The sequence below is a fragment of the Paracidovorax valerianellae genome, assembly GCF_900102625.1.
In the GTDB taxonomy this organism is placed as follows: Bacteria; Pseudomonadota; Gammaproteobacteria; order Burkholderiales; family Burkholderiaceae_C; genus Paracidovorax; species Paracidovorax valerianellae.
In genome coordinates, this window is record NZ_FMZC01000015.1 from 55772 (window position 1) to 106022 (window position 50251).

The 50251-nt window shown below is 65.9% G+C and carries 50 protein-coding genes and 1 riboswitch (1 of these 51 only partly in view); of the genes, 11 read left to right on the top strand and 39 right to left on the bottom strand.

The genetic code is table 11. From position 1 onward, the window contains the following. Nucleotides 1-4 carry the 5' portion of a GntR family transcriptional regulator gene (locus tag BLT03_RS19460; protein ID WP_092745429.1) on the bottom strand. 833 nt of this gene lie to the left of the window's left edge, so 4 of the gene's 837 nt are visible here — the first part of the coding sequence; the start codon lies at nucleotides 2-4; its stop codon lies beyond the left edge, outside the window. Beyond that, nucleotides 1-897 (bottom strand): ABC transporter permease, encoded by an 897-nt coding sequence (locus tag BLT03_RS19465; RefSeq protein WP_092745430.1) that lies wholly within the window; start codon nucleotides 895-897, stop codon nucleotides 1-3. The genes BLT03_RS19460 and BLT03_RS19465 overlap by 4 nt, the downstream gene beginning before the upstream one ends. Before the next feature lie 64 nt (nucleotides 898-961). Beyond that, complete coding sequence (locus BLT03_RS19470; protein WP_092745431.1) at nucleotides 962-1876, bottom strand: ABC transporter permease; 915 nt, start codon at nucleotides 1874-1876, stop codon at nucleotides 962-964. Between the two features lie 130 nt (nucleotides 1877-2006). Then, a complete protein-coding gene (locus BLT03_RS19475; protein ID WP_092745432.1) occupies nucleotides 2007-3290 on the bottom strand; it encodes an ABC transporter substrate-binding protein in 1284 nt (427 codons plus the stop codon). A 113-nt stretch (nucleotides 3291-3403) separates the two neighbouring features. After that, nucleotides 3404-4510, bottom strand: a complete 1107-nt coding sequence (locus BLT03_RS19480) for an ABC transporter ATP-binding protein (RefSeq protein ID WP_092745433.1) — start codon at nucleotides 4508-4510, stop codon at nucleotides 3404-3406. A gap of 275 nt (nucleotides 4511-4785) precedes the next feature. On the opposite strand from BLT03_RS19480, the gene BLT03_RS24075 reads away from it, so the two are divergent. From BLT03_RS24075 to BLT03_RS19500, 3 genes are all read left to right on the top strand, one after another. Next, complete coding sequence (locus BLT03_RS24075; RefSeq protein ID WP_139160451.1) at nucleotides 4786-5673, top strand: DUF6402 family protein; 888 nt, start codon at nucleotides 4786-4788, stop codon at nucleotides 5671-5673. Then, complete coding sequence (locus BLT03_RS24080; RefSeq protein WP_139160452.1) at nucleotides 5674-6081, top strand: hypothetical protein; 408 nt, start codon at nucleotides 5674-5676, stop codon at nucleotides 6079-6081. A gap of 94 nt (nucleotides 6082-6175) precedes the next feature. Beyond that, nucleotides 6176-6559, top strand: coding sequence for a hypothetical protein (locus BLT03_RS19500; protein WP_139160453.1), 384 nt, complete (start codon nucleotides 6176-6178; stop codon nucleotides 6557-6559). Nucleotides 6560-6607: 48 nt separating this feature from the next. Here BLT03_RS19500 and BLT03_RS19505 read toward each other — a convergent pair whose 3' ends face one another. Next, on the bottom strand, nucleotides 6608-7720 hold the full coding sequence (locus BLT03_RS19505) for an alginate lyase family protein (RefSeq protein ID WP_092745438.1): 1113 nt from the start codon (nucleotides 7718-7720) through the stop codon (nucleotides 6608-6610). Between the two features lie 411 nt (nucleotides 7721-8131). Continuing rightward, nucleotides 8132-9403, bottom strand: a complete 1272-nt coding sequence (locus tag BLT03_RS19510) for an MFS transporter (RefSeq protein WP_092745439.1) — start codon at nucleotides 9401-9403, stop codon at nucleotides 8132-8134. A gap of 159 nt (nucleotides 9404-9562) precedes the next feature. Between BLT03_RS19510 and BLT03_RS19515 the strand changes: the two genes are divergently transcribed. After that, entirely contained in the window at nucleotides 9563-10483 is a 921-nt protein-coding gene (locus BLT03_RS19515) for a LysR family transcriptional regulator (RefSeq protein ID WP_092745440.1), read from the top strand. 19 nt (nucleotides 10484-10502) lie between these two features. Here BLT03_RS19515 and cobT read toward each other — a convergent pair whose 3' ends face one another. Both cobT and BLT03_RS19525 read right to left on the bottom strand, forming a co-directional pair. Next, on the bottom strand, nucleotides 10503-11582 hold the full coding sequence (cobT, locus tag BLT03_RS19520) for a nicotinate-nucleotide--dimethylbenzimidazole phosphoribosyltransferase (protein WP_092745441.1): 1080 nt from the start codon (nucleotides 11580-11582) through the stop codon (nucleotides 10503-10505). Between the two features lie 80 nt (nucleotides 11583-11662). Then, nucleotides 11663-13135 carry a cobyric acid synthase gene (locus BLT03_RS19525; protein ID WP_092745472.1) on the bottom strand — a complete coding sequence of 491 codons (1473 nt, stop codon included), beginning with the start codon at nucleotides 13133-13135 and terminating at the stop codon, nucleotides 11663-11665. A 295-nt stretch (nucleotides 13136-13430) separates the two neighbouring features. Here BLT03_RS19525 and BLT03_RS19530 point away from each other — a divergent pair, with 295 nt between their 5' ends. Further along, the gene (locus tag BLT03_RS19530; RefSeq protein WP_092745442.1) at nucleotides 13431-13844 is read left to right on the top strand and encodes a DUF3224 domain-containing protein; all 414 of its coding nucleotides are present in this window, start codon (nucleotides 13431-13433) and stop codon (nucleotides 13842-13844) included. A 42-nt stretch (nucleotides 13845-13886) separates the two neighbouring features. Here the strand turns inward: BLT03_RS19530 and budC are convergent, their stop codons facing one another. The 14 genes from budC to BLT03_RS19600 all read right to left on the bottom strand — a co-directional run bounded on the left by budC (nucleotide 13887) and on the right by BLT03_RS19600 (nucleotide 27841). Further along, nucleotides 13887-14699, bottom strand: a complete 813-nt coding sequence (gene budC / locus BLT03_RS19535) for a meso-2,3-butanediol dehydrogenase (RefSeq protein WP_092745473.1) — start codon at nucleotides 14697-14699, stop codon at nucleotides 13887-13889. 309 nt (nucleotides 14700-15008) lie between these two features. Beyond that, nucleotides 15009-15401 carry a DUF3037 domain-containing protein gene (locus BLT03_RS19540; protein WP_092745443.1) on the bottom strand — a complete coding sequence of 131 codons (393 nt, stop codon included), beginning with the start codon at nucleotides 15399-15401 and terminating at the stop codon, nucleotides 15009-15011. Continuing rightward, nucleotides 15388-16173, bottom strand: a complete 786-nt coding sequence (locus BLT03_RS19545; RefSeq protein ID WP_092745444.1) for a HipA family kinase — start codon at nucleotides 16171-16173, stop codon at nucleotides 15388-15390. The genes BLT03_RS19540 and BLT03_RS19545 overlap by 14 nt, the downstream gene beginning before the upstream one ends. 107 nt (nucleotides 16174-16280) lie before the next feature. Beyond that, nucleotides 16281-17525 carry a nuclease-related domain-containing protein gene (locus BLT03_RS19550; RefSeq protein ID WP_092745445.1) on the bottom strand — a complete coding sequence of 415 codons (1245 nt, stop codon included), beginning with the start codon at nucleotides 17523-17525 and terminating at the stop codon, nucleotides 16281-16283. A gap of 2 nt (nucleotides 17526-17527) precedes the next feature. Then, nucleotides 17528-18592 carry an aminotransferase class I/II-fold pyridoxal phosphate-dependent enzyme gene (locus BLT03_RS19555; RefSeq protein ID WP_092745474.1) on the bottom strand — a complete coding sequence of 355 codons (1065 nt, stop codon included), beginning with the start codon at nucleotides 18590-18592 and terminating at the stop codon, nucleotides 17528-17530. 5 nt (nucleotides 18593-18597) lie between these two features. Continuing rightward, a complete protein-coding gene (cbiB, locus tag BLT03_RS19560) occupies nucleotides 18598-19602 on the bottom strand; it encodes an adenosylcobinamide-phosphate synthase CbiB (RefSeq protein ID WP_434802416.1) in 1005 nt (334 codons plus the stop codon). Then, the gene (bluB, locus tag BLT03_RS19565) at nucleotides 19602-20381 is read right to left on the bottom strand and encodes a 5,6-dimethylbenzimidazole synthase (protein ID WP_092745476.1); all 780 of its coding nucleotides are present in this window, start codon (nucleotides 20379-20381) and stop codon (nucleotides 19602-19604) included. The genes cbiB and bluB overlap by 1 nt, the downstream gene beginning before the upstream one ends. Nucleotides 20382-20461: 80 nt before the next feature. Continuing rightward, entirely contained in the window at nucleotides 20462-21031 is a 570-nt protein-coding gene (gene cobO, locus BLT03_RS19570; protein ID WP_092745446.1) for a cob(I)yrinic acid a,c-diamide adenosyltransferase, read from the bottom strand. 105 nt (nucleotides 21032-21136) lie between these two features. Continuing rightward, nucleotides 21137-21919, bottom strand: coding sequence for an ABC transporter ATP-binding protein (locus BLT03_RS19575; RefSeq protein ID WP_092745447.1), 783 nt, complete (start codon nucleotides 21917-21919; stop codon nucleotides 21137-21139). Further along, nucleotides 21916-22935, bottom strand: coding sequence for a FecCD family ABC transporter permease (locus BLT03_RS19580; protein ID WP_092745448.1), 1020 nt, complete (start codon nucleotides 22933-22935; stop codon nucleotides 21916-21918). Before BLT03_RS19580 ends, BLT03_RS19575 begins: the two co-directional genes overlap by 4 nt. Continuing rightward, on the bottom strand, nucleotides 22932-23894 hold the full coding sequence (locus BLT03_RS19585) for an ABC transporter substrate-binding protein (protein WP_092745449.1): 963 nt from the start codon (nucleotides 23892-23894) through the stop codon (nucleotides 22932-22934). Before BLT03_RS19585 ends, BLT03_RS19580 begins: the two co-directional genes overlap by 4 nt. After that, on the bottom strand, nucleotides 23891-24490 hold the full coding sequence (locus tag BLT03_RS19590) for a bifunctional adenosylcobinamide kinase/adenosylcobinamide-phosphate guanylyltransferase (protein WP_092745450.1): 600 nt from the start codon (nucleotides 24488-24490) through the stop codon (nucleotides 23891-23893). Before BLT03_RS19590 ends, BLT03_RS19585 begins: the two co-directional genes overlap by 4 nt. After that, a complete protein-coding gene (locus BLT03_RS19595; protein ID WP_092745477.1) occupies nucleotides 24487-25896 on the bottom strand; it encodes a nucleotide-binding protein in 1410 nt (469 codons plus the stop codon). The genes BLT03_RS19590 and BLT03_RS19595 overlap by 4 nt, the downstream gene beginning before the upstream one ends. 67 nt (nucleotides 25897-25963) lie before the next feature. Then, nucleotides 25964-27841, bottom strand: a complete 1878-nt coding sequence (locus tag BLT03_RS19600) for a TonB-dependent receptor domain-containing protein (protein WP_092745478.1) — start codon at nucleotides 27839-27841, stop codon at nucleotides 25964-25966. A gap of 93 nt (nucleotides 27842-27934) precedes the next feature. Further along, nucleotides 27935-28176, bottom strand: a riboswitch (cobalamin riboswitch). 65 nt (nucleotides 28177-28241) lie between these two features. Here BLT03_RS19600 and BLT03_RS19605 point away from each other — a divergent pair. Together BLT03_RS19605 and BLT03_RS19610 are read left to right on the top strand one after the other, a co-directional pair. Continuing rightward, nucleotides 28242-28463, top strand: coding sequence for a DUF904 domain-containing protein (locus BLT03_RS19605; RefSeq protein ID WP_092745479.1), 222 nt, complete (start codon nucleotides 28242-28244; stop codon nucleotides 28461-28463). Next, the gene (locus BLT03_RS19610) at nucleotides 28460-28870 is read left to right on the top strand and encodes a cell division protein ZapA (protein ID WP_092745451.1); all 411 of its coding nucleotides are present in this window, start codon (nucleotides 28460-28462) and stop codon (nucleotides 28868-28870) included. Before BLT03_RS19605 ends, BLT03_RS19610 begins: the two co-directional genes overlap by 4 nt. A gap of 268 nt (nucleotides 28871-29138) precedes the next feature. Here the strand turns inward: BLT03_RS19610 and BLT03_RS19615 are convergent, their stop codons facing one another. From BLT03_RS19615 to hemN, 4 genes are all read right to left on the bottom strand, one after another. Then, nucleotides 29139-31586, bottom strand: coding sequence for a sensor domain-containing protein (locus BLT03_RS19615; protein WP_434802417.1), 2448 nt, complete (start codon nucleotides 31584-31586; stop codon nucleotides 29139-29141). Between the two features lie 20 nt (nucleotides 31587-31606). After that, on the bottom strand, nucleotides 31607-32905 hold the full coding sequence (locus tag BLT03_RS19620) for a cyclic di-GMP phosphodiesterase (protein WP_092745453.1): 1299 nt from the start codon (nucleotides 32903-32905) through the stop codon (nucleotides 31607-31609). A gap of 166 nt (nucleotides 32906-33071) precedes the next feature. After that, on the bottom strand, nucleotides 33072-33815 hold the full coding sequence (locus tag BLT03_RS19625) for a sulfite exporter TauE/SafE family protein (protein ID WP_092745454.1): 744 nt from the start codon (nucleotides 33813-33815) through the stop codon (nucleotides 33072-33074). A gap of 25 nt (nucleotides 33816-33840) precedes the next feature. Then, nucleotides 33841-35223: an oxygen-independent coproporphyrinogen III oxidase gene (gene hemN / locus BLT03_RS19630; RefSeq protein ID WP_092745455.1), complete on the bottom strand. Its 1383-nt coding sequence runs from the start codon at nucleotides 35221-35223 to the stop codon at nucleotides 33841-33843. Between the two features lie 177 nt (nucleotides 35224-35400). Here hemN and fnr point away from each other — a divergent pair, with 177 nt between their 5' ends. Continuing rightward, the gene (gene fnr / locus BLT03_RS19635; RefSeq protein WP_092745456.1) at nucleotides 35401-36120 is read left to right on the top strand and encodes a fumarate/nitrate reduction transcriptional regulator Fnr; all 720 of its coding nucleotides are present in this window, start codon (nucleotides 35401-35403) and stop codon (nucleotides 36118-36120) included. Between the two features lie 48 nt (nucleotides 36121-36168). On the opposite strand, the gene BLT03_RS19640 is transcribed toward fnr, so the two are convergent. The 9 genes from BLT03_RS19640 to BLT03_RS25120 form a co-directional block, all read right to left on the bottom strand. Continuing rightward, nucleotides 36169-36462, bottom strand: coding sequence for a hypothetical protein (locus tag BLT03_RS19640; protein ID WP_092745457.1), 294 nt, complete (start codon nucleotides 36460-36462; stop codon nucleotides 36169-36171). Between the two features lie 92 nt (nucleotides 36463-36554). Further along, the gene (locus BLT03_RS19645; protein WP_092745480.1) at nucleotides 36555-36860 is read right to left on the bottom strand and encodes a FixH family protein; all 306 of its coding nucleotides are present in this window, start codon (nucleotides 36858-36860) and stop codon (nucleotides 36555-36557) included. Between the two features lie 74 nt (nucleotides 36861-36934). Beyond that, the gene (ccoG, locus tag BLT03_RS19650) at nucleotides 36935-38383 is read right to left on the bottom strand and encodes a cytochrome c oxidase accessory protein CcoG (RefSeq protein ID WP_092745458.1); all 1449 of its coding nucleotides are present in this window, start codon (nucleotides 38381-38383) and stop codon (nucleotides 36935-36937) included. A 69-nt stretch (nucleotides 38384-38452) separates the two neighbouring features. Beyond that, a complete protein-coding gene (ccoP, locus tag BLT03_RS19655) occupies nucleotides 38453-39367 on the bottom strand; it encodes a cytochrome-c oxidase, cbb3-type subunit III (RefSeq protein WP_092745459.1) in 915 nt (304 codons plus the stop codon). A 24-nt stretch (nucleotides 39368-39391) separates the two neighbouring features. Next, nucleotides 39392-39529, bottom strand: coding sequence for a cbb3-type cytochrome oxidase subunit 3 (locus BLT03_RS19660; protein ID WP_092745460.1), 138 nt, complete (start codon nucleotides 39527-39529; stop codon nucleotides 39392-39394). A 17-nt stretch (nucleotides 39530-39546) separates the two neighbouring features. Beyond that, a complete protein-coding gene (gene ccoO, locus BLT03_RS19665) occupies nucleotides 39547-40176 on the bottom strand; it encodes a cytochrome-c oxidase, cbb3-type subunit II (RefSeq protein ID WP_092745461.1) in 630 nt (209 codons plus the stop codon). Between the two features lie 19 nt (nucleotides 40177-40195). Further along, a complete protein-coding gene (gene ccoN / locus BLT03_RS19670; RefSeq protein ID WP_092745462.1) occupies nucleotides 40196-41638 on the bottom strand; it encodes a cytochrome-c oxidase, cbb3-type subunit I in 1443 nt (480 codons plus the stop codon). Nucleotides 41639-42031: 393 nt separating this feature from the next. Beyond that, nucleotides 42032-42271, bottom strand: a complete 240-nt coding sequence (locus tag BLT03_RS24085; RefSeq protein WP_245711468.1) for a tyrosine-type recombinase/integrase — start codon at nucleotides 42269-42271, stop codon at nucleotides 42032-42034. A 344-nt stretch (nucleotides 42272-42615) separates the two neighbouring features. After that, complete coding sequence (locus tag BLT03_RS25120; protein WP_139160455.1) at nucleotides 42616-42753, bottom strand: phage integrase N-terminal SAM-like domain-containing protein; 138 nt, start codon at nucleotides 42751-42753, stop codon at nucleotides 42616-42618. 665 nt (nucleotides 42754-43418) lie between these two features. Between BLT03_RS25120 and BLT03_RS19680 the strand changes: the two genes are divergently transcribed. Genes BLT03_RS19680 through BLT03_RS19685 form a run of 3 tightly spaced genes read left to right on the top strand, consistent with a single transcriptional unit; the run spans nucleotide 43419 to nucleotide 46406 of the window. After that, a complete protein-coding gene (locus BLT03_RS19680) occupies nucleotides 43419-44876 on the top strand; it encodes a TIR domain-containing protein (protein ID WP_092745463.1) in 1458 nt (485 codons plus the stop codon). Between the two features lie 32 nt (nucleotides 44877-44908). Continuing rightward, nucleotides 44909-45319 (top strand): DUF1010 domain-containing protein, encoded by a 411-nt coding sequence (locus BLT03_RS24095; RefSeq protein WP_139160456.1) that lies wholly within the window; start codon nucleotides 44909-44911, stop codon nucleotides 45317-45319. Then, complete coding sequence (locus tag BLT03_RS19685) at nucleotides 45306-46406, top strand: SIR2 family protein (RefSeq protein ID WP_092745464.1); 1101 nt, start codon at nucleotides 45306-45308, stop codon at nucleotides 46404-46406. The genes BLT03_RS24095 and BLT03_RS19685 overlap by 14 nt, the downstream gene beginning before the upstream one ends. Before the next feature lie 657 nt (nucleotides 46407-47063). On the opposite strand, the gene ccoS is transcribed toward BLT03_RS19685, so the two are convergent. The 3 genes from ccoS to BLT03_RS19705 form a co-directional block, all read right to left on the bottom strand. After that, entirely contained in the window at nucleotides 47064-47201 is a 138-nt protein-coding gene (gene ccoS / locus BLT03_RS19695) for a cbb3-type cytochrome oxidase assembly protein CcoS (RefSeq protein WP_092745466.1), read from the bottom strand. Further along, a complete protein-coding gene (locus BLT03_RS19700; protein ID WP_092745467.1) occupies nucleotides 47201-49654 on the bottom strand; it encodes a heavy metal translocating P-type ATPase in 2454 nt (817 codons plus the stop codon). The genes ccoS and BLT03_RS19700 overlap by 1 nt, the downstream gene beginning before the upstream one ends. 182 nt (nucleotides 49655-49836) lie before the next feature. After that, nucleotides 49837-50251, bottom strand: a 415-nt coding sequence (locus tag BLT03_RS19705; protein WP_139160457.1) for an ATP-binding cassette domain-containing protein, incomplete at its 5' end; no start/stop codon positions are given.

Consider the following 50251-nt stretch of genomic DNA (forward strand, 5'->3'; position numbering starts at 1 on the left):
TCATTCGCCCGCCCTCGCCCGCCGTCCGCGCCCGAGCAGCCACACCAGTGCCAGCGTGAGCCCCATCACCACGAACGACACCACCGTGGTCAGCGTGCCCAGCGCGTAGATCGACGGCGTGGTCACCGTCGAGGTCAGGCCCTGCAGCTCCAGCGGCAGCGTGTTCACGTCGCCGATGGCTTGCGAGGTGCGCGCGATTTCATCCCAGCTCAGCGTGAAGCCGAACATGCCGATGCCGACGACCGATGGCGCAACGAGCGGCAGCACCACGTGCGCGAAGCCCTGCCAGGGTGTGGCGCCCAGGTCGCGCGCGGCCTCTTCATATGCGGGATTGAAGCGGTTGAACACCGCGAACATGATGAGCAGACCGAAAGGCAGCGTCCACGTGAGGTGCGCCCCCAGCGCCGAGGTGAACAGGCCCAGCGAGGTGCCGAAGCCCTCCAGCGTCTCCTGCAGGCTCAGCCAGCCCAGCACCGCCTTGATGGCCGAATCGATCAGGCGAAACTCCAGCCCGATGCCCAGCGACACGATGATGGACGGCATGATCAAGCTGGCCACCACCACGAAGAACAGCGTGTTGCCGCCCGCCAGCCGCTTGCGGAACGCCAGCCCGGCCAGCACCGAAAACACCACGGTGCACACCATGACCGCCAGCCCCAGACCCAGCGAACGCCGCAGTGCCGCGCCGATGTCCACCACGCCTAGCCCCTCGGCCAGCTGGCGGAACCAGTGCAGCGAGAGCCCGCGCAGCGGAAACGTGAGCCCGCCTTCCGGGCCTTGAAAACTCAGGATGAAGATGACCAGCATCGGCCCGTACATGAACAGCACGAACAGGCTGAACACGAGCGCCAGCAGCCAGAAGCTGAGCGGGCGCGGCTCGCGCAGGCGGGTTTTCATGACAGGGTCCTCCTTGCCGCGGGACGGGAAAGGCATGCGCCAGGGTGTGCGTGGGCGGCCATGGTCAAAGCTCCTTGCGGATGTCCACGAGCCGCGTCAGGCCGTAGATGATCATCAGCACGATGGCCAGCAGGATCACGGCATTGGCCGCCGCCAGCGGAAACTGCAGGTACGAGGTCTGCACCTGGATGATCTTGCCGACCGAGGCGATCTGCTGACCGCCCATCACGCCGATGGTCACGAAGTCGCCCATGACGATGGTGATCACGAAGATCGAACCGATGATGATGCCGGTGCGCGACAGCGGCACGATCACGTTCCACAGGGTCTGCCAGCCCGAAGCGCCGGAGTCGTTCGCGGCCTCCAGCAGGCTGCGGTCGATGCGCATCATGCTGTTGAAGATGGGCACGATCATGAACATGGTGTACAGGTGCACGAAGGCCAGCACCACGGAAAAATCGGAGAACAGCAGCCACTCGATGGGGCTCTGGATCAGGTGCATGTCGATCAGCGTCTGGTTCACCAGGCCGTTGCGCCCCAGCAGCGGCACCCACGAGATCATGCGGATCACGTTCGACGTCCAGAACGGAATGGTGCACAGCACGAACAGCAGCGTCTGCACGCCCTGCGAGCGCACATGGAACGCCAGAAAATACGCCACCGCAAAGCCCAGCACCAGCGTGATCGCCCATACCAGCAGGCTGAACTTGAGCGTGGAGAGATACGTGCGCAGCGTGGTGCACAGGTCGGCCGTGTCGCCACACCCTTCGAAGATCGACAGGTAGTTCTTGAAGGTGAAACCGGGCAGCAGCTCGTACTCATTGAAGTCCCAGAAGCTCACCATCAGGATGAGCCCGAGCGGCACGAGAAAGAACAGCACGAACACCAGCGTGAGCGGCGCGGCCTGCCACCAGGCCGCGATGCCACGGCCGGGCGCAGCCGCCACGGCGGCGGGGTGGGAGGTCGAAGGGGTGCTCATGGCAGTGCGTGTCGGGTGGAAGGCAGGGGGGAAAACGGTGGATTCGTGCTGAAGAACAGAAGGAAGGAATGCTTGCAAAGGCACTCCAGCCCTCGAAGCCGGGCAGCCCGTGCCGCCCGGGTTTCAGCACTCAGGCCGCGACGAACTCATTCCATTTCTGGACCATGTAGTTGTTCTCGTCCATCAGCGCGTTCCAGCATGCAATGCCGCCCATGCGCGACTCGTAGCTGCCGCCGTCGCGCACGCTGCCAGCCTTGGCCAGCAGGTCGCCGCCGGGGCTCTTGATGTCCTGGGTGGCAGGCTTGCCTTCCATCCAGTAGGCCCATTCGTAGGCTTCCATCTTGGCCTTGGCCGTTTCCAGCACCGCGCTGTAGTAGCCCTGGCGGTTGAGGTACGCGCCGGCCCAGCCGTCCAGGAACCAGTTGATGAACTCGTAGGCACCGTCCAGCTTCTTGCCCGACAGCGTGGCGGGCAGCCCGAAGCCCGCGGCCCATGCGCGATAGCCTTCCTTGAGCGGCTGGAAGTTGCAGGCGATGCCCTTGGTGCGCACGGCCGTCACGGCGGGGCTCCACATGGACTGGATCACCACTTCGCCCGAAGCCATCAGGTTGACCGACTCGTTGAAGTCCTTCCACAGCGCGCGGAACTGGCCGGCGCGCTTGGCCTCGATCAAGGTCTTGATCGTGAGGTCGATCTCCTTCTTGGTCATGTTGCCCTTGTCGGGGTACTTGTACAGGCCCATGGCCTCGACCACCATCGCCGCGTCCATGATGCCGATCGAAGGAATGTTCAGGATCGCCGTCTTGCCCTTGAACTCGGGGTTGAGCAGCTCGGCCCACGAATCGATGGGGCGCTTGATCAGGTCGGGGCGGATGCCCAGCGTGTCGGCGTTGTACACGGTCGGAATCAGGCTCATGAACTGCGTGGGGCTCTTGGCGAACACCTTGCTCTTTTCGCCTTCGAGGTAAATCACCTTCTTGGGCGCGGTGCCCTGCTCGCCCACCGCCTTGCCGCCCACCATGCCGGTGGTGAACAGCGGCGTGATCTTGTCGGCGTTCTTGATGCGCTTGGTGTCGATGCCCTTCAGGTTGCCCGTGGGCACGATCTTCTTGAGCGAGAAATATTCGGTGTCGATCAGGTCGAAGCTGTTGGGCGCGGTGACGGCGCGCTTGGTCACGTCGTCCGTGGTCACGGCCACGTACTGGATCTCGATGCCCGTGTCGGCCTTGAACTTTTCAGCGATGGCCTTGTCCTGGTTCACCGCCGTGCCCAGGTAGCGCAGCACGATCTTTTCCTGCGCATGGATGGCGGGAAACATGCCGGCGGCCAGGATGCCGGCCGTGCCCTTGAGCAGCGAGCGGCGCTGCACGGCGGACGACGGGGCAGCGTGGGATTCGGAAAGCGCATCGGACATGGTGAAAGCTCCTAGGTTGAACAGAGGGACGGGGGAAACGACAAAGGAAGACGGAATAAAGGGGGGGACGCAACTGAGGGCAGGCCACGAGGATCGATGGCGCCGCTCGTGCCTCAAGCCGCCATCGCAGCAGAGGCCACCGCAGCCACTACCGAAGCGCTGGCACCACTGCCAGCCGTTGGCTCCAATGGATGCGCGCGCTCGGGCTGCCAGTGCAGGCGCACCGCATCGCCCACGCGGTAGGGGCGGGCCGCATAGGCGTCTTCGGACACCATCACCGAGTACGCGGCGGTGGTGCTGGACGACACCACGGCGCCCTCGTCCAGCAGGCCCAGCAACACATAGGTGCCCTGGTACTCGACGTCGGTCACGACCGCGCCCATGTGGCTGGCGCCGGCCGGCAATGCCTCGCCCACGGCAGCGATCCGCAAATGATCGGTGCGCACGCCCACCTTGCCGGTCGGCGTGGCAATCACGTTGTGCCCACCCATGAACCGCGCCACGAACTCGCTCGCGGGCCGGTTATAGACCTCGTGCGGCGAACCCACCTGCTCGATGCGGCCGTGGTTCATCACCACCATCGTGTCGGCCAGGGCCATCGCCTCTTCCTGCGAATGGGTCACATGGATGAAGGTCAGCCCCAGTTCCTTCTGCCAGCGCCGCAGCTCCGCCCGCATCTGGATGCGCAAAAAGGGATCGAGCGCCGACAGCGGCTCGTCCAGCAGCAGCACGCGCGGCTCGGTGATCAGCGCACGCGCCAGCGCCACGCGCTGCTGCTGCCCGCCCGACAGCTCGGCCGGCTTGCGGTCGGCCAGGTGCCCCATGGCGACGCGCTCCAGCAGCGCCCGCGCCCGGCCCTGCCGCTCGGCCTTGCCGATGCCTTTCATCTTGAGACTGAACGCCACGTTGTCCAGCGCGGACAGATGGGGAAACAGCGCAAAACTCTGGAACATCATTGCCGTCCCCCGTGCAGCGGCCGGCAGGTCGGTGATGTTGCGGTTTTCCAGCAGCACGTCGCCGCTGGTCACCGACTCATGCCCCGCGATCATCCGCAGCGTGGTGCTCTTGCCGCAGCCCGAAGGCCCCAGCAGGCAGCAGTAGCTGCCGCTGGCAATGCGCAGATCGATGGCATCGACGGCAGGCTTGCCCTGCGCGTACCGCTTGGTCAACGCAACGATTTCGATGGCGGCGGGGGCCGATGAGTAAGAGGTGGCGTCCATGCCAGGGCATTACGCAAAGGCCATGCCAGGCTGGAATACGGTTTTTGCACTGTTTTGTATACAAAAACAGATCGGATTCCAGGGTCGTGCACCGGTGTGGCGACGGCCAGCACCATGGACGTTATTTGCACCCAGGTTACGTGATTAATATGCAAATTAAGTAAGAGTACGTTGCAAAGGGACAATTACTTCGGAGGGACTTTTAAGATGCGCCGCGCGATTGCAGGAATAGAAAATCGACCGCAAGACGGTATCTATCTACAAAGGGAGAGCTCATGGGAAAAGATTTGAATGCTGCAGCACTTGCTGCGAATCGACTGGTAGCGAAACCCATCGCTCTCGACTCGCGGTACCCCGCAGCAGCTTGTTTCAAGCACATTCAGTTGACCGATATTCCAGCCGTCATGAACAAGAACGGATTTCGCATGGGAGCAGCACTGATGGAGCGATGGTTCATCGCTCCAGCTTTTTCAATGCCCATTTCATGGAAAGGTAGTGCACGTGCGGCACTCGATAACCGATCCCTTGACGGTCATCACGTTGACACCACGACTGTGAGCATGTCGTGGGCGCTGCGATTTGGACGAACGCAGGACACATTCGCTGAGTTGACGCGGGCTGTTCTCGGGCTGTCATCGATACAAAGCCTGAACAGGTCCAAAGAGGAATTGTTCAGCATGTTGAGACGCGCTGGAAAATTCGGCGCCCATGCCGCTACGTTCGGCGAAGGCCGGTCGGTAATCGAGCTTCACGAAACTGCCCATGTGAATGCACGTCCTGTCAGTTCCAACGGGTTGGAAAAACTCACTGACCCCATCGATGATCTCTACTGCGCGCTGGGCGCCTTCACCTTGCACGTTGCGGCTGAAGGCGTGATCAGTCCACTGAAAAGATCCGGCGTTCAAGCAACCCATCAAGTGGATATCCATGGCCTAGCTTTCTATATCAGGGATTGCTATGACTTTACGGATGACCAGCCTTTGGGAAACTGGGATGCCAGCGAAGTGCAAATGCTGCCCGCACGACATTTGCGCCTCGCCGAAAATGCGAGCTTTCGGCAATGGCGTGATCGGCACCAGCGCGGCGGTGACTTCATCATTTTTTCTGACATCCATCGGCAAAAGTTCAGCGCTCCACTGACTTGGTATTTCAAGGAATCTTGAGTGCCGACGTCACCAGAAAATGCGCGGACCATGGCCGAACCGCGATTGACCCCGCACGGCTGGCCGCGGTGGACCAAGCTAATACTCGCCATAGCTGCGGCATGTGTTTTTATTTCGCTGCTCATTTACAAAACGCCTGTCCTCTTTCTCATGGCGTATTCCAGTTGGTTCAGCACAGCGCAGCTGATTGAGACAGGTGAGTGCGGGAAAGGAGAGTACCGGCTGGAACTCTATAAGCACCGTAACGGCGATGGCTATTTCAAGCTCGTTGATCGTAATGGCCAGGTTTATGACGAATCATCGTTTTCCCAAGGTACGGACATCGGTGATTCCCGCTGGGCCCCGGACTGTTTCAGCGTCAATGTCGGCACGGATGGCGACCGCACAGATTTGAAGGTGCGTCCTTGAACGACCCGTCTTCGTCCAACGCAGGACGAACCGGGGCCGAGGAATGTGTGGGCTCGTCTCATGAGCCACATCGATACCCGCTCTACACCCGCCCATGAAATCCCACACCTCTTCCCTCTCCACCGACCGCTCTGCATTCCGCCAGCCACGCTTTTGGCAGACCTGCCCGCGATGGGCCCTGCTGCTCATGGCCGGCATTCCGCTGGCGGTACTGGCAGGCACATTGTTTTCCACCCGTGTTTTCAACACCGCTGAACGCATTCACACCGATGTCTGCGGCGGCAGCGATTACAGCCTGGAGTTCTACGACTACAGCGACGGTGCCGGCTACGTGAAACTGGTGGACCAGGCCGGGCGGTCGTATGGCCGCGCCGAGCATTCGGATGCCGATGCACTTCGGCCGGTGTGGGCCGACGATTGCCTGTCGGTCACGGTCAACACCGACCAGCGTCGCGTGCGGCTCGCGGTCAAGCCCTGAACGATCACCGAAAGCCCGCCCCCCAGGTGGACGGCGCGCTCCCCGCACTCACCCACCTGTGGCGCGTGCTGCAGGCAAGCGGCTGAACGCCAGCCGCCAGTTGGTGCGCCCATCGCCCAGCCGGTCCGCCAGGGCCGCATATTCCGGATCGTAGGCCGCGGCCAGGGACAGCAGCGGCAGGGCATCGCGCGGTTCGTACAGGCTGCCCACGACATGGCCACGCTCGCCGTTGTCCGAACGCGCCTTGTCGAACTTCACATCGCTGCGGACGAATTCGGCATGCGTCTTCTCGCCGTTCAGATACGGTTTGAGCCACGCCACGCTGTGGGCGATGGAGGCGCCGTTGGGCGCCTTCCAGTGGTAGAAATCTTCGCCCTGCTCTCCGAACGCCAGCGCCAGCGTCACGAGCGGGCGCAGGTCGTACACATGGTAGGAAAGCGCGTCGCGTTCTTGAAAGTCGACGCTTTCGCCGTTGGCGAGCAGGTTGTCGTTGATCTGCGCGCGCAGGCCATCGCGGGCATAGGCGATCAACCGCGCATCGCCCAGGGCGAAGCCGATGAGCCCGACGAGTTTCAGGCGGTGGCTGTGCCAGTTGTTGGTGGCGGTTTTCTTCTTCAGTTCACGCGAACCCATCTCGGCGCGGGCAATGCGCTGCATCCAGTCGTCGACCGTTTCCCGCGTGGCCGCCGGCACATCCGCCCGCACCAGGCGGTAGCCGAAGATGGCGGGCTCCAGGCCGGTTTCATCGATGGGCTGGCCGGTGGGGCGGTTCATCTGCGCCCAGCGAAGCAGATAGTCGCCCGCCTTTGTTGCGTAGCGGGCGTCGTGGTTCACCCGGTAGGTGATCGCCAGTGCCTGGATCTTGTCCATGTCCTGCAATCCGATGCCGGTCTGGGCCTTGAGCGGATCGCCCCGCAGCCGGCCGCCGGTGGTCAGCACGGCGACGGGTCGGGGCTCAGTTGCCAAAGCCGCATCGGCGATGCGTTGCTGGGCCGCGATGGCGGTGCGCCACGCAGGGACAGACGCGGATTGCTCCCGCGTCTGGTCCCATTGCCGGGCGGTAGGCCAAAGGGTTTGCGCGTGCGCCCATGGTGCGCAGGACAACGCGGCGACCGTTACAGCCGCCAGGGCAAGCGTGCGCCCCCGATCAAGAAATGGCATTGCATGCCGAACCGTCCACAGAGCCATGGGTATTGATCTTTCATGACGGATGAAAACCGCCGCAACCGCGGGGATCGCCTTGCAATGCACATCCGTTGAAGGGAGTGATGCCACCGGCCCGATGAGTGAGCCAATGGCCAAAAGATAGCGTCAGGAAACCCATGATGCGGGGAGCCAGCCCAGGCATTGCGTCGAACGGTTTCAGCCAGCGGTCGCCGGTGCTCCGTTTGCATGGCCACGCACTCCCATCGCCAGCAGTTGCAAAAAACCTGGCATTCGTGGTTCGCCAACCAAAAACGCAATTCCGCGTGCTCACCACGCAGTGCATGGCAACGACGTTTTGCGTGTATTGCTCACTCCGACGCCGAAACACCTACTTACATAAACGCGGCCGGCCGATAGCGGGGGCGCTCACGCCGCCGGTGCAGCAGCCGGCTTTCCTGCAGCGGCCATCGCGATCCCCAGCACCGCCAGCCCGCCCGTGAGCCCGACGATGGCCGACCACCCGCCGTGCTGCCAGAACCAGCCGCCCATCGATCCGACCACGCTCGAGCCCATGTAATAGAACCAAAGGTACAGCGAGGCGGCATGCCCCTTGGTGAGCCCGGCCAGCGGGCCGATGGATGCGCTGACGATCGAATGGCCGATGAAGAACCCCGTCGTCACCAGCGCGATGCCCGCGAACACGCCCCACAGCGAAGACGACAGCGTGAGCAGCGTGCCGCACAGCATGAAGGCGAAGCCTGCCGCCAATAACCCGCGCCGCCCCAGCCGGTCCGCCAACCGGCCGGCCACCGAAGACGACACGATGCCGAAGCCGAACACCAGGAACATCAGGCTGATCTGCGTCTGGCTCAGGCCGTACGGTGCACCGGACAGGCGGAACGTGGCGTAGTTGAACAGCGTGACGAAGATGCTGGTGAGCAAAAACCCGATGGCGAACAGCCGCAGCAGCCCGCGGTGGCGCAGGTGCCCACCCCAGGCCCGCAGGTGATAGCGGATCTGCACGCCGGGCTGGGGCGTGAAGTGGCGCGACCGCGGCAGCAGCGCCAGAAAGCCAATGGCCGACAGCAGGCACAAGGCGCCCAGGCAGCCGAGCGCGGCGCGCCAGCTCACCCATTCGGTGAGCACGCCCATGCCCACACGCCCCATCATTCCGCCGAACGCCGTGCCCGCCACATACAGGCCCATGGTGTGCGCCAGGTGGCGCGGATCGATCTCTTCGGCCAGGTAGGCGATGGCCACGGCCGGTACGCCGCCCAGCACCAGCCCCTCCAGTGCCCGGGCCACCAGCAGGCCATGCCAACTGGGAATCACGGCCGCCACGATGTTCAGCAACGACGCCAACGCCATCGAGGCGAACATCAGCCCCCGTCGCCCGAGGGCCTGCGAGAACGCGCCTGCCAGCACGATGGCCACGGCCAGCAGACCGGTGGTCAGCGACAGCGGCAATGCGCTCTGTGCGGGGCTGATGCCGAAAGAGCGGGCAAAGGCAGGCAGCAACGGCTGCACGCAATAGATCAATGAAAAGCTAGCGAAGCCAGCCAGGAACAAGGCCGCCGCAGCACGCCGGTACTCCGATGAACCGCGGACGATCCAGCCGGCGTCCGATGGGCCAGATGGATGCGACGCCGGCGGTGGCGTGGCGGCAGTCGCGGTGACGGGGGCGGTCAGTGAGGACATGGGTTCAGCGATGGATCAACAGCAAAGGGGCACGGCAAACAGCGCAGGAAACTTGAAAAATTTCAGGATCTAAGCCAGGACGCCCGCCAATCTAGGCGCTCTTCTCACATATGTCCAATATATGATTTGCCGCTTTTCCATACCCATAACAGATACCCGATGGAGTTGCGACACATCCGCTATTTCCTGGCCGTGGCCGAGGAAGGCAACTTCACCCGGGCTGCCGCAAGGCTGGGCATGGCGCAGCCACCGTTGAGCCTTCAGATCAAGGATCTGGAGCGCGAGGTCGGCGTGCCGCTCTTTCACCGCGTGCCGCACGGCGCGCAACTGACCGATGCGGGCCGCGCGTTCCTCGAAGGCGTGGGCGGCCTGCCTGCGCGCGCCGGCGACGCCGTGCGTGCCGCGCAGCGGGCGGCGCGCGGCGAGGCGGGCGTGCTGCACCTGGGCTTCACGGGGTCGTCCGCACTCAACCCGGTGGTCATCGAAGCCATCCGCTCGTACCGCCGGGGGTTCGCCCAAGTGGAACTCAAGATCGACGAGGGCAATTCGCTGACGCTGGTGGAGCGACTGCGCGACGGACGGCTGGACATCGCCATCCTGCGGCCCGACGGACTGGATGCCACGGGCCTGCGCTGGCACCGCTACCCGGACGAGCCATTGATCGTTGCGCTGCCGGCCAGCCACGCCGCCGCCAGGCGGGGGCCGCGCATCGACCTGCAGCCCTTGCATGGCGAGCCCTTCATCCTCACGCCCCGACCGCTCGGGCCCAGCCTGTTCGATGCCTCGGTGGCTGCCTGCCGCGCCGCGGGGTTCGAACCGGTCCTGGGGCCTACGGCACCGCAGATCGTTTCCATCCTGGCGCTGGTGGCGGCGGAACTGGGCGTGGCGCTTGTGCCGGCATCGATGCGGCACCTGGCTTTCAAGGGCGTGGCCTATCGTGCGCTGCACAGCCAGTCCGCCCGGGTCAGCCTGGCCATCGCCCACCGCGAAGGGGACCGATCGCCTTTCGTAGAACATTTCGTCGCGCTGGCGCGGCCGGACAGCGACGTGGAAAGGGACACGGGCGCTGGCCTGCCGTAGGGCCCTTCAGGCCGTCGCCTCAGTCCTTGCCCGAGACGCCCGCCTGTTCGAAGCTCGCCATCTCGCGCAGCACGGCGCAGGCGGACTGCAGCAGCGGCCACGCCAAGGCGGCGCCCGAGCCCTCCCCCAGCCGCAGGCCCAGGTCCACCAGCGGCTCGGCCTGCAACTCGCCCAGCAGCAGCGTATGGCCACGCTCGCCCGAGCGGTGCGCGAACACGCAGCGCTCCAGCACGGGGGGTGCCAGCCGGCTCGCCACCAGCACGGCAGCGCTGGTGATGAAGCCATCCACCACGATCACGCGGCGCTCGCTGGCGGCCTGCAACACCGCGCCCACCATCGTCGCCACTTCCAGCCCGCCCAAAGCGGCCAGCGCCTCCAGGGGCTGCGTCGCCCCGGCATTGGCGGCCAGCGCCTGTTGCAGCACTGCGCGCTTGCGCGCCACACCCTCCGCATCCAGCCCGGTGCCCGCACCGGTGCAATCGCCGATCGGCAGGCCGCACAGGCGCGACACCAGCAGCGACGCCACCGAGGTGTTGCCGATGCCCATTTCGCCCAGCAGCAGCGCATTGCCGGGCAGACCACGCACGATCTCGCAGCCGTTGGCGATGGCCTGGGCGCACTGGGCCTCGGTCATGGCCGGGCCCGCCGACGCATCGGCCGTGCCGGCTGCCACACGGGTGTGGCTGAGCAGGCGCGGCTGGCCGGGCGCGCTGTCGCGCGGCGCCATCGCGCGCGCCACGCCGCAATCGGCCACCGTGAGGGCGAGGCCGTGCTGGCGTGCCAGCACACTCACCGCCGCGCCGCCGGCCAGAAAGTTCTCCACCATTTGCCAGGTGACATCGCTCGGAAACGCCGACACGCCCCGCGCCGCCAAGCCATGGTCGGCAGCGCACACCAGCATCTGCGGCTGCTGCAGCACGGGCGCCTCGGTGCCCAGGATGCGGCCGATGCGCAGCGCCAGCGACTCCAGCCGGCCCAGGGCACCCAGCGGCTTGGTCTTGTGGTCCAGCAGGTGCTGCAGGCGCACTGCCAGGGCCTCTTCGGCCAGCGGGGGCACTTCGGGCAGCGTCAGGTCAACGGCATGGGCGGCAAGGGACATCGGTCATTCACTCCACGAAAGCAATCGAAAACAAAAAGGGGTAACGCACGGCGCCACAGGCTGCGTGGTGCATGCATTCGTCATGCACCCGATGCACCCCGGTGTGTGCGCAGCCACTCCGGACTGAACCAGGTGTCGATGCCGCCCGCCAGCCGGTCGAACACCGCATCGAGCGTGGGCACATCGGCGCCGAACAGCGCGCGCAATGCGCCTGCATCCTCGAACAGGCCATGCAGGTACAGCCCCAGCACATTGCCGCGCGCGTTCTGCCACGCCAGGCCAGGAATGATCTCGCGCGCCACATCGCCGGCTTCGGCCATTGCCGGGTGCTGCGCGGTCTGGCCGTGGTGAATCTCGTAGCCATGCACCGGTACGCCGGCCAGCGCCCGCCACGCCCCCTGCACGCCGCCGAATGCGGTGCGGGTGTGGCGCACGGTCTTGGCGGGCTCGAAGGCGGTGACCAGCGGCAGCAGGCCCAGGCCGGGCGCGTTGCCGTCCACGCCGTGCGTGTCGATCAGCGCCTCACCCAGCATCTGCAGACCGCCGCAGATGCCCAGCACCCGACCACCGCGCGCCGCATGGGCGGCCACCGCCGCATCCAGCCCCTGCGCGCGCAGCCAGGCCAGGTCGGCCGCCGTGGCCTTGGAGCCCGGCAGCACGATCCAGTCCGCCGCGGCCACGTCGGCGGGGCTGCGCGCCCACAGCAGGCGCACGCCGGGCACGGCCTTCAGGGGCTGGAATTCGTCGAGGTTGCTGATGCGCGGATACGCCACCACGGCGATGGTCGTGTGCACCGCGCCGCTGGCGCGGGAGGCATCGTCGAACACGCCGTCTTCCTCCGGCAGGCCGTGGTGCCACTGCATGGGAATGGTGGCCACGGTGGGCACGCCGGTGAGTTGCTGCAGCATCTCGGGGGCCGGAGCCAGCAGCGCCGCATCGCCACGGAACTTGTTGAGCACGAAGCCGTGGATCAACGCCCGCTCGTCCTCTGGCACCAGTGCCCAGGTGCCATACAGGTGGGCGAACGCGCCGCCCCGGTCGATGTCGGTCACCAGCAGGCAACTGGCATCCGCATGGCGCGCCACGCGCAGGTTGACCACGTCGCTCGCGTGCAGGTTGATCTCGGCGGGCGAGCCCGCGCCCTCGATCACGACCACGTCGTTCTCGGCGCGCAGTGCATCGAGCGCGGCGGCGATCTGGGGCCACACGCGGGCACTGCGGCCGCGCCAGGGCAAGGCGGACAATTCTTCGCTCACCTGCCCCATCAGCACCACCTGGCTTCGCGTGTCGGCCTCGGGTTTGAGCAGCAGCGGGTTCATGCGCACATCGGGCTCGGCCCGCGCGGCCAGGGCCTGAAAGTACTGCGCGCTGCCGATCTCGCCATAGCCGCCGCCCGGCCCGGCGACCACGCGTGCGTTGTTGCTCATGTTCTGCGCCTTGAACGGCGCCACCTTCAAACCCTGGTTGCTGTACCAGCGGCACAGGGCGGTGGCCAGCCAGCTCTTGCCGGCGCCACTGGTCGTGCCCAACACCATGACGCAACGCGCCGCCATGTCAGCGCCCGCCCCGCGCACTGCGGTGATCAGGGCGGCCAAGGCGGCCACATAGCGACAACGGAACGATGGGGTGAAGGACGGCGAAGGCGAAAGGAACGGAATGCACGGCGCAGTTCGAGGGGGCGAAGGAGCCGTATTGTCCCCCGGCCAGCACGCTCCGCGCACAGCCAGCACATGCCCGAACCGCTCCACCCTTTCTTGCGGTTCAATGGCGGCTTCGTTTCCATCCACAGGCCGTGCCCACCTGAGCGTTCATGCAGCGGGCCGGCCCCTTCCACCTGCGAGGCAACCCATGATTTCCGATTCCATCACCGGCCCTTTCGACGTCAAGACCGCGCCGCAGGCATTGAGCAACATCGCCGGCAGCAGCGGCCTTCTGCGCATGTCCCTCGACAAGCGCTTTCACGGCAGGCTGGACGCCACGAGCACGGGCGAAATGCTGGCGTTTCGCAGTGCCACCGCGGGGTCGGCCGGCTACGTCGCCATGGAAACCGTGCACGGCAGCCTGGATGGCCGGCGCGGCAGCTTCGTGCTGCAGCACAGCTCCACGATGGCGCGCGGCGTACCGGAGCAATCGATTGCGGTGGTGCCCGATTCAGGCACCGAAGCGCTCACCGGTCTGGCAGGCCACATGACCATCGACATCGCCGCCGACGGCGCGCATGCCTACCGGTTCGACTTCACCTTGCCGGACAGCGCCGGCTGACGCGGCTGCCCCACAGACCGCCAGCGGTCACGCGCCCTGCCCTCATTGCGGCGGCTGCCCGTTGGAGGCCGAAACACCACCGTCCACCGGCAGCACCACACCAGTGATGAAGCTCGCATCCGGGCTCGCCAGGAAGGCGATCACCGCCGCGATCTCTTCGGGTTGCGCGCCGCGGCCCAGCGGAATGCGCTCGGCGAATTTCTTCAACTGCTCCGGATCGCTCTCGATGTCTTTCGTCATGCCGGTGAACGTGAGGCTGGGCGCCACGGCGTTGATGCGCACGCCTTCCTTGCCGTAGTCCAGCGCCAGCGCTCGCGTGAAGTTGGACACCGCGCCCTTGGAAGCGTTGTAAAAGCTCATGTCCCAATCGCCGCCCAGACCCGACACCGATGACGTGTTGACGATGCAGCCTTTGGTCTTGAGCAGGTGCGGCATGGCGGCGCGCGCACCGTGGAACACGCCCGACACGTTGGTGGCCAGCGTGCGGCCCCAGTCGTCCAGGCTGGCTTCGGTCACCTTGCCCTGCACCGCAATGCCGGCGTTGTTGACCATCACATCCAATCGGCCGAAGCGCTCGACCGCAGCCGCCACCAGCGCCTGGACTGCAGCGTATTGCGACACATCTGCTACCTGGGCGAGCGTGCGGTCGGCCGGCAGGTCGGCGCGCGTGGCGGCCAGCTTGTCGTCGCTCAGGTCGGCGATGACGACCTTGGCACCCTCTTCGGAAAACCGCCGCGCCGTGGCGGCGCCGATGCCGGAACCAGCCCCCGTGACGATGACGACCTTGTCCGTGAAACGGTGCAACGATTGGGACGGCTGGGGCTGCGAAGGCGACTGGGATTGGGATTGGGCCATGGGAAATCCTTTCCTGATGATGTGAAAGCGCCACCGGGCCATGCGTATGACGGCCATTGCGTTTGCCAGCGAATCGCGGTGCAGCGAATCGTGAAGCACTGCGGGCTTTGCAGCGCGACAGCGACGCTCCGCCGTTCAACGCAGCCGCTGAGAGGTGCCCGGGTGGCGCGCCAGGAATGCATCTTTCAAGGCGCGCTCTGCACCAGGCATCGCCGAGGCGCCCGTTCGCCTGTCAGCCGGCACCGCACACGGCACGGCACAAAGCTGCGGCCAACCTGCCGCGCCGGCCCTCGACCTTCACCACCCCAGTTAAAGCAAAGGCCGAACCATGCGATCCATGATGTGCTCCAGCGCCACGCCCGCATCCGTGCAGCGGCCGGTGTGCACCGGAGAGGTCTGGATGATGCCGCTGCGCCGCGCGGTCAACCAGTGAAAGCGCCCACGGTAGGGCATCTGCGCAATGGGGCCGCAGCCCGCCTCGCCCGCGCAGATGGCGACGATGGCGGCCAGGTGCCGACGCACCGTCTCCAGGTCGGCGGCCGGGTCCATGGCCAGCAGGCGCGATTCGTCCAACGCCATGGCGGCCTGCAAGAAGCCGGTGCGCTGGCACGACAGGATGGCGCCGGCGTTGATGAACTCCTCGCGCTCTACACGCGGCACCACGCGCACGATGGCGTAGTCATAGACGTCAGCCGCGTGCATCGATCGCTCCTTGCAGCCAGGTCTGGCGGCCGGCCAGGCGCGCTGCGAAATAGTCCGCATAGGCCTGCCGATGGCTGGCCGGCGCGGCCAGCGGGTCGTCGGCATGGTCCACGCCAGCCAGCACCAGAAATTCGTCCGGCACCTCGGCCAGGATGCCCTGCAGCACCTCGGGCGTGAGGCGCGCGGCCAGCTCGGCATCGACCGCGGCCAGCGCCGTAGCGCGGGACAGCAGCACATGGTCGGCAATGGGCGCGAACGGCTTGGCCGGCAGGGCCACCGTGCCGTTCCACGCATGGTGGAACGTGAGCGCGGCGCCATGGTCGATCAGCCAGGGGTTGCGGTGCCACACCAGCAGGTTGGTGTTGCGCGCCGTGCGGTCCACGTTGCCCACGAAGGTGTCGAACCACACCAGGCGCGAGGCGAAATCATCGGTCACGCTGTCCACCGCCGGATCGAAATTGGCCGCGCCCGACAGATAGTCCAGCCCCACGTTCAGGCCATCGCTGGCGCGGATCAGGTCCTGGATCTCGGGATCGGGCTCGGTCTGCGCCAGGGCCGGGTCCAGTTGCGCCAGCACGATCTCAGGCACTGGCAAGCCGAGCGCGCGGGCGATGCCGCCAGCAATCATCTCGGCCAGCAGTGCCCGCACGCCCTGCCCCGCGCCACGGAACTTGAGCACGTACAGGCCCAGGTCGTCGCCCTCGACCACGGCGGGCATGGAGCCGCCTTCGCGCAAAGGCGTGACGTAGCGGCTGACGGTGATGGTGCGCATGGCGGGGAAGTCTCCTTGGAGCGATCGCTGGGTGAGGCGGAATGGTAGCGGCAGCGCTATCCATTCGACGCGGCGCCGGCGGGCATCCGCTGGATGCGCAGGCAGTCTCAAGCCTCCTGACGCAAACCATGGCCCTCCAGTGGCAATGAGTCGAGGTTGGCCGGCCAGAGAAAATAAGGCGAATGCGGTCCGCGCTCCACATGAACTGCGCCGATAGCGCGGGCCTTGCTCGTCAGCCCAAGGTCTCCTGCCTCACGCGGTTCCAGATAGCCGCACTGCTGCAGGCGTTCAATGCCAGCCGCCGTGGTCAATCCCCATTTTCGCGCCAGCTTGGAGGTTGGCAGTTTCTCGTTTTTATCGCTTTTGCCCGCGTTGGCTGCTAGAACCGGCTGCTGCGCGGCGAGGCCATCCATCGCGGCGGATGGCCGAGCGCTGTCGGCCCTTGGCAGCGCCTGAGACTGGGGTTTGGTGCCGACACCAGGAACCCGGGCAGCAGCCCGCTCAGGCCCCGCGTGGTAAACGGCCTCGGGTTCTTGCACCGCAAGCGTCTGCACAGGCTGGGCGGCCCCATACGGCTCCGGGGGTACTGGGGCGGCACTCGATACGGAAGGCACTTTGGGCAAACCGAATTTCGCGGGCCAGTCGAACGCCAGTGGCCGGTGCAGCTTGGCAATGGATCGAGCAAACTGCTCCAACGTTTCGGGGCCTACAACGCGCCACATGGAAAGCATTGCGGCCAAGCCGGACGCGTTATCGATCTGACGATCGATGGCAGAGCGCAACTGGTCGTTTTTCATCACCGTCTCCAATCCCGCGAAGGGCTTCTTCGGGCGGGTGATGCGAGCGTTCTGGCTGATGAGCACAGCGCTTTCAAACCGAGGCATCAGCTTGACCCCAAAGCGTTTTGGCAGCGGAACAACGGCGCCCTTAAGAAGCGATTGCAGCACCAGAATGTGGCGGCGGTTCTGCTCGATGGGCGAAGGGATGCCGCGAGGGCTTCCTGCGAAAAAGCTGGTGAACTCGCCCACTTCGTTCACCGCCACGCCTTGGTGGAAGCTCTTTGATTCGCAAACCCAGATCTCCAGCAAACGATTGATGAGCAGGTGGTCGATCTGCGCGACACGGCCTTTGTGCTCGATGCGCAGGTCGTGAATGACCGCCCAGTTCTGGGACGCTCTGTGGTCGAACTCGATCACGTAGGCCGCATCTTTCTCCGTTTTGGCTCCGGCCCGGATCATGCGAATTTCTCCGTCGATCTTGGCCTGGATCTGTGCCGTTGCCTGCGGATGACGCATCAGCGCCTCCAGAGCTTCGATGTCCTCACTCCGGTCTTGTGCACTCTTGATCAGCATTTTTAGAACTTTCTCCCTTTATTGATGGAATCTATGGCGGCGCGCCATGCCCGGGCCAGATCCTCGCACGCACTGGGTGCCAACACCCCCATCCGCACCCGCCCCGGCAAACCGAACGACGCGCAGTCCCGCAGCTTGATGCCGTGATCCCGCAAAGCCGCCAGCGCGGCCGGAAGGTCCGCCACCGCAGGCCGTGCGACGAAGTAATTGGCCTGGCTGCCCGGCTCCACCGACCAACCCAGCGATTCGCACAGCGCCTGCTGCTGCGCCTTCCAGCCGCGCAGCGTGTCCAGGCTGGCGCGCAGCCATTGCTGGGTGGCGGCTTGCGTCCAGGCGTCGAGCAGGGCCACGCCGTGGGCGCCGGTGGGCCAGGACGGGGCCAGCGCCTGCAGTGCGGCGATGCGGTGCAGGGGCTGGGCGTCGGGTGCGATGGCATAGGCCGCGCGCACGCCGGTCAGGCCCAGGGCCTTGTTCGGGGTCCACAGCTGCCAGGCGTTTTGGGGCATGGCGGTGGCGGTGCCTTCGAGCCGCAGCGGCACGTACGCGCAGTCGAGCACGCGCAGCGCGGCATCGTCCGCAGGCAATGCGCTCCACGCGGCCAGCGCCGGGTCCGGCGCACCGAGTGGGCTGGAGGGATCGCAGGCCCAGTGCAGGCCCGCGTCGTCATGGCCTGCATCGGCTGCACTGGCTGCGGCGTCTTCAGCCCGCACCACGTCCAGCCCCCATGCCTGCGCCGCGCGGGCGTAGTCCCCATAGCCATGCGCCGGCACCGCCACGGCGGGCGCGCCCTGCCGGGCGGCGAAGGCGGTGATGCGGTGGATGAATTCGCTGGCGCTGCCCGCGATCACGATGCGCGCCGGGTCCACGCCGTGGAACGAGCCCAGGCGCTCGCGCAGAGCGGTGTAGGCCGGGTCGGGGTAGCAGGTGGCGTCGGCGGCACGCAGCGCTTCGGCCGCCGTGGGGCACGGGCCGCAGGCGTTGCTGTTGGTGGAAAAGTCGTGCAGCGGCACGCCCCGCGCATCGGGGCCGCCATGCAGCGGGGCGTGCTGGGGAGCGTGCAGGGGCATGGGCGTCACATCCATCGCAGCAGCATGATTGCTATTAAAAAGTGAGCACACAGGGCAATGAATCCGCCGGCAATGACCACTTTCGATGCCCAATGCGCCGCCTGGGGCGTGTCATGCGCCGCGGGGCTGCGCCCGGGCGCATTCAGCGTGTACACGCCGGGCTTGGCCAAGTGCACGCCCAGCGCCAGCGCCATGGCGGCCATGGGCCAGCCGCTGTTGGGCGATGGCGTTCGCTGCGCTTCCGCGGCCAGCGTGCGCCAGCGCGGGCGGCCGGCCAGCGCCCACAGCAGGCAGGCGGTGATGCGCGCTGGCACCCACGAGAGCGCGTCGTCCGCCCGCGCCGCCCATTTGCCGGCCCACTGCCAGTAGCGCCCGCCGCGCATGCCGGGGTAGCCCCACATGGCGTCGGCCGTGTTGGCGAACCGGTAGAGCGCGGCGCCGGGCAGGCCCAGTAGCGCAAACCAGAACAGCGGCGCGACCACCGAGTCGTTGAGGTTTTCAGCGAGCGATTCGATCGCGCTTTCGCGCACCTGCGATGCGTCGAGCGCGTTCACGTCGCGGCTCACCAGCCGCGCCAGGCGAACCCGCCCGGCGTCCAGCGATTCGGCCAGGGCCGCCTCCACCGCCAGCACTTCGTCGCGCAGCATGCGCCAGGCCAGCAGCGGCTTGAGCAGCAACGCGATCAGCACTGCTGCCAGCCAAGGCGGCGCATACCGCAGCACCGCCACGTGCGCAGCGGCAGCCACTATCAAAACAATAGCTGCCAGCGCACACCAGAGCAGCGCTGCGAGCCAAAAAGACTTCAAGTCCCGCCCGGTGATGACCCGCGGCGCCGCCCGGTCGCCGCAGGCCTGGAGCGCGCGGCCCATCCAGACGACCGGGTGCACGGCCACGGGCGGCTCACCCCAGAAGCGGTCGATCGCCAGCGCCAGCGGCACGGCCGCGGCAGGAGCCAGGGCCATGGGCCACACGGCCATGAACGCGCTGGCGGCGCTGCTCGCGGCGTCCATCAGCGGTCCGCCTCTCCGTTGGCGCCAGGGTTTGGGCCGGCCGCGCCCAGCGGCGGCTCGGGCAGCGCGCCACCCAGCCACGGCGCCGGCTGGCCCCAGGCGTTGTCGAACACCACGGCCTCCAGCGGCGCCCGGCGCGCCCAGCGCTCTCGCTGCAGCATGGGCTCTTCATAAAAACCGTGCACCGGCCCGATCGACAACAGCGCCACCGCCTCGGCGCCGGGTGGCAGGCCCAGCAGATCGCCAACGGCTACGGGATCGAACATCGACACCCAGCCCATGCCCAGCCCTTCGGCGCGCGCGGCCAGCCAGAGGTTCTGGATGGCGCAGGCGACCGAGGCCAGGTCCATCTGCGGCAATGTGCGGCGGCCGAACACATGGGCCTCGCGCCCGTCGGCCAGGGCCACGGCAATGCACTCGGCCGCATCGCGCAGGCCTTCGACCTTCAGCCGCAGAAATTCGCCGCCGCGTTCGCCCAGGGCTTCGGCGGTGCATCGGCGCTCGGCTTCAACGCAGGCGTGCAGGCGCTCGCGCAGCGCCGGATCGGCCACGCGGATGAAGCGCCACGGCTGCATGAACCCCACGCTGGGCCCCAGGTGCGCGGCCTGCAGCAGCCGCGCCAACACCTCGGGCGCGACCTGGCCACCGGCGAAGTGGCGCATGTCGCGCCGCTCGCGAATGGCGCGGTACACGGCCTCGCGCTCCTGCGGGGAAAACGCCGTGCCGGGCGGGGGTCCGCCGTGCGCGGCATCCACCGGCGAAGCGTCGGCGGGAAGCATGGTGGCACCGGCAGGAGGAATGGCGGGCGCAGTCACGGCGTGGGCGTCACGGGAGAAGTCGCGATGGTCGCGGTGGCCGCTCAATCCTCGATGCCGCGCTGCGCCGGCACACCGGCCTGGAACGCATGCTTGATGAGGCCCATCTCGGTCACGGTGTCGGCGATTTCGATCACCTCGGGCGGGCAGCGGCGGCCGGTGAGCACCACGTGCACGTGGCGCGGGCGGTCGCGCAGTACCTGCAGCACCTCCTCCAGCGGCAGCCAGCCGTAGATGAGCGGATAGGTGATCTCGTCCAGCACCACCAGGAAGAACTCGCCGCCCAGCACGGCGGCGCGGGCGCGCTCCCAGCCGGCGCGGGCCAGTTCGGCCGACTGGTCGATGTCGCGGCTCTTCCAGGTGAAGCCGTCGCCCAGGCCTTCGATGGGAATGCCCAGTTGCTCGAACATGCGGTGCTCGCCGAAGCGCGCGGTGGGCACTTTCATGAACTGGAAGATCTTGACGGGCTTGCCACGGCCGTGGGCGCGCAGCGCCAGGCCGAAGGCGGCGGTGCTCTTGCCCTTGCCGTTGCCGGTGTTCACCAGCACGATGCCGCGGCGTTCGCCATCGGGTTTTTCGGAGCGCCGTTCGGCGGGAGGGGTTTCGATCTGCATGCGCGATTCTCGGGTCGGGTCGAAAAATTCTGGGTTTGGCGAAGGGGAGGCAGGCGGCGGCGTGGTGCGGTTCGGTGCAGTTAAAGGCGTTGCGGTCGGCGCGACTCAGCGGTCGATGCGCGGCAACGACACCCACATGCCCGCCACCTGCTGCACGTGGATGCGCTGGTCGAACACGGCCTGCAGCGCGGCGTGCGTGGCCGGGTCGGCGCAGGCGCCGTGGTGCACGATGCGCCCGCTGGCCATGATGGCCATGTCGTCGGCCTGCAGCGCCAGCGACACCTCGTGCAGCACGCTCACCACCGTGCCGCCGCCAGCGGCCAGCGCGCGCATGGCGTGCAGCCAGTCGGCCTGGTGCGGCGGGTCGAGGTTGGCCAGGGGCTCGTCCATCAGCAGCACGTCGGCCTGCACAGCGAGCGCCCGGGCCAGCAGCACGCGCTGGCGTTCGCCGCCCGACAGCTGGCCGAGCGGCCGATGCCGCCATTCCCAAGCCTGCGTGGTGCGCAGAGCCTGCTCCACGGCGGCATGGTCGGCGGGGCTGGCCGGGGCCATCCAGCGCTGGTGCGGCAGGCGCCCGAGCATGGCCACGTCGTAGGCGGTCAGGTCGTCCGCCGAGGCCTCGTTCTGCCCCAGCCAGGCGAGCCGGCGCGCGCGCTCGCGGGCCGGCATGGCCAGCAGCGGCTGGCCCAACAAGTGCACTTCGCCCTGCACCGACGCGCCGCGCAGCAGGCCGGCGAGCACCTTGAGCAGCGTCGATTTGCCGGCGCCGTTGGGGCCGACCACGCTGGTCCAGCGGCCCGCCGGCACCGCAAGGGCGATGCCGTTCAGGACCGTGGCGTTTCCGATGCGCGCCGTGATGTTGCTGGCCTGCAGCGCTGTCTTCGTCATAGCGAATGCCCCAGGGCCGATTGCCGGTGCATGAGCCACAGCAGGTAGGTGCCACCCAGCGCTGCGGTGAGCACGCCCACTGGCAGCTCCTGCGGCGCCAGCAGCCACCGCGCCAGGATGTCGGCCGCCAGCAGCAGCGCCGCGCCCATCAGGCTGGAAAGCGCGATGTGCCGCTGGTGCGTCGCCTTGACGATGGAACGCACGAGGTGCGGCGCAGCCAGTCCCACGAATGCGATCAGCCCGGTCTGCGCCACGGCCGTGCCGGTGGCCAGCGCCATGGCCGCCACCAGCCCCGCCCGCATCGGGCCGAGCGGCAGGCCCAGGCTGGCGGCCGTGGCCTCGCCCAGCGTGAGGCCGTCGAGCGCGCGCGACAGCGTCCATGCGGCGATGCTGCACAGGCACCAGGCGCCGGCCATGAGGGCGCATGACACCCAGCCGACGAAACTGGTGCTGCCCAGCGTGAAGGCCTGCATGGCCTGCAGGATTTCGGGCGACGCCAGTTCCACCAGGTCGCGCAGTGCGCCCAGCACCACGCCCACGATCACGCCGGCCAGCAGCAGCCGCAGCGTGTGCTGCACGCCGCGCGCGAGCAACAGGGTGAGGGCGACGGCCCCCGCCGCGCCGAGAAACGCCATGCCGGTCACGCCCAGCCGCGCCAGCCACTGCGCCGCCATGGGCGAGACGCCGAACAGCGCCATCGCCACCGCGCCGCCCAGCGCCGCGCCCGAGGCCGAGCCCAGCAGGTACGGATCGGCCAGCGGGTTGCGAAACAGCCCCTGCGCCACCGCGCCCGCCAGCCCCAGCAGCGCGCCGGCGAGCCAGGCACCCAGCGTGCGCGGCAGGCGGATCTCCCACACGATCTGCCACGCCACCGGGTCCTTCCCCATGCGCAGCAAACTCTCGAAACCAGTGCTGCCGACGCACGCGCCCGCTACCAGCAGCGCGGCACTCACGATCAGCAGGCCGGCTCCCAGCCATGCGGCGCGGCGCCGTCCCGGGGCTGCGGCACCGTTCATGGCGCCTTGTCCGCCAGGCAGCGGGCCATGAGCCGCGCGGCTTCGGCCATCCGCGGGCCGGGCCGCACCACCACGTCGGCTTCGCCAGGACCGAAGAGGCACATGCGGTCTTCGCGCACGGCCTTGAGGCTGTTCCAGCCCGGGTACAGCGCCATGGCCTGCATGCTGCGGTTGCCCACCATGATCACGTCGGGCCGCGCCCGCACGACGAACTCCGGGTTCAGCCGAGGGAACGGTCCCAGCTCGGGCGGCACCACGTTGCGCGCCCCCAGACGCGTCAGCGTCTCGCCGATGAACGACGCCGTGCCCGCCGCATACGGCCCCCGGCTCACTTCGAAATACACGCGGGCGCCGCGCGCGCGGGCCGGCAGCGACTGCGTGGCCGCCTGCACGCCGGCATCGATCACGCGCCACAGCCGGTCGGCGCCCTGCGCTGGCGGCACAGCCAGCAACTGGCCCAGCGTGGCGAGCACGCGGCGCACGTCGGCATGGGTCTTGGGTTCCAACGCCACGACCTTGAGGCCCAGCGCTTCCAGCCGGTCGCTGGCACGCGAGCTGGTGGCCAGCAGCACCACGTCGGGCTGCAGGGCGACGATGGCCTCGATGTTCGGATCGATGCCGCCGCCCACCTGGGGCAGGCGCTGCACGGCTTCGGGCCAATTGGAATAGCGGTCCACGCCCACCAGGCGCTGGCATTGCTGCAGTTCGCACACGCTTTCGGTCAATGAGGGCAGCAGGCTCACGATGCGCTGCGGCGGCTGCGCGAACGCCACGGTGCGCCCGCGCGCATCGGTCACCTCGAACGGCGCGGCCGTGGCGGCACCGGCCCAGGCAACGAGCGTGGCCAGTGCGAAGGCTTGCCCCAGCGACAGGCGTGCGGCAAGGCGGCCCGAGCGGCGCAGCCGCTGCAACAACCGCCGGACAGACAAGGCGACAGAGGAAGCGAAAGAGAAATTCATGGCCCGTCCTTCAGCGTGAGCGGCAGCCCCGCCGCCACCAGGGTGACGCGCTGGCAGGCCTCGGCCGTGCGCTGGTTGAGCACGCCCAGCGCATCGACGAAGGCGCGCACTTCGCGCCCCATCGGAATCACGCCCAGGCCGATCTCATTGCCCACCAGCACCACGGGGCCGGGGGCCTGGCGGATTGCTCCTAAAAACATAGCGCACTGCCCTAGCCAATCCTGCGCTGGAGGCTGTTTTGGCTTCAACCCTTCATCGGGCGTGGCGGGCATCAGCCAATTGGTGAGCCAGAGCGTGAGGCAGTCCACCACGATCATCGTGTCGGCACCGCCGTGGCTAGCCAGGGCGCGGGCCAGGTCGAGCGGCTCTTCCAGCGTCTGCAGGCCGGGCACGCGCTCGGCACGGTCGCGCTGGTGGCGCGCGATGCGTTCGCGCATCTCGTCGTCCCACGGCTGGCCGGTGGCGATCAGCAGCGCGCGGTGCGTGGGCGAATCGGCCAGCCACTGGCGCGCCAGCAGTTCGGCGCGGCGGGATTTACCGCTTTTCTGGCCGCCCAGGATCAGCTCGCTCGGCGCGATGGTGCCGGGTCCGGTCATGCGTGGTTCTCTGTTGCCGGCGCCGCGCCCAGCAGGGCCGCCACCGCCCGAGGGCTCGACGGAAACCACGCGTGAAAGTAGCTGGAGTGAATGCTGCCGTGCCGGTACAGCGCCTCGCCCGGGCCGGGCGGACCCGCGTGCGCGGGGCGTTCCGTGCGCGCGCGCACCAGGGCCGGGCTTTCGCAGGTGGAATAGTGAAAGGTATGGCCGCGCAGCACGTGGCCGTCCACCGCGAGTTGCTGCGGACCCAGCGCGGCCAGCCGCTTTTGCATGGCCACGCGGCCGGGCAGCAGTCCCCACAGGGGCCGCTGCTGGCCGTCGGCCAGGGTGATCGATTCGAACAGGGCCATCATGCCGCCGCATTCTGCCCACACCGCGCGGCCGGCCTCCACGTGCGCCCGCAGGCTCGCCTGCATGCCGGTCTGGGCGGCAAGGCGGTCGGCGTGCAACTCGGGGTAGCCACCGGGCAGCCACACGGCATCGCACGGCGGCAGCGCGGCATCGGCCAAGGGCGAAAACCGCACCACCTGAGCGCCCAGCGCCCGCAGCGTGTCCAGGTTGGCCTGATAGATGAAGCAGAACGCCGCATCGTCGGCCACCGCCACGGTGCGGCCTTCGAGCAGCCGCGGCACCGGATCGGCGGCCGTGGGCGCTGCGAAGCGAACGGCCCAGCGCTGCAGATCGTCGGGCGACAGGCGGCCCAGCGGCGTGCCGGCCAGCGCATCGGCCGCGGCGTCCAGCCGGGCCAGGCCGTCGGCCAGCTCGTGTGCGGCGACCAGGCCGAGGTGGCGCTCGGGCAGCAGCCCGGCCCGCGACCGCGCTGCGGCGGGGACGGCTGTAAAAGCGCCGTCCTGCGGCAAGGCCGATGGCTGTACGCGCGGCAAAGCACCCAGCCAGTCTTGCGGGTCGTTCAGCCCGGCGCGCAGCAGGTCGGCATGGCGTTCGGTCGCCACGCGGTTGGCCAGCACGCCGGCCCACGGCAGGCCGGCGCGGTAGTGCCGCAGGCCGTGCACGATCGCGCCCAGCGTGCCGCCCATGGCGGATGCGTCCACCACGGCCAGCACCGGCAGGCCGAAACGCTGCGCGAGGTCGGCCAGGCTGGGCGCACCGTCGAAGAGGCCCATCACGCCTTCGATGAGGATCAGGTCGGCATCGCACGCGGCCGCGTGCAGGCGCTGCGCGATGTCCGCCTCGCCCGTCATCCACAGGTCGATCTGGTGCACCGGGGCGCCGCTGGCCAGCTGGTGCCAGCAGGGGTCGAGAAAATCAGGCCCGCACTTGAATACCCGCACCCGCCGCCCCTGGCGCGCATGCAGCCGCGCGAGCGCCGCGGTCACAGTGGTCTTGCCCTGGCCCGAGGCGGGCGCAGCAATGGCAATGGCCGGGCAGCACACGCTGCCCGCCATGCCCTTCACTTCTTCTGCGCTTTCCGCTTCTCCCCTCGCCCTCATGGGTTCTTCGTCGCCGGCCGGGTCATTGCGGGGCCCATTTCAGGCCCGCATAGAAGGTGCGGCCGGCCGTGGCATAGGTGCGTGCCAGTTGGTAATCCTTGTCGGCCAGGTTGTCCACCCGGGCCAGCAGCGTGACGTCGCGGGCGACGCGCGTGCTGGCGTACAGGTTGACGAGCGTGTAACCGCCCAGCACCGTGGTGTTGGCCGCGGTGTCGAAGCGCCGGCCCGAAGCCTGCACTTCGGTGCCCAGCGTCCAGCCCGCGATCTGCGTGTCGGCGCCGAAGGTGCCGTGGCGCTTGGAGCGGCGCGCCAGCAGCCGGCCGGTGTCCTCGTCGCGCGGGTTCTGGAAGTCCACCGAGCCGCGCAACTGCACGCCGGCCAGCTTGTAGGAGCCCGACAGCGTCACGCCGTCGTATTTGGCGCGCGCCGTGCTGGCATAGCAGCCGAAGGTGGAAAGGCAACCGCCCGCGCCGCCGAACACGATGAGGTTCTTCACGCGGTTGCGGTAGGCCACGGCCGAGAAAGTGCCGGCGCCCTCGGCCCAGCGCAGGCCCACTTCGGCATTGCGGCCTTCTTCAGGCTTAAGCGATGCCAGGCCGTATTCGCTGAAACGCTGGTACAGCGTGGGCGCGCGGAACGAGGTGCCGACGGAGGCCGTGGCGCGCCACTGCGGCGTGATGGCATAGCCGTAGGCGGCGCTGCCGGTGTTCTGGCCGCCGAACTCGCTGTCGGAGTCGTGGCGCACATTGAACTGCAGCGTGTGGCCGCCGGCGTTGAAGCCGTAGCCCAGCGCTAGCGCGTCTTGCGAGCGCTTGCTGTCGATGGGCGCGTTCTCCAGGCGGTCCTCGCGGCGCTCCAGCGCGGCAGTCACCAGATGCGAGCCCTGGCGCCACTCGTTCTGGAACAGGTAGCCGCGCAAGCGCGTGTCGGTGAGGTACACGGACGGCTTCGTCTGATATTCGTCGCGCGAGTCGGTGACCGACACGCGGGTCGTGTATTGCGGGGTCCACTTCGCGGCCCAGTTCAGGCCGAGGGCATGCATCTTGTGCAGGTTGCGGTCGTCGTTGCCCAGCGGCGTGGTGTCGTAGCCGGAGTTCATCTCGCTGGCGACCAGCGTGGCTTCCAGGCGGTGGACCGGATCGATCTGCAGGCCCAGGCGGGCGTTGCCCGACGTGCGGCGGTAGCCGTCCTTGTCGGGGTTCTGCGTGGCGACGGTGCGGGCGTTGAAGCCCTCGCTGGTCTCGCGCACCAGGCCCAGGGCATAGTCCACCGCGCCGCTGGCGCCGCTCAAACCGGCCTCGGCCTTGTAGGTGCCCTGGCTGCCCACGCCAACGCCGACATAGGGCGCCGTACCGGCCTCGCCACGGCGGGTGAAGATCTGCACCACGCCCCCGATGGCGTCGGAGCCATACACCGCGCCAGCCGGGCCGCGCAGCACTTCGATGCGGTCGATGATCGACAGCGGAATCGCCTCCCACGGCGCGCCGCCGGTGGATTGGGAATCCATGCGCACACCGTCGATGTACACGGCGGTGAAGCGCGTTTCGGCGCCGCGCAGGTAAAGGCTGGTGGCGCTGCCGGGTCCACCATTGCGCACCATCTCGACACCGGGCAGCCGCGCCAGCACGTCGGCCAGGCCGGTCGCGCCGCTGTTTTCGATGGCTTCGCGGTCCAGCACGGACACATCGGCCACGAGATCGGGCAGCGGCTGGGGCGTGCGCGTGGCGGCCACCACGGTTTCGCCCATCGAGGGCACACGCTGGTTTTGCGCAAGGAGCACCGGCGCGTCCTGCGCGTGCGCCGCGCACGACAAGGCGGCCACCGCAAGGGCCACGGAAACGGGCCGCAGGGACGAAGGCGCGGCAACGAAGGAGCGCGCGCGGAAGGAAGGCTTTTTCATGGAAACAGACAGGCTGGCAAACATCCCCGAGCCGGCTTCCCCGCCGGCATTGGGCGAAACAGCCGCGACTTCCGAACCGGGTCAGGTTCGACAAGCGCGGCCACGTTGTTGGCCGGTATCCGGGCTGGCGGAGCGCCCTTCAGCGCCTTCCCAGGCGCTTGTTCAAGGCGCCCAGTGGCTTGTGCTGAAGAGTGAGTCGGCCAATGCCGATTCGTCCGCTGACCGTTGCGGGGGCAGCGCAGGCGCGGTGCGTTCGGGTGAACGCGACCTCCCTGCTTCCCGTTGAACTGCGGCATGCGAACCATGCAGCGAGCACCAACCCGCGGATTTTACGACCGTTGCAAGCTGTAAACGACGCCGGATGGGCATGCGGTGGCGCCAACCCTACAATCGCGGCTGTATGGACCCAACCTCTCCCATCGACCAGATCGCCGAACGCGTGGAGCGGCTGCTGTTGCGCCATGCGGAACTGCAACGTGCCAATGCCTTGCTGACCGCCCAGGTGGTCCATCTCACGCAAGAGCGTGACTCGCTCAAATCCCGGCTCAACACCGCCCGCGCCCGTGTGGACGCGCTGCTGGAAAGCCTGCCCGCGACGCCCCCTGCGAAGGACGCCGAATGAAACAGATCGAAGTCCAGATCATGCAGCAGAGCTATCTGCTGGGCTGCCCCGAGGGCCACGAATCGCGCCTGCTGCAGGCCGTGGAGCGGGTGGACACCGCGATGACGCGCATCCGCGATGCCGGCAAGGTGCGGGCCCGCGAGCGCATCGCGGTGCTGGCAGCGCTCAACCTGGCCTTCGAGATCGCCGACCGCGAGGAGGCCGACCTGGCCACCCTCGCCTCGGCCGCGCAGGCGCCCACGCAGCCCGCGCCGCTGGCGGCTGAACCGAATGCCGCAAATGCCGGCTCTCCCGCGCTGGCAGCAGGGCCGGCGCAAGAGCCGCTGAGCGCCGACTCTGCCGGGCAACTGCAGTTGCTGCTGCGCCGCCTGGACAACGCCCTGGGCGACGACGGCCGCCTTCTTTGAAGACCCCTCTTTGAAACGTTACGCAACGGGCTATCGCGCGTTGCGAAAGCAGCGCCTACAATGGAGACGTCTGCGGTGCTGCCGGGCTTTATATTTCCTTGAACCAATGCTCACTGAGCACGGGCTTGGTAAATTGCCTGGTGAGCGTGATCATCTCGCGTCAGATGAACCCAACGCCTGGCTGCCCTCGCCCACCTGAACCCCCGGTTCAGGATGCCGGTCCGGTGGCATTCGCAGACACCTGTTTTTTCGCTCAGCCCGGCGGTCTTCACGCCGGCGCCGACGGTGCCCACGAATAGTTCTGGCGACTGGCCAGAAGGCGCCTGAACTCTTCGGCCGGCAAGGCCGGCGCACACAGAAACCCCTGGAAATAGCGGCAGTCCATCTGCTCCAGCGCCACGCGCTGCGCCTGCGTCTCGACCCCTTCCGCCACCACCTCGATGTGCAGCGCACGCCCCATGTGAACGATGGCGTTGATGATCGCGCGGTCGCCATCGTCATCGGGCAGCCCGCGCACGAACGACTGATCGATCTTGAGCTTGTGGATCGCGAGTTTCTTGAGATAGGCCAGGCTCGAATAGCCCGTGCCGAAATCGTCGATGGCCAGTCCAATGCCCAGTTCGGCCAGCGCGACCAGGCGCTGCTCCATCTCCTGCGCGTCCTGCAGCAGGATGGTTTCGGTCAGTTCGAGTTCGAGCAGCGTGGCAGGCAGGCCATGCTTGACTAAAAGCCGCGTGAGCCGCTCCACGAAGTCGGGCTGGCGGAATTCGAGCGCCGACACGTTCACCGCCATCACGAGCGGCGAACCCGAGCGCAGCCAGCGCGCGGCCTCTTGCACGGCCTGCTCCATGACCCATGACCCCAGCGTGATGATGTAGCCGGATTCTTCGGCCAGCGGAATGAACACGCCCGGCGACACCGGGCCCAGCTCCGGGTCGTTCCAGCGCAGCAGCGCCTCAGCGCCCACCACGCCGCCGGTCGACATGGCCACCTGCGGCTGGTAGTGCACCACCATGCGCTGCTGGCCCAGGGCCTGGCGCATGGCGTGCTCCAGCTTCATGCGCGACAGCAGGTCGGCATTCATCTGCGGCTGGTAGAAGCCGTAACTGCCACGGCCGCGTTCCTTGACGCGGTACATGGCGGTGTCGGCCTGCTTGATGAGATCGTCCAGCGTCTCGCCGTCCTGCGGATACAGGGCCACGCCGATGCTGCACTGGATGGAAAAGCCCATGCCATCGAGCATGAAGGGCCGCAGCATGTCTTCCAGCATGCGCCGCGCCACGCCCTCCGCCACCGCGGCATCGCCGCCGTGCAGGTACACCACGAACTCGTCGCCGCCCAGGCGGCACAGCATGTCGCTCTGGCGCAGGCAACCCTGCAGGCGCTGCGCCACGATCTGCAGCACCCGGTCGCCGAACAGGTGGCCCAGGGAGTCGTTGATGATCTTGAAACGGTCCAAGTCCACAAACAGAATGGCGAAGCCGGTCGTCTCCGAGCGAGCCCCCTGGATCGCCTCGAAGGCCTCCCCCACGCGGCGGGACAAGCGCAGCCGATTGGGCAGGCCAGTGAGCACGTCGCTATAGGCAAGCTCTTCGATGCGTGAGCGGGCCGCATGCTGCTGCGTGAGGTCGCGCATGAAGCCGATGCTCTGCAGCGCGTTGCCTTCTTCGCTGCGCAGCACCACCCAAGACAGGTGCACCGCGCAGGAGGGCTGCACGGCGCCGTCCGAACGGCCTTCGGGCAAGTGCAGTTCGCCTTCCCAGAAGCCGTCGCGTTCCCAGGCGGCCAGCACCCGGTCCAGCCAGACTTGCGAGCCTTCAGCCCCGAACAGCGAGACTGCCGGCGCACCGTGCAAGGCGACCGCTGGCGCGCCGATCAGGCGCTCGCAGCTCGGGTTCATGCGCACGATCTGGTGGCGGTCGTCGGCGATGAAGATGGCATCCAGACTGGAGTCGAACACGCGCGCGGCCAGGCGCAAGCTGGCTTGCGCCTGGGCATTCAGCGTCACGTCGCGGAACGAGAACACGCGGCCTACGGGCCGGCCCTGGCTCAGCTGCGGCACCGAGCGGCGCTCGATGATCGTGCCGTTGCGCAGGTGCAGGATGTCGGTGGTGTCGCGGTCAGGCTCCAGCGCGATGGAAGACAGGCGCGCCCGGTAGGCGTCGGCATCGGCCACCTGCTGCTGCATGTGGGCCACCACGGCTGCGTCGTTGCGCTGCACCAGCAGGTCGTCGGGCATTCCCCACAACTGCGCCAGGCGCTGGTTGAAGGCCCGCATGCGGCCCCCCATGTCGTACACGAGCATGCCGTCGGCCGCGGAGTCGAGCGTGGCGCGCAGCTCGGAGAGCAAGATTTCCAGTTCGCGCTCGGTCGAGGCCTGCTCGCGCCGGTCGATCATGGTCACCAGCAGCAGCGCCTCGCCCGACGGCGAATCCACGCGCGACACGCGCCGGTCCACCGCAATGAACTCGCCGTCGCCGCCCAGCAGGCCGGAATGCGAGTGAATGCCGCGCAGCAGGGCATCGCGGTCTTGCGCCCAGAAATACAGGTCTTCCGGGGTGCAGGCCAGCAGCTCGACGGCATCCGCACCCTCCATCGTCTCGGCGGATCGCCCCAGCAACGCGGACGCGCCGCGGTTGGCGAACCGGACCGCGAGCGTTTGCGGATCGACCAGCCAGACGGCCTCCAGCAAGCCGTCGAACACGGCTCGCCACACGTCGCCCTGTGCGCCGCGGATCACGCTCGGGCCCCGACCGGTGCCGCTTCCACGGCGCGCTCGAAGTAGTAGCAGATTCTTTTGCGGGGCGAGAGATAGTCGAGCGCGTCGCGCGGCAGCTGCGCGGGCCGCAGGCTGCGCCGGATGCCGAGCGCCGGCTGGTCTTCCAGATCAACCACCAGGGCATCGTCCTTGGAGACACCCGTCTCGTGCACGATCACCTTGGGGCGCAGCGGGCGAGCCGAGTTCACGGCCGTCACGATGGCGTAGCGGTCATCCACCAGTTGCACGATCGAGCCCGGCGGGTACACGCCCATCATGCGGATGAAGGCCCGCAGGACCACCGCATCGAACCGCTGCTTGTGCTGCGCGAAGATCACCGACAGGGCCTCGTGCGGCGTCAGCGCATTGGCACCTCGCAGCGGGTTGCACATGCGGTCGTAGTAATTGACGAGCGCCAAGACCTGGCCGCCGCGGGACATGTCGTCCCCCTTGAGCTGCAACGGAAACCCGCTGCCGTCGGCCATCTCATGGTGCTGCGCGATGGCGTCGATCACGGTCACGCTCAGGCCCATGCGCTCGGCCAGCACGACGGACTCGCCCACATGCGCTTCGTACAGGGCCTGATCTGCCGGGCCGAGTGCGGAATGCGGCTGGGCCACGTGCGGTGGCAGCGTGATCTTGCCCAGGTCATGCAGCAGCGCGGCCGTGCCCAGCGCCTGCATGTCGTCACCCAGCATGCCCAGGGCCTTGCCCAAAAGCAGCGACAGCACCATCACGTTGACCGAATGCAGCGCCGCGCGCGTTCCCACACGCTCGGACAACAGGCGGATGGCGGAATCGCCCTTGTCGAGCAGTTCGTCCACACAAGATGCCACCAGGGCATGGGTGGAGGTACGGGCCTCGGCAGGGTCTTGCTCGGCACTGGTGGCCAGGCGTTCGTACACGCGGGTGGCCCGGGCGAAGCGCTCGTCGCACGCGGCCAGCGAGCGGCTCTGCGCCTTGATGCGTTCGCGAAACTCCGCCATGGACGCCTGCGCGATCGACGGGCCCGCAGCCACGGGGACGCGCGCCGCTTCGGTCACGGGATCGGGTGCGGAGGGATGGCCGGGCGGCAGAAGGCCCTGCACGGACGGATCGCTTTTGGAGGGAAGCCAGCGCACCTGGGACAAGCCCAGCGCGGCCAGCGTACTGATCTGCTCCGGCGAAGCGATGCGGAAGCTGCTGACCGGAAAGGGGTGATTCATCCAGCCGAGGTCGAGCTGGATGTACATGCCCACACGCAGCCGGCCGACATCGATGAGGAGAGGAGTAGTCACTTTCGGGGGGCACCAACAAGGCGCCACGGTAGCGCCGGGGTATTCGTAACCATTATCACCAGTTAATGCACCCTCGTATCAAATGTCAAAATCTTCACATATGGGGCTGTCGATAGGTGATTACCGAAGGTGACGACATTCTCTTTTTTGCCTTTTTCCCTCTGCTCTATAAGCACCAGGGCGCGGCCTGGCGGTGAAAAACGTCCATCCACAGGCCCCACGCGGCGATGGCGAACAGCATCAGCCCGGCCGCGCGAACGCCCCAGCGTCCGCGGAGCCCCCCCGCAGCATCCCCATGCCGCACGCGCTGCCACAGCCACTGCCCGGCCATGAGCCAGGCAGTGCCGCCCAACCCGAAACACGCCATGGCCAACGCACCCCGCCAGGGATCGCCGCTCAACGCGGCCACCAGCAGCGCGGAATAAAGCAGCCCGCACGGCATGCAGGCCCAGGCCATGCCCGTGGAGAACAGCCCCCCGGGCGAGCGCACCCAAGGCGCCACGCGTTGCCACAGCCATTGGCCTGCGCGGTCGATCCATGCCGGCTGGCGCGCCTGCAACACGAGCAGCGCCGCCCAGGCCAGCACGGCGACATGCAGCAACGTCCAGGCGGGACGAAGCGCAGCGGCTTGCTGGGTCAGCCAGGCCAGGCGGTCCATGGCCCACGCTGCCATGGCGCCCGCCAAGGCGTAACCCGCGAGCCGGCCCAGGTGGAAAACGAGCGGCCTTGCCCAGCCTGCCCCAGGGACCGGTAACGCGACGGTTGCACCGGCCAACGGCTGGGCCGAGACCCGCAAGGGCTTGGAGCCCGCCCGCAAAATCACCCCGCACGGCGCCGCGCACATCGCCAGGCAATGGGGCCCGCCGGCCAGCCCCATGGCCAGCGCGGTCCAGAACAAGGTGCCGGTCATGGCCGCTCCCGTTGCCCTGCGGGGCTCAGATGATGCGGGAGAACCGCGCCCGGTTGCGGTCGGCCTGCAAGTAACGGTCGAACAGCATGGCGATGCCCCGCACAAAGAACCAGCCCATGGCGGTGACTTCGATGCCCTCCCCGCTCACGGTGACCAGGCCCTGCGCCTGCAGATCTTCCAAAGCCTCCAGCTCGGCCGAAAAGTACCGCTTGAAGTCGATCAGCCAGGCCTGTTCCATGGGCTCGAAAAGCACCTCGCCCTGGCACATCAGCGCCATGATCACGGAGCGGCGCACCAGATCGTCACGGCTCAGCGCGAGGCCCCGGACGATGGGCAGGCGCCCCTGGTTGATGAAGTCGTAGTACTCGTCCAGCGTTTTCGCGTTCTGGCTGTAGGTGGCGCCCACGCGCCCGATCGCCGACACGCCGAGGCCGAGCAGGTCGCAGTCCGGCTGCGTGCTGTAGCCCTGGAAGTTGCGGTGCAGCCGGCCCTGGCGCTTGGCCACGGCGAGCGCATCGTCCGGCAGCGCGAAATGGTCCATGCCGATATAGACGTAGCCTGCGTCCTGAAACGACTGCAGCGACCGCGACAGCATCGCCACCTTCGAGGCGGCCAGGGGCAGCTCGGCCGGAACGATGCGGCGCTGCGGCTTGAAGCGCTCGGGCAGGTGCGCATAGGCATAGAGCGCGATGCGATCGGGCCGCAACTCGCCCACCTGCGCCAGCGTGCGCTCGAACGACTCGGGCGTCTGCCGCGGCAGGCCGTAGATCAGGTCCACGTTGATCGACTCGAACCCCTGCGCCCGGGCAGCGGCCACCAGGTCGAACACCTGGCTCGCCGGCTGCACGCGGTGCACGGCCTTTTGCACTTCGGGATCGAAATCCTGCACGCCGAAGCTCAACCGGTTGAAGCCCAGTTCGGCCAACAAGGCCAGCCGGCCGGCGTCCACCGTGCGGGGATCGACCTCGATCGAATACTCGCCGCCCGGCGCCAGTGTGAAGCTGCGCTGGAGCATGGCCATCAGCGACCGCAGGCCGTCGTCGGTCAGAAACGTCGGGCTGCCCCCGCCCAGGTGCAACTGGCTCACCACCTGCCCCACCCCGCACTGGGCCGTGTGCAGATCGATCTCACGGCTCAGGTAGCGCAGGTACACGTCGGCCCGCTCGGGGTGCCGGGTGATGATCTTGTTGCAGGCGCAGTAGTAGCACAGCGACTCGCAAAAGGGGATGTGCACGTAAAGGGACAGCGGCAGCGCCTTGGTGGCGGACCCCAGCCGGCGCTGCTGCAGGGCGAGGATGTATTCCTCCTGGCCGAAGGCCTCCACGAACCGGTCCGCGGTCGGGTAGGAGGTGTAGCGGGGGCCGGGCACGTCGAAGCGGCGCAGGAGTTCGGGGGTGACATCGATCATGGGATTTCCTTGTGCCCACTCAATGTGCCGCAGGCCTCCACGGAAACCCTTGACCCAGGTCAAGGGTTCTGCAGTCCGGCGCTGCCACAATTGATCCATGACAGGCGCTCTGCATTCGCCCGGGCTCTCCCGCGCTGGCGGCAGCCGCTCTTCCACCCCTCATCAAAGGCCTTGCCCATGAATCCGCAAACCATCAAAGTGGCATGCTCGAACTGCAACCTGCGCGAGCTGTGCATGCCGCTGGGCCTGAACGACCAGCAACTGCAGCGGATCGACGAGATCGTGGCGGTGCGCCGCAAGGTCAAGCGCGGCGCCACCCTGTTTCGCAATGGCGAGACTTTCAGTTCGCTCTTCGCGATCCGCACCGGCTTCTTCAAGACCTGCGTGGCCACCGAAGACGGCCGCGATCAGGTCACCGGTTTTCAGATGGCGGGCGAGATCATCGGCCTGGACGGCATCGTGAGCGACCACCACACCTGCGACGCCGTGGCGCTGGAAGACGCCGAAGTCTGCGTGATGCCCTTCGACCGCATCGAAGAGCTGTCGCGCGAAGTCACCGCGCTGCAGCACCACGTGCACAAGATCATGAGCCGCGAGATCGTACGCGAGCACGGCGTCATGCTCCTGCTGGGCAGCATGCGGGCCGAGGAGCGCCTGGCGGCCTTTCTGCTCAACCTGGTACAGCGCCTGCACGCCCGGGGCTTTTCGCAATCGGAACTGGTGCTGCGCATGACGCGTGAGGAAATCGGCAGCTACCTGGGTCTCAAACTCGAAACGGTGAGCCGGACCTTCTCCAAGTTCGTCGAAGACGGCATCGTCGAAGTCAAGCAACGCCACGTGCGCATTCTGGAAACCGAAGCGCTCAAGCGCATCGTGAATTCACAGAGCTGCCACTGACCCCTCCCTCCTCTGCCATCACGGTCGAAACGGCTGCGATGGCAACCCTCACAGCCCTGGGGTATGCCGGGCGCAATCGGCCGGGCGGTCCGTCACCGGCACCGGGCAGCGGTTCAGTTCGAAGGGCGACATCGCCAGCAGCGTGGTGAGCGCGCTCGACGCCATCGTCACCAGCCAGAACGCGAAGAAGGCGACGGTATAGACGCCCTCGCGCGACAGCGCCAGCGGCTGGCCGAACCAGTGCATGTCCTGCGGGTCCACCAGGGCGAAGACCAGCATCTCCAGCACGCCGGCCATCAAAAAGGCCGGCCAGGCAATCCACATCAGGCGTTGGGTCCACATTGCGCTTGTCTCCTCATCCAGGGTTGGGGCCGTCGCGATCAGGGATCAGTCAACAGCGAGTCGCGGTCAAATCGATCGGCAGGCTGCCGCCGTCAGCGCGGCTGATCCTGCGCAGGGGTGGCCGCGTGGTTGCGCGCCTTCATGGCCGGGGCCAGGCTGAGCGGTTTGCCTTCGAGCGTCTTGTTGATCTCGATGCCTTGGCGGTAATAGTCTTCCGCCACCACGGGGTCCGGGCGCACCACCGCCACCCACAGCGTGGCAAAGCCTGCGACGACCACGGCGGCGGGCCCAGCGATCACCATCCAGACGAGGCCGAACTTCCACCAGGGGGCGGTCTGCGGCGGCACTGGAACGGAAGCGGGAGCGTGAGCGGGGACGGCATTGGTAGGGGATGACATGGCATTCACTCCTGAAAACAAAAACGGCGGCTTCGAAAAAGACTCTTGAAAACGACGAGGTAACGAGGGCCGGTTCACCGTGGCACCAGGAACACCGATTTCTCGGTGACGTGGTCGTCACGGCCCAGCGTCTGCACGTTGAACTGCACCGGGTGCGAACCGGGCGGTGCCGACCCATACGGAACCTGCAGCCGCACCGCCACCCAGCGCGACTCGGCGGCACCCACCTCCACCTCGGCGTCCGATGCCACCCGCAGCCCGTCGAGCCCCTGCGCGCCGATGCGGTAGCGCTGGGCGGTTTCGGTGGCGTTCATGATCTGAAGGCGGTAGATGTTCTCCAGCTGCCCGCCCGCCACGATGCGCGAGAGCGAGGCACGGTCGCGCACCACGTCCACCTTGAAGGGCGTGCGGACGACCAGGCTGGCCAGCAGCCCGACGCACAAGGCCACCAGCACGGCGCTGTACACCAGCACCCGGGGCCGCAGCACGCGGCGCAGCATCTGCAGGCGGTTCCAGCCCGCGGCCACGCCGTTCTGGGTGGAAAAGCGGATGAGTCCCCGCGGGTAGTGCATCTTGTCCATCACCGTGTTGCACGCATCCACACACAGGCCGCAGCCGATGCACTCGTACTGCAAGCCGTCGCGGATGTCGATGCCCACCGGGCACACCTGCACGCACAAGGTGCAGTCGATGCAGTCGCCCAGACCCTTGGCTTTGTGGTCCACCGCCTTGGTGCGGGGGCCGCGCGGCTCGCCCCGCGCCACGTCGTACGTGACGATGAGCGTGTCGCGGTCGAACATGGCGCTTTGAAAGCGGGCGTAGGGGCACATGTACTTGCAGACCTGCTCGCGCATGAAGCCGGCATTGCCGTAGGTGGCAAAACCGTAGAACAGCACCCAGAAGATCTGCCAGCCGCCCTGCAGCGCCAGCAGTTCGCCGCCCAGTTCACGAATCGGCACGAAATAGCCCACGAACGTGAAGCCCGTCCACAGCGCCACGGCGATCCACAGAAACTGCTTGAGCGTCTTCTTGCGGATCTTCTCGAAGGTCCAGCCGCCGGCGTCCAGCCGCAGGCGGGCGCTGCGGTCGCCCTCCACGCGGTGCTCGATCCACAGAAAGATCTCGGTGTACACCGTCTGCGGGCAGGCGAAGCCGCACCAAAGGCGGCCCGCTACCGCCGTGAACAGGAACAGCGACATCGCGCTGATGATGAGCAGTCCCGTGAGGTAGATGAAATCCTGCGGGTACAGCACCAGCCCGAACAGATAGAACCGCCGCGCGCCCAGGTCGAACAGCACCATCTGCCGCTCGCCCCATTGCAGCCAGGGCAGCGCGTAGAACACGAGTTGCGTGATCGCCACCATCGCCCAGCGCCAGCGGGCGAACACCCCGCGGATGGAGCGCGGGTAGATCTTCTTTTGCGCCTCGTACAGCGACACCAACTCCGATGCCGCGTCGCTGCCGTTGCCGGCAACCGGGGTGATGGGAATGACCTTGCGGGGGCTCCCGCTGGGTGGCTTCATGGCGGTTCTCTAAAGGGGCGGACGAATGACGCCGCCAGGGCTGGAAACAGGTGCTTCAAGTTCCAAGGTTCAGCGCACCGGGTTGCCCCGGTTGGACAGGCCCCACACATACGCGGCCAGCACGCCGATCTGCGCCTCGGTCAGCTTGTCGGCCTGGGCCGGCATGACGTTGACCTTGCCGTGGTTGACCATCGCGGTGATGGCCGCTTCGCCCCAGCCGTGCAGCCACACGTCGTCGGTGAGGTTGGGCGCGCCCAGGGCGGTGTTGCCCTTGCCGTCCATGCCGTGGCAGGCGGCGCACGCGGTGAACTTGGACTTGCCCAGCGAGGCGCGCAGCGAATCGTGCGGACTGCCCGACAGGCTCAGCACGTAGTGCGCGAGATTGCGGATCTCTTCGGGCGAACCCACGGCCGCGGCCATGGGCGGCATGGTGCCGGTGCGGCCCTTCTCCAGCGTCTCGCGGATGTTCTCGGGCGCACCACCGTGCAGCCAGTCGTTGTCGGCCAGGTTGGGAAAGCCCTTGCCGCCGCGGGCGTCCGAGCCGTGGCATTGCGCGCAGTTGTTCATGAACAGCCGCTCGCCGATGGCCATGGCTTCGGGGTTGGCGGCCATCTCCTCGGTCTTCATCGCCGAGAACTTGGCGTACAGCGGCTCCAGCTCGGTGCGGGCCTTGGCCATCTCGGCCTCGTACTCGCCTTGCTGCGTCCAGCCGAACTGGCCGGTGAAGCGCCCCAGGCCCGGATAGGCGGCCAGGTAGCCGAAGCCGAACACGATGGTCAGCACGAACAGCCACATCCACCAGCGCGGCATGGGGTTGTCCATCTCTCTCAGGTCCTCGTCCCAGACGTGGCCCGTGGTGTTGTCGGTGCTGGGCGCGACCTTCTTGCGGGCCGTGATCCACAGCAGCAGCAGGCAGCCCAGGATGCCGACCACGGTCAGCCCCGCCACATACAGCGACCAGAAATTGTGGGTGAAGTCACTCATGTCGTTCTCGTTGTTTTGTGAGGATCAGTCTTGCTCGAAGGGCAGGCGCGCGGCCTCGTCGAAGCGGGCCCGATTGCGGCGCGAGAACGCCCAGACCAGGATGCCGAGGAAGCAAGCGAGCGAAGCCAGCGTGGCGGCGATGCGCACAGTGGTGATGTCCATGACGGTTCCTTGCAGGGTTACTTGAGGGCCCGGCCCATGACCTGCAGATAGGCCACGAGCACATCCATCTCGGTCTTGCCCTTGACCTCATCGGCCGCGGCAGCGATCTGCTCGTCGGTGTAAGGCACGCCCACCGTGCGCAGTGCCTTCATGCGCGGCGCGGCCACGGCGGGATCGACCGGAGTCTTCTCCAGCCAGCTATAGGCAGGCATGTTGGATTCGGGCACCACGTCGCGCGGGTTGTTCAGGTGGATGCGATGCCACTCGTCGCTGTACTTGCCGCCCACGCGGTGCAGGTCGGGGCCGGTGCGCTTGCTGCCCCACTGGAACGGGTGGTCGTACACGAACTCGCCCGCCACCGAGTAGTGGCCGTACCGCAGCGTCTCGGCGCGGAAGGGGCGGATCATCTGCGAATGGCAGTTGTAGCAACCCTCGCGCAGATAGATGTCGCGGCCCAGCAGTTGCACCGCCGTGTAGGGCTGCACGCCCGACACGGGCTCGGTCGTGGACTTCTGGAAGAACAGCGGCACGATCTCGGCCAGGCCGCCGATGGCGACCACCAGCACGATCAGCACGATCATCAGGAAGTTGTTGGTCTCGATCTTCTCGTGCGAGAAGCCGGCCGTCTTTGCGTTGTGTTCGGACATGGAATGCGCTCCTCGGGGCTCAGGCATGGGCCGTGTTCACGACGGCGGGGATCGACACCTTGGCCGAGCGGCCCGAGATGGCGGTGGCCCATACGTTCCAGGCCATCACCAACATGCCGCCCAGGTACAGCAGACCACCGGCGAAGCGGACCACGTAGAACGGATAGGTGGCCTTCACGCTCTCGACGAACGTATAGGTGAGCGTGCCGTCGGGGTTGATGGCGCGCCACATCAGGCCCTGCATGACGCCGGCGATCCACATCGCGGCGATGTACAGCACGATGCCGATGGTGGACATCCAGAAGTGCAGCTCGATGGCGGGCACCGAATGCATCTTTTCGCGGCCGAACAGGCGCGGAATCAGGTAGTACAGCGATCCCATGGTGATCAGCCCGACCCAGCCCAGGGCTCCGGCATGCACGTGGCCCACGGTCCAGTCGGTGTAGTGGCTCAGGGCGTTGACGGTCTTGATGGACATCATCGGACCCTCGAACGTGGCCATGCCGTAGAACGACAGCGACACGATCAGGAAACGCAGGATGGGGTCGTCGCGCAGCTTGTGCCAGGCGCCCGAGAGCGTCATCACGCCGTTGATCATTCCGCCCCAGCTGGGGGCCAGCAGGATCAGCGAGAACACCATGCCCACCGATTGCGTCCAGTCCGGCAGCGCGGTGTAGTGCAGGTGGTGCGGGCCCGCCCACATGTAGGTGAAGATCAGCGCCCAGAAGTGCACGATCGACAGGCGATAGCTGTACACCGGGCGGCCGGCCTGCTTGGGGATGAAGTAATACATCATCCCCAGGAAGCCCGCGGTGAGAAAGAAGCCCACGGCGTTATGGCCGTACCACCACTGCACCATCGCGTCCTGCACGCCGGCATAGGCCGAGTAGCTCTTCATCCAGCCTGCGGGCACTTCGGCGCTGTTGACCACGTGCAGCAGCGCCACCGCCAGGATGAACGCGCCGAAGAACCAGTTGGCCACGTAGATGTGCCGCACCTTGCGCCGGCCGATCGTGCCGAAAAACACGATGGCGTAAGACACCCACACCAGCGTGATCAGGATGTCGATGGGCCATTCCAGCTCGGCGTATTCCTTGCCGGTGGTGTACCCGAGCGGCAGGCTGACGGCCGCCGCCACGATGACGAGTTGCCAGCCCCAGAACGTGAACGAGGCCAGCGGCCCGGCGAACAGCCGCACCTGGCAGGTGCGCTGCGCCACGTAGTAGCTGGTGGCGAACAACGCGCAGCCGCCGAAGGCGAAGATCACCGCGTTGGTGTGAAGCGGCCGCAGCCGGCCGTAGCTGAGCCACGGAATGCCGAAGTTGAGTTCCGGCCAGGCCAGCTGCGCGGCGATGAAGACGCCGACCAGCATGCCCACCACCCCCCACACCACGGCCATGATCGAAAACTGCCGCACGACGGTGTCGTCGTAATGCGCGGCAGCGGTTTTTGGAGATTCCATCGTGCACCTCTTTGATTGCACGGAAAGTTTCTTCCGGATACGCGTTTGGGGCATTGACGCAAGTCAATCGTTGCGATGAACGCGCCAGGGGTCATAGGGCTCTAGCCCAACATCTGGCAGCAATGCTGTCCATACATGGGTTGCGGCATGAGTGAGCAACCACAGAGAAGCGAAAATGGATCTCCAACAAGAAATTAGGAGTCACTGGGCGGATTCAACTTGAAGCGCAATACCTGTGTTGCCAATGAAGAAGGCGATCCAGGCCAGCGAGTACGAAAGGTTCGGAATCCTGCCGGAGCCGGTGGTGGTTTGACCCAATGAAGGGTAGAGGAAGTTCGCCCTTGGGCTGACGTCTATCTGAAGCGCCTCACTGTTTTGTCGGCACTGCCTGCGCTATAGCGCATCCAACGAGCTGAGAATGCCGCGGTCACCCTTGTTGAGCAAATGGGTGTAAATCATGGTGGTGCTTACATCTGCATGGCCCAGCAATTCTTGCAGGGCGTGAATGTCATAACCTGCCCGCAACAAGTGTGTTGCAAAGGAATGGCGCAGCACATGCGTGCTAAAGGGCTTGTCGATCTGCGTCAGGCGGGCCGCCTCGCGTACCGCACGCTGCACCGATTCCGGGTACACATTGCAGTACCGTGATGCGGTCTTTATTGCCTTTCCCCTCGCGGATCAGAATCTCCCGCCGCGCAAACTCTATATCTCACCCACAGGCGAAGCGCCTGTAATAAGCGCATGCCGGTGCCATAGCAATTGGTAATCACAAACCGGTCGTGCCCTGCGTGTGCAACAACAGCTCTCGCCTTCAGATGCGGTCAGCGCTACAGGCAAGCGCTTGGGAGGTTTGTCCTGCCCTACCTCGTCAAGCCACGGCAGATCGATGCCCAGCACCTACTTGTACAAACACAGAATCGCGGTTTTCGCCTGATTTTGGGTAGGCGCTGACACCTGTCAAGCGACCATCAGGTGTGTCAAAAACGCTTCGACCTCTGCCGCCCCATCTCCCGCGGGTGCCGCTTGCCATGAAACAGAATAAACCGCCGCGCCCAGTCCACATACGTCGCCTCGGTGCGGATGCTGTAGTGCCGCGTGCGCAGGTGGTCCCGCATCAATCGAGTAGTTTATTTGGAGGCTGGCGTCGGAGGACATGGCCAGCGTACGGAAGTGGGACGCTCTCGCACTAGGATGCCATCCGCATTATTTAGTTTTGGCTAAACGGCGGCAAGCGGGGACTTACCGTGCTACAGCGAGATGAGGATTGCTTTCAAGGACTGGGATCGCTAGTATTCAGTCATCCAAATCCAGTAGGCGACTCGATGGCACTTAAACAGCTTGATACGCTACTCACTGTGCCTATTGGAATAAATATTTCACATTCTTTGTGATCAAACGTTCACTGGTTTCATCTCAAAAGCTAGAAAATGACATCTCATATTTGAAAGATTTTTCGACATTCAAATTTTTCGACCCCAGCTCAAGATCTACATGAAATAATTTGGACACTAGAATCAAAGTTGTCCTACAAAGAAAGAAGTGGCAAAAACGATCGCTTTATTTAATATTTTTCCACTTTCGTTGCAACTTTTATTTTTATCGCACTTGATATGGAAAAGGCAAATTGCGAAAAATTCAGAACCGATCACCTGGAAGTATCAAAATGCGCTGAGAGGAGAACATTATGCCCAACAATTCATTCAAACCGAAATCGCTTCGCGGACCGGTCTAAATCAAGCAGTAGAGCGCTTATCCACCTGCACCCTCCGATTGAAACAGCATGAAATCAAGAATATTCATTGGATCGTCCGTAGAAGGCCTGAGCATTGCATATGCAATACAACAAAACCTTCTGCATGACGCGGAAACAACCGTATGGGATCAAGGCGTATTCGAACTGTCCGGAACAACCATTGCATCACTAACAAAAACACTTTCAGAATCGGATTTCGGGATATTTGTTTTTAGCCCAGACGACGTCGTGAAAATCAGAGAGAAAGAGTCTCCTTCAGTTAGAGATAATGTACTGTTTGAGATGGGACTGTTTATTGGAAGATTAGGTAAGGATCGAGTATTTTTCATACTCCCAAAAGGCGCCGACATACACATTCCTAGTGATTTGTTGGGCATAACTCCAGGGCTCTACGATCCAAATCGCTCTGACGGAAGTATGCAGGCTGCAACTGGCCCAGTTAGCCATCAAATCCGGCTTCAAATAAAAACGCTAGGGCCACTAAACGCTGAAAAAACTGCACCGAGCGAGCCACAAGAATCCAAAGAACCAGATGAAAAGCCAACCCAATGGATCTATGATTTTCTTGACAAACGCTACGATATAGCAATCAAAAAGCTGAAAGAATCAGTCGGAACTGAAGATGGCATGAGCCAAGACAAGACTGAGGCTTGGATCGCCTATTGTGAATTCAAAAAGAATCAAACCACTGGGTTGAGCCAGATTTCTGAGGTATCTAAGAAATTCCCAATTGCGGTTGAGGCACAAGCTCTAATAGCCTCATTCTTAAGAAATGAAAAACTTACCGACAAAGCAACTGAGTTACTTGAGTCGTTACCAACCGAGGTTAAAGATCACCCCGCAATTAGAGTCGCTTTAGCAGAATGCCATGCATCAAACGAAGACGATGAAAAGGCAATAGAACTTCTCAGCAAGAGTGATCCACAATTAAATCCAGATGTCGCACTTTTTCTTGCTAACTTACAAGAAGAGAAAGATGACAAAACAGGAGCTTTTAAAACTGTAGCTTCATCATACGCGAACCACCAACGACACATCGAATTACGGTACAAACTTGCTCGCTTGGCAATGGATGAAGATCACAACGAAATTGCATTGTTTTTGCTAGATGAACTTTCAAAAGAACACCCAAAATCCTCCGATTATCACGGCTATTTTGGGAATTGCTGCGTAGCACTAGATCTGCTAGATCAAGCCATGCAAGCCTATAAGAAAGCTGAAGAAGCGGCCCCAGAATCCGGACGCTCATGGATTATCAGCAATATTGGAAATATATATTTTGCCAAAGGATTGCCAAGTGAAGCTATTAAGCATTTTGATCGGAGTATTGAAAGTTACAAAAGTAGTGAATATGCGCATGATCGCCTGTCGCGCTCCATCAAAATGAAGGAAGAAGAGCAAAAATCCATGTCAAAGAAGATAAAAGAAGGGCTGCAGAAACTGCGTCACCTGTGCAAAGAGACGTCTTCAGCAACCGAGGTCTAACTGTCGGTTCAACGCGGACGACTACACTGGCCATGGCTTTGCCATTTTTATGGCAAGTGTTGGCGCCCTACGCGCTTCGCGCTCCGGCGCCGGTTAACCGGGGCTTAGTTCTTTCATATTCCGCTTTATGCAGGTCCGCATTCATTGCAGCGCTTCGGCTTTCTGAGAGGTTTTCCTTTTGGGTTTTGGCGTCGCGCTGGGCGTCGCGTGCAATCGCTGCACCAGATTCAAACCTTTTGGCCTTTAGCGCTTTTGTAGCAAGCGCTGCCAGCTATGATTCTTGTAGCGCTGCGCCACTTCCGTGGCGCGGCGCTTTTCCCTGGGCCGCGGCCGTCTTCAAGTCAGGGCGCTCCCTTTGGCCTCCGGGTCTAACTGTTCGTCGCAGCCGACCGCCTTCGGCGGCGACTGAAATCAGGTTAGGGTGCACCAATGCCGCTCGTTAAACATAAGCCGTTCGACGGTCTCGATGCACGCTCCCGAGGTAATCTTTCTACATCCGCATGGTCGCTCTGTGTCGGTGCCGGAGTGTCGTTCGGACTGGTGCCCACTTGGCAGGAGCTCACGAGGCGCGTAGTAAACGAAGCGTTTAGTACCGCATACGACGATGCAGGGTTTGAGGATCTGGTTAAGGCGACCCGGTGGAGTTTGGATGCACTGTTACAGGGAGCGGCAAATAAGCTAGCTCTCGTGGGCAAGCCTAAAGAGACATTTGGAGAACTCCTCGAGTCCGCGCTGTACTCTGACTTGCTGACTCAAGCGGACGCCGCAGGATTGAAGAAGTGCCTGAGTGACGCGCTAAACAATCCGCGTTGGCTGAGGAAGGAGGAAATACTCGAGCTAACAGACTTTTTCGAGAACTCTCACGGCGGAAGTACGCTGGTGAATCTGTCTCGATCCCTCGCAGAAGCTAAGGAAACGCGAAAGGGGCCGCAGGCGATCATCAACTTCAACGCCGACACGCTTCTCTTTGCATTGCTCGACCTATTCCTTATCCGCGCACACGCGGCCAAAATCGGGAAATGGGAACACCCTTCTTTTGCTTTCGTTCGAACGCTTCGTGGCATTGATGGTCTCCCCGCTGGTGCGACCCCTATTTTCCACTGCCATGGGGCCATTTCACCTTCACCAAGCGGTCGACTGAAGAAGGCGAAACGTCGTGACTCCAGAGAGCACCTCGTCTTCACCGAGGCAGACTATCTAAGCATTGCGGGGAATGTCGCGACCTGGGCTCAATCGCTGTTTTTGTTTCACGCTCAGAGCTCGAGGCTTCTGATCGTTGGACACTCGCTGTCTGATCCGAACATCCGCAAGTGGCTTGCTTGGAGCCTCAGCAGTTCGGTGGAGGAAATGGCAGCAGTGAGTACCGCGAGCGAGTTCACCGCCCGCCATATTTGGGTGGCCAAGCGCCCCAAGGAAGCTGATCAGCGTCAGATTCAGGAGATTTCTTTGCTTCACTTGGGTGTCCGCGTGTGCTGGTTGGATGACTGGGAGCAGATCGGTGGCGTGTTCGACAACTTGCTGGCGTTGTAGGGTGCGCCCCAACCCATCATTCCAGCGGACTGCCTGCGGCGCCCGCTGAATTCAAGCCTTAGGTATCACCAATGACGGTCTGCGAACTCCAATTCAGGTGCAACAAGCGATGGGACGAACTGGCCCCAACGGCGAGTGCCTCAGCAAGGTACTGCTATGACTGCCGAAAGGCGGTCTTCATGGTCAAGACACGGGACGCACTCGTCCTGGCCTCGGCACTCGGGAGATGTGTGGGTATTGCAGACGACAACGACTTCATCGGCGATATCGGAGAGCCGTCGTTCGATTGGATGGAGCCCGGATTCTTCGAAGGCCTCTCTCTCAGGGCGATCAACCGATCAGAGCATCCAGACTTCCTGGCCTGCGGCTTCTGTTTCCAAAGGTGTTTGACAGTGGGCCTTCGGAGGCACAGTTGTTGGCTGGCCACTCTGTGCTCGTTCCCGAACTTGGGCTTGGCCCACGAGAGCTATTGCTCGTCGAATTAAAGACCCATGCGCCAGAGCTTGCTGCGACCAGCGTCGCGTAAGCCGTCACTCAAGCGGACGCGCCTTCTGCGCGCCGCCTACTTTCAAGGTAAGCCATTTATGCCACGCCAAAATACACGTCTTGAGTCAGAACGTGCAGTTATTGTGACTTGGTGACTGAGCTATAAGAACGTCATTCGTCGCGCAGGATGCGCTCGCCCTCTTGCTCCACGTCCTCGAACTGGCCGCGGTACACGGCCCAGCCCAGGCCCATCAGGACCAGCAGCACCAGCACCACGGACAGCGGAATGAGCAGGTAAAGGATGTCCATCACACGCCTTCCGGCAGGGGCACGGCGCTGTGGCCCGCCGGTGCCGCAGCGGGAGCACCCGGGGAGCCGACACCGGCTGCCAGCCGCGCTGCATTTGCCACCACCAGCAACGAACTGAGCGCCATGCCCAGCCCTGCAAGCCAAGCCGGCATCCACCCCGCCACGGCCAGCGGCACGCACAGCGCGTTGTAGAGCGCGGCCCACCACAGGTTCTGCCGCACCACGCGCAAGGTGCGGCGGGCCAGCAGCAGCGCGTGCACCACCTGCTCCAGGTCGCCGCCCATCACCACGAAATCGGCGCGGGACTGCGCCAGGGGCACCGCGCGGCCGAAGGCGAACGACACATGCGCGCCTGCCAGCACCGGGCCGTCGTTCAGGCCGTCGCCCACCATGGCCACGCGGTGCCCGCGCGCCTGCTCGGCCTGCAGCAGCGCCAGCTTGTCCTGCGGGGTGCAGTCGCCCCGCGCCCGGTCGATGCCCACCTGCGCGGCGATGCGCCGCACCGCGCCCGGCCGGTCGCCCGACAGCAACTGCACGGCCACGCCGGCCTCTCGCAGGCGGCGCACAGCGCGGGGCGCTTCGGGCCGCAATTCTTCACTCCAGTCGAAGCGAGCCAGTTCCACCCGCGTGCCGTCGCTGCGCTGCTCGGACAGCACCACCTGCTGGGCGGCGGCTTCGCCTTCTGCCTCGGTGCCCGCGTGGCGCACGGACCCCAGGCGCACGGTGCGCTCACGCAAGGCCAGCGCGTCGCAGCCCGGCCCGCTGGCGGATTCACCCAACCGGGCGACCAGGCCCTGGCCGGCCCATTCGTGCACCTCCAGCACCTGCCAGCGCGGGTCCGCCGCCAGGCCTTGCTGCGAAGCCGCCGCCACCAGGGCGCGCGACACCGGGTGCACCGAATGGGCCGCCACAGCCGCGGCCAGCGCCAGAACCTCCGCGCTGTCCAGGCCCGGCGCCGGGTGCACACCGCGCACGGCCATTCCGTCCCGCGTGAGGGTGCCGGTCTTGTCGAACACCACCGTGTCCACGCCGGCCAGGGCTTCCAGCGCCTGCAGATGCCGCACCAGCACGCCCTGGCGCGCCAGCGTGCCTGCCGCGGTGAGCATGGCCACGGGCGTGGCGAGCGACAGTGCGCACGGGCAGGTCACGATGAGCACCGCCACCGCCACCATGAGCGCATGGCCCGGGTCGGTCGGCCACCACCAGGCAGCCGCCAGCGCGGCAGCCGCGAGCACCGCCAGCAGGAACGGCCGTGCGATGCGGTCCGCCAGTTGCGCCAGCCGGGGTTTTTGCAGCGAAGCGCTTTCCATCAGCGCCACGATCTGGGCGAAGCGGGTGTCGGCGCCCACGCGCTCCACCCGCACCTGCACGGCCGACTGCAGGTTGTAGCTGCCAGCAGTGACCGCACTGCCCGCCGAGCGGGCCACGGGCGTGGACTCGCCCGTCAGCAGCGCCTCGTCCGCCAGGGTCGCGCCCTGGGTGATGCAGCCGTCGGCCGGGAAGGCTTCGCCCGGCAGCACGCGCACGGTATCGCCCACGGCCAGGCGGCGAACGGCCACGCGCACGAACGCGCCATCGGCGCGCAGGCGCTCCACGCTGTCGGGCAGGCGGTTCATCACGGCCTCCAGCGCGCCGGCCGTGCGGTCGCGAAGGCGCAGCTCCAGCCAGCGGCCGGTGAGCAGGAAGAAGACGAACATGGTCAGCGAGTCGTAGAACACCTCGCGGCCGAACAGCCCCGCCGGGTCGAACGTGCCCGCCGTGCTCACCCCGAAGGTGATCGCCATGCCGACGGCTACCGGTAAATCCATGCTGACCCGGCGCAGCCGCACGTCGCGCAGCGCGTTCGCAAAGAACGGCCCGCAGGCAAAGATGACCACCGGCAGCGTGATCACCCACGACGCCCAGCGCAGCAGGTGCTCCATCTCGGCGGTGAGATCGCCCGGCTGCGCCACATAGGCGGGCCACGCGTACATCATCACCTGCATCATGCAAAAGCCCGCCACCAGCCAGCGCCACAGCGCGCGGCGGTGCTCGCGCTGGCGCTGCGCGCGGGCGAAGGCGTCCATGGCCGGCAAAGCCCGGTAGCCCGCACGCCGCACCGCCGCCATCCACTGCGAAGGCCGCACGCGGGCCGCATCCCACACGATGCGCGCGCGCCGGGTGGCCGCGCTCACGTCGGCCTGCACCACGCCGGGCACGCCTCGCAGGGCTTCTTCGATGGTGAGCGCGCAGGCGGCGCAGTGCATGCCTTCCAGCACCACGTGCGATTCCCAGACCTGGGCGGTGTCGTCGGCGTCGGCATCGGCGCCCAGCGCATCAGGCCTGGAGGGCCGGCCGAACGAAGGCCACTCCTGCGGATCGTCCAGCAGCGATGCCGCCGCAGCCGTGGCGTCCGGCGCGTCGGCAAAAGGCAGGTCGGGTTCTGGCAACGGCGCAGCGCGGTACGAGGGCATGGCCCGAGGCTAAGCGCCCTTCCCCGCGGCCGCCTTGACGTGGATCAAGCCGGGACCGGGGCGGCCCCTTCGACGACCGAATCAGGCTTTGAGCCAAATGTGCCTCCAGCGCAATCAACACTATGGAACATAGCTATCAAAATAGGAGCACGCCCTCGGCAACGCCCCTGCCCACCCACCCGTCAGTGGTTGCCCAGGTACAGCTGCGCCATGCGCTCGTCGGCCAGCAACCCGGCAGCCGGGCCCTGCAGCACGCAGCGCCCCTGATCGAGGATGTAGCCTTGCTGGCTGATCTGCAGCGCCTGGCGTGCGCGTTGCTCCACCATCAGCACGGCCACGCCGGCGGCGGGCAGCTTCTGCACCATGTCGAATACCTTGCCGACCAGCGACGGCCCCAGCGCGGCGGTGGGTTCGTCCAGCACCATGATGCGGGGCGACGGCATCAGCGCACGGGCGAAGGCCAGCTGCTGGCGCTCGCCGCCGGACAGGTCGCTGGCTGGCTGCGGCAGGCGCTCGACCAGCGCGGGGAAGTCGGCCAGCACCGCATCCATGCGGCGCTTGACGTGGGGCACGCCGCGCACCACCAGCAGGTTTTCG

Bases quoted from the DNA above. Each gene is read 5' to 3' on its own strand.
- hemN (WP_092745455.1), bottom strand. From the start codon at position 35,223: ATGATCGATGTCACCCCCGAACTCCTGCGCCGCTTCGACGTGCCCGGC.
- BLT03_RS19480 (WP_092745433.1), bottom strand. From the start codon at position 4,510: ATGGACGCCACCTCTTACTCATCGGCCCCCGCCGCCATCGAAATCGTT.
- BLT03_RS19555 (WP_092745474.1), bottom strand. From the start codon at position 18,592: ATGCCCCTGCACGCTCCCCAGCACGCCCCGCTGCATGGCGGCCCCGAT.
- BLT03_RS19610 (WP_092745451.1), top strand. From the start codon at position 28,460: ATGAAACAGATCGAAGTCCAGATCATGCAGCAGAGCTATCTGCTGGGC.
- ccoO (WP_092745461.1), bottom strand. From the start codon at position 40,176: ATGTCCGAACACAACGCAAAGACGGCCGGCTTCTCGCACGAGAAGATC.
- BLT03_RS19680 (WP_092745463.1), top strand. From the start codon at position 43,419: ATGAAATCAAGAATATTCATTGGATCGTCCGTAGAAGGCCTGAGCATT.
- BLT03_RS19585 (WP_092745449.1), bottom strand. From the start codon at position 23,894: ATGAATTTCTCTTTCGCTTCCTCTGTCGCCTTGTCTGTCCGGCGGTTG.
- BLT03_RS19645 (WP_092745480.1), bottom strand. From the start codon at position 36,860: ATGTCATCCCCTACCAATGCCGTCCCCGCTCACGCTCCCGCTTCCGTT.
- BLT03_RS19685 (WP_092745464.1), top strand. From the start codon at position 45,306: ATGCCGCTCGTTAAACATAAGCCGTTCGACGGTCTCGATGCACGCTCC.
- cobT (WP_092745441.1), bottom strand. From the start codon at position 11,582: ATGTCCCTTGCCGCCCATGCCGTTGACCTGACGCTGCCCGAAGTGCCC.
- bluB (WP_092745476.1), bottom strand. From the start codon at position 20,381: ATGCTTCCCGCCGACGCTTCGCCGGTGGATGCCGCGCACGGCGGACCC.
- BLT03_RS25120 (WP_139160455.1), bottom strand. From the start codon at position 42,753: ATGCGGGACCACCTGCGCACGCGGCACTACAGCATCCGCACCGAGGCG.
- cbiB (WP_434802416.1), bottom strand. From the start codon at position 19,602: ATGGACGCCGCGAGCAGCGCCGCCAGCGCGTTCATGGCCGTGTGGCCC.
- BLT03_RS19500 (WP_139160453.1), top strand. From the start codon at position 6,176: ATGAAATCCCACACCTCTTCCCTCTCCACCGACCGCTCTGCATTCCGC.
- BLT03_RS19550 (WP_092745445.1), bottom strand. From the start codon at position 17,525: ATGCTGATCAAGAGTGCACAAGACCGGAGTGAGGACATCGAAGCTCTG.
- BLT03_RS19580 (WP_092745448.1), bottom strand. From the start codon at position 22,935: ATGAACGGTGCCGCAGCCCCGGGACGGCGCCGCGCCGCATGGCTGGGA.
- BLT03_RS19640 (WP_092745457.1), bottom strand. From the start codon at position 36,462: ATGTGGACCCAACGCCTGATGTGGATTGCCTGGCCGGCCTTTTTGATG.
- BLT03_RS19515 (WP_092745440.1), top strand. From the start codon at position 9,563: ATGGAGTTGCGACACATCCGCTATTTCCTGGCCGTGGCCGAGGAAGGC.
- ccoP (WP_092745459.1), bottom strand. From the start codon at position 39,367: ATGAGTGACTTCACCCACAATTTCTGGTCGCTGTATGTGGCGGGGCTG.
- BLT03_RS19510 (WP_092745439.1), bottom strand. From the start codon at position 9,403: ATGTCCTCACTGACCGCCCCCGTCACCGCGACTGCCGCCACGCCACCG.
- BLT03_RS19470 (WP_092745431.1), bottom strand. From the start codon at position 1,876: ATGAGCACCCCTTCGACCTCCCACCCCGCCGCCGTGGCGGCTGCGCCC.
- BLT03_RS19530 (WP_092745442.1), top strand. From the start codon at position 13,431: ATGATTTCCGATTCCATCACCGGCCCTTTCGACGTCAAGACCGCGCCG.
- BLT03_RS24095 (WP_139160456.1), top strand. From the start codon at position 44,909: ATGGCTTTGCCATTTTTATGGCAAGTGTTGGCGCCCTACGCGCTTCGC.
- ccoG (WP_092745458.1), bottom strand. From the start codon at position 38,383: ATGAAGCCACCCAGCGGGAGCCCCCGCAAGGTCATTCCCATCACCCCG.
- BLT03_RS19505 (WP_092745438.1), bottom strand. From the start codon at position 7,720: ATGCCATTTCTTGATCGGGGGCGCACGCTTGCCCTGGCGGCTGTAACG.
- BLT03_RS19540 (WP_092745443.1), bottom strand. From the start codon at position 15,401: ATGCACGCGGCTGACGTCTATGACTACGCCATCGTGCGCGTGGTGCCG.
- fnr (WP_092745456.1), top strand. From the start codon at position 35,401: ATGAATCCGCAAACCATCAAAGTGGCATGCTCGAACTGCAACCTGCGC.
- BLT03_RS19700 (WP_092745467.1), bottom strand. From the start codon at position 49,654: ATGCCCTCGTACCGCGCTGCGCCGTTGCCAGAACCCGACCTGCCTTTT.
- BLT03_RS19525 (WP_092745472.1), bottom strand. From the start codon at position 13,135: ATGGCGGCGCGTTGCGTCATGGTGTTGGGCACGACCAGTGGCGCCGGC.
- BLT03_RS19595 (WP_092745477.1), bottom strand. From the start codon at position 25,896: ATGGCGGGCAGCGTGTGCTGCCCGGCCATTGCCATTGCTGCGCCCGCC.
- ccoN (WP_092745462.1), bottom strand. From the start codon at position 41,638: ATGGAATCTCCAAAAACCGCTGCCGCGCATTACGACGACACCGTCGTG.
- budC (WP_092745473.1), bottom strand. From the start codon at position 14,699: ATGGCCCAATCCCAATCCCAGTCGCCTTCGCAGCCCCAGCCGTCCCAA.
- BLT03_RS19475 (WP_092745432.1), bottom strand. From the start codon at position 3,290: ATGTCCGATGCGCTTTCCGAATCCCACGCTGCCCCGTCGTCCGCCGTG.
- cobO (WP_092745446.1), bottom strand. From the start codon at position 21,031: ATGCAGATCGAAACCCCTCCCGCCGAACGGCGCTCCGAAAAACCCGAT.
- BLT03_RS19605 (WP_092745479.1), top strand. From the start codon at position 28,242: ATGGACCCAACCTCTCCCATCGACCAGATCGCCGAACGCGTGGAGCGG.
- BLT03_RS19590 (WP_092745450.1), bottom strand. From the start codon at position 24,490: ATGACCGGACCCGGCACCATCGCGCCGAGCGAGCTGATCCTGGGCGGC.
- BLT03_RS19545 (WP_092745444.1), bottom strand. From the start codon at position 16,173: ATGCGCACCATCACCGTCAGCCGCTACGTCACGCCTTTGCGCGAAGGC.
- BLT03_RS19625 (WP_092745454.1), bottom strand. From the start codon at position 33,815: ATGACCGGCACCTTGTTCTGGACCGCGCTGGCCATGGGGCTGGCCGGC.
- BLT03_RS19465 (WP_092745430.1), bottom strand. From the start codon at position 897: ATGAAAACCCGCCTGCGCGAGCCGCGCCCGCTCAGCTTCTGGCTGCTG.
- BLT03_RS19600 (WP_092745478.1), bottom strand. From the start codon at position 27,841: ATGAAAAAGCCTTCCTTCCGCGCGCGCTCCTTCGTTGCCGCGCCTTCG.
- BLT03_RS19660 (WP_092745460.1), bottom strand. From the start codon at position 39,529: ATGGACATCACCACTGTGCGCATCGCCGCCACGCTGGCTTCGCTCGCT.
- BLT03_RS19575 (WP_092745447.1), bottom strand. From the start codon at position 21,919: ATGACGAAGACAGCGCTGCAGGCCAGCAACATCACGGCGCGCATCGGA.
- ccoS (WP_092745466.1), bottom strand. From the start codon at position 47,201: ATGGACATCCTTTACCTGCTCATTCCGCTGTCCGTGGTGCTGGTGCTG.
- BLT03_RS24075 (WP_139160451.1), top strand. From the start codon at position 4,786: ATGGGAAAAGATTTGAATGCTGCAGCACTTGCTGCGAATCGACTGGTA.